44 protein-coding genes and 1 other RNA gene (1 of these 45 running past the window's edge) are annotated in these 57,671 nt (G+C 74.2%); 13 read left to right on the top strand and 32 right to left on the bottom strand.

The genetic code is table 11. The features are described 5' to 3' along the window. The 6 genes from ACFYNO_RS34545 to ACFYNO_RS34520 form a co-directional block, all read right to left on the bottom strand. Nucleotides 1–2,229: the 5' portion of a xanthine dehydrogenase family protein molybdopterin-binding subunit gene (locus tag ACFYNO_RS34545; protein ID WP_388021487.1), read on the bottom strand. The gene continues 42 nt to the left of window position 1, outside the view; the window shows 2,229 of its 2,271 coding nt (coding positions 1–2,229); its start codon is at nucleotides 2,227–2,229; the stop codon falls past the left edge of the window. Beyond that, nucleotides 2,226–3,419, bottom strand: coding sequence for a 2Fe-2S iron-sulfur cluster-binding protein (locus ACFYNO_RS34540; protein ID WP_388021486.1), 1,194 nt, complete (start codon nucleotides 3,417–3,419; stop codon nucleotides 2,226–2,228). Before ACFYNO_RS34540 ends, ACFYNO_RS34545 begins: the two co-directional genes overlap by 4 nt. Beyond that, entirely contained in the window at nucleotides 3,416–4,294 is an 879-nt protein-coding gene (locus ACFYNO_RS34535; RefSeq protein WP_388021533.1) for an FAD binding domain-containing protein, read from the bottom strand. The genes ACFYNO_RS34540 and ACFYNO_RS34535 overlap by 4 nt, the downstream gene beginning before the upstream one ends. A gap of 304 nt (nucleotides 4,295–4,598) precedes the next feature. Further along, complete coding sequence (locus ACFYNO_RS34530) at nucleotides 4,599–6,206, bottom strand: beta-N-acetylhexosaminidase (RefSeq protein ID WP_388021485.1); 1,608 nt, start codon at nucleotides 6,204–6,206, stop codon at nucleotides 4,599–4,601. 51 nt (nucleotides 6,207–6,257) lie between these two features. Continuing rightward, on the bottom strand, nucleotides 6,258–6,539 hold the full coding sequence (locus ACFYNO_RS34525; RefSeq protein WP_388021484.1) for a DUF3039 domain-containing protein: 282 nt from the start codon (nucleotides 6,537–6,539) through the stop codon (nucleotides 6,258–6,260). A 65-nt stretch (nucleotides 6,540–6,604) separates the two neighbouring features. Beyond that, a complete protein-coding gene (locus ACFYNO_RS34520) occupies nucleotides 6,605–7,174 on the bottom strand; it encodes a YqgE/AlgH family protein (RefSeq protein ID WP_388021483.1) in 570 nt (189 codons plus the stop codon). A 224-nt stretch (nucleotides 7,175–7,398) separates the two neighbouring features. Between ACFYNO_RS34520 and murA the strand changes: the two genes are divergently transcribed. Continuing rightward, the gene (murA, locus tag ACFYNO_RS34515) at nucleotides 7,399–8,745 is read left to right on the top strand and encodes a UDP-N-acetylglucosamine 1-carboxyvinyltransferase (protein ID WP_388021482.1); all 1,347 of its coding nucleotides are present in this window, start codon (nucleotides 7,399–7,401) and stop codon (nucleotides 8,743–8,745) included. Nucleotides 8,746–8,817: 72 nt separating this feature from the next. Here the strand turns inward: murA and ACFYNO_RS34510 are convergent, their stop codons facing one another. The 10 genes from ACFYNO_RS34510 to ftsE all read right to left on the bottom strand — a co-directional run bounded on the left by ACFYNO_RS34510 (nucleotide 8,818) and on the right by ftsE (nucleotide 19,739). Next, entirely contained in the window at nucleotides 8,818–9,231 is a 414-nt protein-coding gene (locus ACFYNO_RS34510; RefSeq protein WP_388021481.1) for a hypothetical protein, read from the bottom strand. Between the two features lie 174 nt (nucleotides 9,232–9,405). Beyond that, entirely contained in the window at nucleotides 9,406–9,687 is a 282-nt protein-coding gene (locus tag ACFYNO_RS34505) for an HU family DNA-binding protein (RefSeq protein WP_145905962.1), read from the bottom strand. Between the two features lie 504 nt (nucleotides 9,688–10,191). Further along, nucleotides 10,192–11,667, bottom strand: a complete 1,476-nt coding sequence (locus ACFYNO_RS34500; protein WP_388021480.1) for an NAD-dependent malic enzyme — start codon at nucleotides 11,665–11,667, stop codon at nucleotides 10,192–10,194. Nucleotides 11,668–12,041: 374 nt separating this feature from the next. Then, nucleotides 12,042–14,342, bottom strand: a complete 2,301-nt coding sequence (locus ACFYNO_RS34495; protein WP_388021532.1) for a HelD family protein — start codon at nucleotides 14,340–14,342, stop codon at nucleotides 12,042–12,044. 175 nt (nucleotides 14,343–14,517) lie between these two features. Further along, nucleotides 14,518–14,889: a transfer-messenger RNA gene (gene ssrA, locus ACFYNO_RS34490) on the bottom strand. An 82-nt stretch (nucleotides 14,890–14,971) separates the two neighbouring features. Further along, nucleotides 14,972–16,267: an alpha/beta hydrolase gene (locus ACFYNO_RS34485; protein ID WP_388021479.1), complete on the bottom strand. Its 1,296-nt coding sequence runs from the start codon at nucleotides 16,265–16,267 to the stop codon at nucleotides 14,972–14,974. A gap of 80 nt (nucleotides 16,268–16,347) precedes the next feature. Next, complete coding sequence (gene smpB / locus ACFYNO_RS34480; protein WP_388021478.1) at nucleotides 16,348–16,824, bottom strand: SsrA-binding protein SmpB; 477 nt, start codon at nucleotides 16,822–16,824, stop codon at nucleotides 16,348–16,350. Between the two features lie 45 nt (nucleotides 16,825–16,869). Beyond that, a complete protein-coding gene (locus ACFYNO_RS34475) occupies nucleotides 16,870–18,009 on the bottom strand; it encodes a S41 family peptidase (RefSeq protein WP_388021477.1) in 1,140 nt (379 codons plus the stop codon). Between the two features lie 72 nt (nucleotides 18,010–18,081). Then, nucleotides 18,082–18,996: a permease-like cell division protein FtsX gene (gene ftsX, locus ACFYNO_RS34470; protein ID WP_388021476.1), complete on the bottom strand. Its 915-nt coding sequence runs from the start codon at nucleotides 18,994–18,996 to the stop codon at nucleotides 18,082–18,084. A 53-nt stretch (nucleotides 18,997–19,049) separates the two neighbouring features. Beyond that, nucleotides 19,050–19,739: a cell division ATP-binding protein FtsE gene (ftsE, locus tag ACFYNO_RS34465; RefSeq protein ID WP_388021475.1), complete on the bottom strand. Its 690-nt coding sequence runs from the start codon at nucleotides 19,737–19,739 to the stop codon at nucleotides 19,050–19,052. Nucleotides 19,740–20,135: 396 nt separating this feature from the next. Between ftsE and ACFYNO_RS34460 the strand changes: the two genes are divergently transcribed. Then, complete coding sequence (locus ACFYNO_RS34460) at nucleotides 20,136–20,330, top strand: hypothetical protein (RefSeq protein WP_388021474.1); 195 nt, start codon at nucleotides 20,136–20,138, stop codon at nucleotides 20,328–20,330. Between the two features lie 63 nt (nucleotides 20,331–20,393). On the opposite strand, the gene prfB is transcribed toward ACFYNO_RS34460, so the two are convergent. The 3 genes from prfB to ACFYNO_RS34445 form a co-directional block, all read right to left on the bottom strand. Further along, nucleotides 20,394–21,503, bottom strand: a complete 1,110-nt coding sequence (prfB, locus tag ACFYNO_RS34455) for a peptide chain release factor 2 (protein WP_388021473.1) — start codon at nucleotides 21,501–21,503, stop codon at nucleotides 20,394–20,396. 16 nt (nucleotides 21,504–21,519) lie between these two features. Then, the gene (locus ACFYNO_RS34450) at nucleotides 21,520–22,815 is read right to left on the bottom strand and encodes a protein kinase (RefSeq protein ID WP_388021472.1); all 1,296 of its coding nucleotides are present in this window, start codon (nucleotides 22,813–22,815) and stop codon (nucleotides 21,520–21,522) included. 176 nt (nucleotides 22,816–22,991) lie between these two features. After that, nucleotides 22,992–24,842, bottom strand: a complete 1,851-nt coding sequence (locus tag ACFYNO_RS34445) for a protein kinase (RefSeq protein ID WP_388021471.1) — start codon at nucleotides 24,840–24,842, stop codon at nucleotides 22,992–22,994. A gap of 297 nt (nucleotides 24,843–25,139) precedes the next feature. Between ACFYNO_RS34445 and ACFYNO_RS34440 the strand changes: the two genes are divergently transcribed. Continuing rightward, entirely contained in the window at nucleotides 25,140–27,887 is a 2,748-nt protein-coding gene (locus ACFYNO_RS34440) for an FtsK/SpoIIIE domain-containing protein (protein ID WP_388021470.1), read from the top strand. Between the two features lie 28 nt (nucleotides 27,888–27,915). Here ACFYNO_RS34440 and ACFYNO_RS34435 read toward each other — a convergent pair whose 3' ends face one another. The 6 genes from ACFYNO_RS34435 to ACFYNO_RS34410 form a co-directional block, all read right to left on the bottom strand. Next, complete coding sequence (locus tag ACFYNO_RS34435) at nucleotides 27,916–28,821, bottom strand: CU044_5270 family protein (RefSeq protein ID WP_388021469.1); 906 nt, start codon at nucleotides 28,819–28,821, stop codon at nucleotides 27,916–27,918. Between the two features lie 104 nt (nucleotides 28,822–28,925). After that, entirely contained in the window at nucleotides 28,926–29,543 is a 618-nt protein-coding gene (locus ACFYNO_RS34430; protein ID WP_388021468.1) for an RNA polymerase sigma factor, read from the bottom strand. Between the two features lie 115 nt (nucleotides 29,544–29,658). After that, nucleotides 29,659–34,605, bottom strand: coding sequence for an NAD-glutamate dehydrogenase (locus ACFYNO_RS34425; RefSeq protein ID WP_388021467.1), 4,947 nt, complete (start codon nucleotides 34,603–34,605; stop codon nucleotides 29,659–29,661). A 332-nt stretch (nucleotides 34,606–34,937) separates the two neighbouring features. After that, the gene (pruA, locus tag ACFYNO_RS34420) at nucleotides 34,938–36,563 is read right to left on the bottom strand and encodes an L-glutamate gamma-semialdehyde dehydrogenase (protein ID WP_388021531.1); all 1,626 of its coding nucleotides are present in this window, start codon (nucleotides 36,561–36,563) and stop codon (nucleotides 34,938–34,940) included. 107 nt (nucleotides 36,564–36,670) lie between these two features. Continuing rightward, nucleotides 36,671–37,327, bottom strand: coding sequence for an HAD family hydrolase (locus ACFYNO_RS34415; RefSeq protein WP_388021466.1), 657 nt, complete (start codon nucleotides 37,325–37,327; stop codon nucleotides 36,671–36,673). 51 nt (nucleotides 37,328–37,378) lie between these two features. Continuing rightward, complete coding sequence (locus tag ACFYNO_RS34410) at nucleotides 37,379–37,888, bottom strand: DUF6912 family protein (protein WP_388021530.1); 510 nt, start codon at nucleotides 37,886–37,888, stop codon at nucleotides 37,379–37,381. Between the two features lie 268 nt (nucleotides 37,889–38,156). On the opposite strand from ACFYNO_RS34410, the gene ACFYNO_RS34405 reads away from it, so the two are divergent. Beyond that, nucleotides 38,157–38,684, top strand: coding sequence for an Rv3235 family protein (locus ACFYNO_RS34405; protein ID WP_388021465.1), 528 nt, complete (start codon nucleotides 38,157–38,159; stop codon nucleotides 38,682–38,684). A 78-nt stretch (nucleotides 38,685–38,762) separates the two neighbouring features. On the opposite strand, the gene secA is transcribed toward ACFYNO_RS34405, so the two are convergent. Continuing rightward, the gene (gene secA / locus ACFYNO_RS34400) at nucleotides 38,763–41,516 is read right to left on the bottom strand and encodes a preprotein translocase subunit SecA (protein WP_388021464.1); all 2,754 of its coding nucleotides are present in this window, start codon (nucleotides 41,514–41,516) and stop codon (nucleotides 38,763–38,765) included. A 224-nt stretch (nucleotides 41,517–41,740) separates the two neighbouring features. Between secA and ACFYNO_RS34395 the strand changes: the two genes are divergently transcribed. Continuing rightward, on the top strand, nucleotides 41,741–42,298 hold the full coding sequence (locus ACFYNO_RS34395) for a GNAT family N-acetyltransferase (protein WP_388021463.1): 558 nt from the start codon (nucleotides 41,741–41,743) through the stop codon (nucleotides 42,296–42,298). Between the two features lie 46 nt (nucleotides 42,299–42,344). Next, nucleotides 42,345–43,544 carry a winged helix-turn-helix domain-containing protein gene (locus ACFYNO_RS34390; RefSeq protein ID WP_388021462.1) on the top strand — a complete coding sequence of 400 codons (1,200 nt, stop codon included), beginning with the start codon at nucleotides 42,345–42,347 and terminating at the stop codon, nucleotides 43,542–43,544. Nucleotides 43,545–43,552: 8 nt separating this feature from the next. On the opposite strand, the gene ACFYNO_RS34385 is transcribed toward ACFYNO_RS34390, so the two are convergent. Both ACFYNO_RS34385 and hpf read right to left on the bottom strand, forming a co-directional pair. Further along, a complete protein-coding gene (locus tag ACFYNO_RS34385) occupies nucleotides 43,553–44,275 on the bottom strand; it encodes a response regulator (RefSeq protein ID WP_388021461.1) in 723 nt (240 codons plus the stop codon). A 161-nt stretch (nucleotides 44,276–44,436) separates the two neighbouring features. Next, complete coding sequence (hpf, locus tag ACFYNO_RS34380; RefSeq protein WP_388021460.1) at nucleotides 44,437–45,126, bottom strand: ribosome hibernation-promoting factor, HPF/YfiA family; 690 nt, start codon at nucleotides 45,124–45,126, stop codon at nucleotides 44,437–44,439. Nucleotides 45,127–45,481: 355 nt separating this feature from the next. Here hpf and ACFYNO_RS34375 point away from each other — a divergent pair, with 355 nt between their 5' ends. Beyond that, on the top strand, nucleotides 45,482–46,174 hold the full coding sequence (locus tag ACFYNO_RS34375) for a ComF family protein (RefSeq protein WP_388021459.1): 693 nt from the start codon (nucleotides 45,482–45,484) through the stop codon (nucleotides 46,172–46,174). Here ACFYNO_RS34375 and ACFYNO_RS34370 read toward each other — a convergent pair. Genes ACFYNO_RS34370 through mtrA form a run of 3 tightly spaced genes read right to left on the bottom strand, consistent with a single transcriptional unit; the run spans nucleotide 46,162 to nucleotide 50,855 of the window. Continuing rightward, nucleotides 46,162–48,090, bottom strand: a complete 1,929-nt coding sequence (locus ACFYNO_RS34370; RefSeq protein WP_388021458.1) for an LpqB family beta-propeller domain-containing protein — start codon at nucleotides 48,088–48,090, stop codon at nucleotides 46,162–46,164. The two genes, ACFYNO_RS34375 and ACFYNO_RS34370, sit on opposite strands and share 13 nt — an antisense overlap. Further along, the gene (gene mtrB, locus ACFYNO_RS34365; RefSeq protein ID WP_388021457.1) at nucleotides 48,074–50,176 is read right to left on the bottom strand and encodes an MtrAB system histidine kinase MtrB; all 2,103 of its coding nucleotides are present in this window, start codon (nucleotides 50,174–50,176) and stop codon (nucleotides 48,074–48,076) included. Before mtrB ends, ACFYNO_RS34370 begins: the two co-directional genes overlap by 17 nt. Before the next feature lies 1 nt (nucleotide 50,177). Further along, on the bottom strand, nucleotides 50,178–50,855 hold the full coding sequence (gene mtrA, locus ACFYNO_RS34360) for an MtrAB system response regulator MtrA (protein WP_145905940.1): 678 nt from the start codon (nucleotides 50,853–50,855) through the stop codon (nucleotides 50,178–50,180). Nucleotides 50,856–51,094: 239 nt separating this feature from the next. Between mtrA and ACFYNO_RS34355 the strand changes: the two genes are divergently transcribed. Genes ACFYNO_RS34355 through ACFYNO_RS34335 form a run of 5 tightly spaced genes read left to right on the top strand, consistent with a single transcriptional unit; the run spans nucleotide 51,095 to nucleotide 56,635 of the window. Further along, nucleotides 51,095–52,417 carry a hypothetical protein gene (locus ACFYNO_RS34355; RefSeq protein ID WP_388021456.1) on the top strand — a complete coding sequence of 441 codons (1,323 nt, stop codon included), beginning with the start codon at nucleotides 51,095–51,097 and terminating at the stop codon, nucleotides 52,415–52,417. A gap of 4 nt (nucleotides 52,418–52,421) precedes the next feature. Continuing rightward, complete coding sequence (locus ACFYNO_RS34350) at nucleotides 52,422–53,105, top strand: DUF4129 domain-containing protein (protein WP_388021455.1); 684 nt, start codon at nucleotides 52,422–52,424, stop codon at nucleotides 53,103–53,105. Beyond that, entirely contained in the window at nucleotides 53,102–54,286 is a 1,185-nt protein-coding gene (locus tag ACFYNO_RS34345) for a DUF4350 domain-containing protein (RefSeq protein ID WP_388021454.1), read from the top strand. The genes ACFYNO_RS34350 and ACFYNO_RS34345 overlap by 4 nt, the downstream gene beginning before the upstream one ends. Before the next feature lie 38 nt (nucleotides 54,287–54,324). After that, nucleotides 54,325–55,305 (top strand): AAA family ATPase, encoded by a 981-nt coding sequence (locus tag ACFYNO_RS34340; RefSeq protein ID WP_388021529.1) that lies wholly within the window; start codon nucleotides 54,325–54,327, stop codon nucleotides 55,303–55,305. Nucleotides 55,306–55,324: 19 nt separating this feature from the next. Next, nucleotides 55,325–56,635 (top strand): DUF58 domain-containing protein, encoded by a 1,311-nt coding sequence (locus ACFYNO_RS34335; RefSeq protein ID WP_388021453.1) that lies wholly within the window; start codon nucleotides 55,325–55,327, stop codon nucleotides 56,633–56,635. A gap of 6 nt (nucleotides 56,636–56,641) precedes the next feature. Here ACFYNO_RS34335 and ACFYNO_RS34330 read toward each other — a convergent pair whose 3' ends face one another. Next, the gene (locus ACFYNO_RS34330; protein ID WP_388021452.1) at nucleotides 56,642–57,157 is read right to left on the bottom strand and encodes a MarR family winged helix-turn-helix transcriptional regulator; all 516 of its coding nucleotides are present in this window, start codon (nucleotides 57,155–57,157) and stop codon (nucleotides 56,642–56,644) included. Nucleotides 57,158–57,275: 118 nt separating this feature from the next. On the opposite strand from ACFYNO_RS34330, the gene ACFYNO_RS34325 reads away from it, so the two are divergent. Beyond that, nucleotides 57,276–57,578, top strand: coding sequence for a DUF1330 domain-containing protein (locus ACFYNO_RS34325; protein ID WP_388021451.1), 303 nt, complete (start codon nucleotides 57,276–57,278; stop codon nucleotides 57,576–57,578). Nucleotides 57,579–57,671: the final 93 nt, after the last annotated feature.

Raw genomic sequence — 57,671 nt, 5'->3', positions numbered from 1 at the left:
GACCGGCAGCCCGGTGGCCGCCCGCACCGCCGCCGCCACCGCGGCCGGCGCCACCACGGCCGGCACCGCGCTGACCGCCTTGGCCCCGAAGGTGGCGACCACGTCCCGCTCCTCCACCAGCTTGGCGATCCGCACGTCCGGCGTGTCCAGCGCGGTGGGCAGCCGGTAGCCGGTCAGCGAGGGGTTGAGCAGCACCCCGCCGGCCGTCCGCAGGTCCTCCAGCAGCGCCGTGCCGACGCCCTGGGCCACCGCGGCCTCGATCCGGTCCTCGATCTGACCCGGGTTCAGCGCCCGGCCCACGTCCTGGGCCACCGTCACGTCGACCACCCGTACGGCGCCCAGCTCGATGTCCACGTCCACCACCGCGCGCATCGCGCAGAACGCGATCGAGACGAAGGCGTCGCCCTGGCCGGCCTCGTCCAGCGGCTCGGTCGGGTGCGGGCGGCACTGCGCCGTCGCCCAGAGCTCCTTGCCCTCCAGCGCCTCGGTGACCGGCATGCCGAGCACCCCGTCGTAGGAGGTGATCTTGCCGTCGGCGATCGACAGCAGCTCCACCGACATGCCGAAGTCGGCCGCGATCGGCGCCAGTAGCTGGTGGCGGACCATCAGCGCGGCCCGCTCCACCGCCCCGCCGGAGACCCAGGTGTGCCGGCCGCGGGCCGACGGGCCGGCGATCGACTGGTCGCTGTCCACCGGCGCCACGTAGACCTCGCCGACCCCGAGCACGCTCTGCACGATCTGCCGGGCCAGCGTCGCGAAGCCCTGCCCGGCGTCCACCGCCGCGCAGATCACCGTCGCGTGGTCGCCGCTCACCCGGACGGTGGCGGTGGAGACCTCGTCGGCGCCCTCGGCGCCCAGCATGTGCACCATGCCGACCGCGTAGCCGATCCCGCGCCGCACCGCGGCCGGGTCGCCGGCCCCGCCCGGGCCGCCGGGCAGCAGCCAGTCGGTGTCCGGCTCGTCCAGCGGCAGCGCGGGCAGCGGCACCTCGGCCACCGCGTCCAGCAGCGCGGCCACCGGCGCCGGGCAGGTGACGGCCTGTCCGGTGGGCAGCGCGTCGCCGGTGGCCATCGCGTTGCGGCGGCGGATCTCCAGCGGGTCCAGGCCGAGCCGGGCGGCCAGCAGGTCCAGCTGCGACTCGTGCGCGAAGCAGGACTGCAGCGCGCCCTCACCGCGCATCCGGCCGGCCGGCGGGTTGTTGGTGCGCACCGCCCAGGCGTCCACCGAGACGTTCGGGCAGACGTACGGGCCGACCGCGAAGGCGGTGGCGGCGGCCAACGACTCGGCCGAGGCGTCCGCGTAGGCGCCGCCGTCCAGCAGGATCTGCGCCTCGACCTTGACCAGCTTGCCCTGGGCGTCGGCGTGGTGGCGGTAGCGCAGCAGCGCCGGGTGCCGGGCGGCGTGCGCCTGGAAGGACTCCTCCCGGGTCAGCACCATCTTGACCGGCCGGCCCGAACGGACCGCCAGCAGCGCCAGCACCACCTGGAAGGACAGGTCCTCGCGGTCCGCGGTGGCGCCCGGCACGCCGGTCACCACCAGCCGCACCCGGTCCTGCTCCAGGCCGAGCCGGGCCGCGACCCGCCGCCGGTCGCCGTGCGGGTCGGTGGAGGACAGGTGCAGCTCGACCCCGCCGTCCGGGCGCGGCACGGCCAGCCCGGCCTCGGCCCCGATCGGCGCCGGGTCCTGCCGGCCGACCTGGTAGAGCCCCTCGACCACCACCTCGCCGACCACCTCCTGGTCGCCGCGGCGCAGCGGGAGGTGGCGCAGCAGGTTGCCGCTGGGGTGCAGGGCCGGGCCGTTGAAGGCCTGCTCGGGGTCGGTCAGCGGCTCCAGCAGCTGGTAGTCGACCACGATCAGCGAGGCGGCCAGCCGGGCGGTGTCCGGGTGGTCGGCGGCCACCGCGGCCACCGGCTCGCCGTGGTGGCGGACCACCCCGGCGGCCAGCACCGGGCGGTCGCTCTCCTCGGCGGCGGGCAGGTCGGCGGCGGTCACCACCGCGTGCACCCCGGGCACGGCCAGCGCGGCCGAGGTGTCGATCCCGGCGATCCGGGCGTGCGGGTGCGGCGAGCGCAGCACCGCGCCCCAGAGCAGTCCCTCGGCCCACAGGTCGGCGGCGTACGGGTAGATGCCGAGCGCCTTGGGCAGGGCGTCGCTGCGCAGCGGCGAGCTGCCCAGGCCGAAGGCCGGCGCGGCGCCCGCCTCGGCGGTGCGGTCGAGCTGGTCGGTCATGCGCGGTCGTCCTCGGGGAGGAGGCCGTGGGCGGGCGTGCCCGCCTCGGGCGTGCCGGGAGCGGTCTCGTAGACGGGCCCGTCGAACGGGCCGGCCGGCACGCCGTGCGCCGGGGTGCCGTGCCCGCCCGCCGGGTCGTAGCCGGGGCCCGGGTAGACCGGCTCGGCGTACGGGTAGGGCGGCTGGGCCTGGTCGAAGCCGGGGCCGGGGTAGGGGGTGCCGTGCGCGGGCGTCGGCTCGTACGGGGTGCCCTGGGCCGGGGTGCCCTCGAACGGGGCGGTCGGGGTGCCGTGCGCGGGGGTCGGCTCGTAGACCGCCTCCGGCGCCGGCGGGTAGCCGTGTTGCTGGTAGCCGCCGGGGTAGCCCTGCGGCGGGATCACCCCGAGGCCGGTGCCGGCCGCGGTGACGCCGGGCGCGACGGCCTCCTCGGCGCTGATCCAGCCGTCCTCGGCCTCGAAGATCGGCACCTCGCCGGCGGTCTGGGTGCCGCTCCAGGCGTCCTGGTAGACCGGCGGGTCGGCCGGCTCGCCGGCGTCGCCCTGCTCGGGGCCGCCCGACGGCCCGTCAACCGCCGGGGCCGGGGCCTGCGCCCGGGCCTTGGCGGCCTCCGCCTTGGCCGCGTCGGCCTCCTCGGCCGCCAGCAGCGCCGCGGCCCGCCCGTCGGCGACGGTCTGCACGGCCGCCAGCGCGCTGCGGTAGCCGGTGCAGCGGCACAGGTTGCCGCAGAGCGCCTGGCGGGCCTCCACCTCGGTCGGCCGGTGGTTGCGCTGCAGCAGGTCGTGCACCGCCATCGCCATCCCGGGCGTGCAGTAGCCGCACTGCACGGCGCCGGAGTCGGCCAGCGCCTGCTGCACGTCGCTGACCGAGCCGGCCGCCGACAGGCTCTCCACGGTGGAGATCTCGCTGTCCGCGGCGAGCGCGGCGGGCACCAGGCAGCCGGCCACCAGCTGCCCGTCCACCTGCACCGAGCAGGCCCCGCACTCGCCCTGCTCGCAGCCGTTCTTGGCGCCGGCCAGGCCCAGCCGCTCGCGCAGCACGTAGAGCAGGCTCTCGCCGATCCAGGCGTCGGTGACGGGCCGTTCGAAGCCGTTCACCCGCAGGGTGTAGGAGGCGGTGGGCCGCCCGTCGCCCAGCTGGGCGGGGTGCATCGTCGGATCGGTCGCCATCTGGGCGATCCCCTCGGCCGTCACTTCAGTGCCCTCCCCAGCGCTCGGCGGGCCAGCACCGCCACGGTACGCCGTAGTGCGGTGGCGGCCGCGGTCGGCCCCTCCGGCCGCAGCCCGCCCGGCTCGGCGCCGTAGGCGTCCGGCACGCAGGCGGTGGCCACGTACTCGCCGAAGGCGGCGGCCGCGGCCGGGTCGATGGTCCGGGCGCCGTCCTCGCCGCGGGCCGACCAGTCGATGCAGCCGGCCACCCAGGCCTCGGCCTCCAGCGGCCGCAGCGGCACCGGCGCCACCGCGCCGACCGCGCAGCGCACGCCGCGCCGGGCCGGGTCCAGCACCAGCGCCACCGAGGCGGTGGCCCGGGCCGGCCCGCCGCGGCCGGTGGCCTTCACGAAGACCTGCGGGGCGTGCAGCAGCGGCACCCGGACCCAGGTGAGCAGTTCGCCGGGCCGGATCGGGTCCAGGCCGGTGAGCAGGTGGCTGACCGGCACCTCGCGGTGGCCGCCGGGCCGGGCCAGGGTGACCACGGCCTCCAGCGCGGCCAGCACCGGCAGGGTGTCCCCGGCCGGCGCGGCGGTGGCGATGTTGCCGCCCAGGGTGCCGACGTTGCGGGTCTGCGGCGGCCCGGCGGTGCGGGCGGCGTCGGCCAGCGCCGGGATCAGCGCGGCGAAGTCGGGGCGGTCCATCCGGGCCAGGGTCAGGCCGGCGCCGAGCACCGCGGTGCCGCCGTCCTCGTAGCGCCAGCCGCGCAGTTCGGTGATCCGACCGAGGCCGAGCAGCGCGGCCGGGCGGACCCGTCCGGCGTTCACCGCCTCCATCAGGTCGGTCCCGCCGGCCACCGGCACGGCGGCGGGATGGGTGCCCAGAGCCTCGACGGCCTCCTCCAGGGAGGTCGGCAGCATGATCGTCCGATTCACCTGGGTCCCACCATGCTCCACTCTCCTGGGCTGCGCCCGGCCCGGGCAGCCGTCCCGGCCGGACGTCGACCGGCCGGCCCGCCTGGCACCGCTGCGCGCGGTACCGCCCGTAGAGTACGGGCCCGGGCTGCCGAACTGAAGCCGCCCGTCGGTCGGGCAACTCTGGCACACCCCGCGATCGGGCCGCGCGCGGGGCGGCGGGCGGGCGCCGCACCGCCCCTGACGATCATGACGAGCCGGGCGCCCGCCGGGTTCCCGGCCCGTCCTGGCGCCCCGTCCTGGCGCCCCGTCAGCGGCGCGGCGGCGGGCCGTCCAGCGGGCGGCCGACCACGCCCGGCCACTGCTGCCAGGGCCTGGGCCCGGTGAGCGGCCGGTACTCGACGCCGAGCGCGTCCAGCCGGGCCAGGTGCGCGGCCGTCCTGCGCTCGAAGCCGGGCCAGTCGCGCGCGGCCGGGTCGGCGGGCAGCGCGGACCAGGCCACCTCGGCGAGCGCGGCCAGCCGCGGGAAGGCCCGGAAGTCCATCTCGCGCGGGTTCTCGGCGAACTCGGTGAAGAGCGTGGCCTGAGTGCCGATCACCTGACGGGCGCTCCGCTCGTCCAGCTCGGCCGGCACCGGCTCGAACCGGTAGACGTCCTCCAGGGTGCGCACGTAGCCCACCGGGATCGGCTCCTCCGGTCCGGCCCCCTGCCGGTGGTCCAGGTAGACGTGCTGCTCGGGGCACATCACCACCTGGTGCCCGGCCCGCGCGGCGGCGATCCCGCCGGCGAAGCCGCGCCAGGAGGAGACCGCCGCGCCGGGGGCAAGGCCCCCCTCCAGGATCTCGTCCCAGCCCATCAGCCGGCGGCCGCGGTCGGCCAGCCAGCGGTCGAAGTGCCGGATCATCCAGCTCTGCAGCTCGTCCTCGTCGCGCAGGCCGAGCTCCTTGATCCGGGCCTGGACGGCCGGGCTGGCCCGCCACTCGTCCTTGGGGCACTCGTCGCCGCCGATGTGCACGAACTCGGACGGGAAGACCTCCAGCAGCTCCTCCAGCACACCCTCGAAGAAGGCCAGGGTGGCGTCGGAGGGGTTGAGCACATGGCTGCTGACGCCCCAGCCGGTCCACACCCCGAGCGCCGCGGTGTCCACCACGTCGGTGTTGCCCAGCTCGGGGTAGGCGGCGATGGCGGCCTGGTTGTGGCCCGGCAGGTCGATCTCCGGGACCACCGTGATCCCCCGGTCGGCCGCGTAGGCCACCAGCTCGCGCAGGTCGTCCTGGGTGTAGAAGCCGCCGTGCGGCTTGTCGTCCCAGCGCTGCCCGTCCCGGAACCCCACCATCGAGTGGGTCCGCCAGGAGCCGGCCTCGGTCAGCCGGGGGTAGCGCCTGACCTCGAACCGCCAGCCCTGGTCGTCGGTCAGGTGCAGGTGCAGCACGTTGAGCTTGTGCGCGGCCAGCAGGTCCACGTAGCGCAGCAGGTCGGGCTTGGGCAGGAAGTGCCGGGCGGTGTCGATCAGCATCCCGCGCCAGCCGAACCGCGGCGCGTCGGCGATCTCGCCCAGCGGCAGCGCCCAGCCGGTGCGGCGCAGCGGGGCGCGGCGGAAGGCCTCGGGGCCGAGCAGCTGGCGCAGCGTCTCGGCGGCCCAGTGCAGGCCGCCGGGCCCGCCGGCCGCGAGCAGCGCGCGCTCGGGGTCGATGGTGATCCGGTACTGCTCGGGGGCCAGCCCGGGGTCGAGGCGCAGCTCGATCCGCGGGTCGTCGGCCGGGGCCAGCGCCAGCCCGGTGGCGGCGCCGAGCACGGCGCGCAGCCACCGCTCGGCGGCCTCGGTGCCGGGGCCGCCGGCCAGCGTGGTCTCCGGCCCGAGCGGCAGGGTGCGGTGCGGGTCCAGCCGGACCGCGGACGGTGCGGGGATCAGGTCCATGCGGACCATCCTGCCCCGCACCTCCGGCAGTGGCATAGACCAATCAGGGGCCTACTTGCCCTGATCGCCGCCCTTGTCGCCGCCGGCGCCGATGCCGTCGTAGATCTCCTTGCACATCGGGCAGACCGGGTACTTCTTCGGGTCGCGCCCGGGCACCCAGACCTTGCCGCAGAGCGCGACCACCGGGGAGCCGGAGAGCGCGCTCTCCATGATCTTGTCCTTCTGGACGTAGTGCGCGAAGCGCTCGTGGTCGCCGTCGCCGTTGGACACCTGCGGGACGGGCTCGACCAGGGTGCCGGTACCGAGGCCGCGCTCGGGCTCAAGAGTGCTCATGGGGGCCAAGTCTATGGGGGCGGCGGCCGAAACGGGGCCGGACGGCCCACCCCGAACGCCTCCGCTCAGTTGAGCGTGGGGTCCTCCGGATAGGTGGCCAGCATCGCCAGCGCCCCGGTCTGCCGGCGCAGCACCGCCCGCCACAGGCCCTCCGGCCGCGGGGCGGAGATGTCGCCCGGCTCGGCGTCCACCAGGTACCAGGCGCCCTCGGCGATCTCGTCCTCCAGCTGCCCGGGCGTCCAGCCCGCGTAGCCGGCGAAGACCCGCAGCGCGCCCAGCTCGCCGGCCAGCACCTGCGGCGGCGCCTCCAGGTCGACCAGCCCGATCGCGCCGTGCACCCGGCGCCAGCCGAGCGGCTCCTCGGGCCCGGGCTCGCCGGGCACCACGGCGACGGCGAGCGCCGAGTCCAGCCCGACCGGGCCGCCCTGGAACACCACCGGGGGGCTGCCGGCCAGCTCGGCCCAGCCGTCCAGCACCTCGCCGACCTCCACCGGGGTGGGCCGGTTCAGCACCACGCCGAGCGCGCCCTGCTCGTCGTGGTCGAGCAGCAGCACCACCGACCGGGCGAAGTTCGGGTCGGTGAGCACGGGGGTCGCCACGAGCAGGCGGCCGGTGTGCGAGGGGGCCGCGGTCATGCCCACATGATCCCCCAGCACGCACCGTACGGACACCAGAACACGGTCGCGGCGGCGAAACCTCCCACACCGATTCGCTCAGCCGTTCGGATGACCGTCGTCGGCGGTTCCACCCGGAGAGAGCATGATCACCCTGCGTGGGGAATGGAACCGAACAACCTCCTACTACCATCTACCGAAGGTGGCGCCCGAGCCATGGCTGCGAACCCCCGATTGCGAGAACGATGACCGACGACGTCCTGCTGGTCCACGGCGGAAACCCGCTGGAAGGCGAGATCCGCGTCCGCGGCGCCAAGAACCTGGTGCCCAAGGCGATGGTGGCCGCCCTGCTCGGCCAGGGCCCCAGCAGACTGCGCAACGTTCCGGACATCCGTGACGTCAAGGTGGTGCGCGGTCTGCTGCAGCTTCACGGTGTCACGGTGCGCAGCGGCGACGAGGAGGGCGAGCTCATCCTCGACCCCTCGCACGTCGAGAGCGCCAACGTCGCCGACATCGACGCGCACGCGGGCTCCTCCCGGATCCCGATCCTGTTCTGCGGCCCGCTGCTGCACCGGCTCGGCCACGCCTTCATCCCGGGCCTGGGCGGCTGCGACATCGGCGGCCGGCCGGTGGACTTCCACTTCGACGTGCTGCGCCGGTTCGGCGCCACCATCGAGAAGCACCCGCAGGGCACCTACCTGACCGCCCCGCAGCGGCTGCGCGGCACCAGGATCGAGCTGCCCTACCCCTCGGTCGGCGCGACCGAGCAGGTGCTGCTCGCCGCGGTGCTGGCCGAGGGCGACACCGAGCTGCGCAACGCGGCCATCGAGCCGGAGATCGTCGACCTGATCTGCGTGCTGCAGAAGATGGGCGCGATCATCTCGATGGGCACCGACCGGACCATCCTGATCACCGGGGTGGACTCGCTCGGCGGCTACGAGCACCGGGCCCTGCCGGACCGGCTGGAGGCCGCCTCCTGGGCCTGCGCGGCGCTCGCCACCAAGGGCGACATCTACGTCCGCGGCGCCCGCCAGCTGGAGATGATGACCTTCCTCAACACCTTCCGGAAGGTCGGCGGCGCCTTCGCGGTGGACGACGAGGGCATCCGCTTCTGGCACCCGGGCGGCGAGCTGAACGCCATCGCACTGGAGACCGACGTGCACCCCGGCTTCCAGACCGACTGGCAGCAGCCGCTGGTGGTGGCGCTGACCCAGGCGGCCGGCCTGTCCATCGTGCACGAGACGGTGTACGAGTCGCGGCTGGGCTTCACCTCGGCGCTGAACCAGATGGGCGCGCACATCCAGCTCTACCGCGAGTGCCTGGGCGGCACCCCGTGCCGGTTCGGGCAGCGCAACTTCCTGCACTCCGCGGTGGTCTCCGGCCCGTCCAAGCTGCTCGGCGGCGAGCTGGTGATCCCGGACCTGCGCGGCGGCTTCTCCTACCTGATCGCGGCGCTGGCCGCGGAGGGCACCTCCACGGTGCACGGGATCTCGCTGATCAACCGGGGCTACGAGAACTTCCTGGAGAAGCTGCGGGCGCTCGGCGCGCACGTGGAGCTGCCCAGCGAGCAGGCGCTGCTCTCCGCGGTCTGACCGCACCCGCACCCGCGACGGGGCCGCCCCTCTCCTGGAGAGGGGCGGCCCCGTCGCGTCCGTACTCCCGGGTCAGCGGTCAGCGGCAGCGGAGCAGCAGCCAGAGCCGGTCGACCCGGTGCCCGTCCGGGGGGCGGCGCCGGCACCGCCGGGCGGCGTCCCAGGGACGCTGTCGACCTGCTGGGCGGGCGCTCGCCCCGGGGCTTTTGGGTGGCCGCCGGGCCGCGCGCCCGCCGGGTCCCGGTGGCCGCCGCCGGTGCCGGGCCAGTGCAGCATCCCGAGCAGGTCCTGCCCGGCCTGCTGGGCCGCCCCGGCGGCGGCCCGGTCGCCGGCCGGGGCCGGGTGCGAGCCGGCGGTGGCTGCGTCGGCGGACGGCGCGGCGGGCAGCAGGTACATCAGCCCGGCCACCGCCCCGGCCGCCAGGCCGAGGCCGGCGACCTTGCGCAGCCGCCGCCGCGGCGCGGGTGTCTGGGTCCGGTTGCTCATGCTGCGAGCCTTCCAGAGCGGCGGCCCGCTGACGATGCGTCGGGAGGATGAAACCCCCCGGCACACCCCCGCCGGACGGGGGGTCGGGCCTCTCCCCCGGGAACGACAGAGGCAGGTGCCCCACTCGGGGACACCTGCCTCATGACCGCGCGCCGGGTCGCCCCGGCCCGCGGATCAGACGCCCTTGGCGGCTTCCTTCAGCTTGGAGCCGGCGCTCACCTTGGCGCTGTAGCCGGCCGCGATCTGGATCGGCTCACCGGTCTGCGGGTTGCGCGCGGTGCGGGCAGCGCGGTGGGTGCGCTCGAAGGTCAGGAAGCCGGGGATGGTGACCTTCTCGTCACCCTTGGCCACGACCTCGCCAACGACCTCGGCGAAGGCCGCCAGAACGGCGTCGGCGTCCTTGCGGGTCACCTCGGCGCGGTCGGCCAGAGCGGCCACCAGCTCACTGCGGTTCATGTGTACTCCTGTGGTCTGTTCGTTGCGGTGCGCGGGGGCCCATCGGTCCGTCCCTCCGGGGCCACCCGGCTGGGGCCGCTGGTCGGCACCGTGCTCGTCAGGCTGCTGGTGGTAGGGGCCCGGCCTCGTGCCCCGGGCCGCGCATCGTGTCAGTCCTGCCACGTGCCTGCCTGGAGACGAATCCTGCCCTTACCGGCCCTGAGAAAGCCAATCGGACCTCGGACGTCCACCCCGAACGGCGCCCTCCCCACGCAGCTGTGACGCTCCGTCGGCACCGGCGGACCGGCGCGGGCGGCGATCGGAAGCGACTCGCCGAGTCGTCGGGGGACGTTCCGTACTTGTCGGACACGCCTGCCCCGCGCAGGGCTACCGTACGCCCTGACACGGACAAGCCCAAACACGCCCCAGCCCTTGTGTCGCAAGGGCTGGGGACCCGCGGGCAGCGGCGGGGGCGGTATTCGGCCAGCTGATCGACCGGATACCGCCCCGGGGGGACAGGTTGTCCTAGAGCTTGACGACCGGGAAAGCCGAGGTGTCCAGCGTGCCGACGATGCCCGGAGTGGGCCGGGAGGGCACGGTCTCGCCCGAACCGCCGGCCGCCAGCGCGGCCTCCCGGACGGCCGCGGCAACCGTCTTGGCCACGTCCGGGTGGAAGACGCTGGGGATGATGTAGTTGGGGTTCAGCTGCTCGTCGGTGACCGTGGTGGCCAGCGCCCGGGCGGCGGCGATCATCATCTCGGTGTTGACCGTGCGGCTCTGCGCGTCCAGCAGGCCGCGGAAGACACCCGGGAAGACCAGCACGTTGTTGATCTGGTTGGGGAAGTCGCTGCGGCCGGTGGCCACCACCTCGGCGGTCTGCCGGGCCACCGCCGGGTCGACCTCCGGGTCCGGGTTGGCCAGCGCGAAGACGACCGCCTTGTCGGCCATCGAGGCGATGTCGTCGCCGTCCAGCACGTTCGGGGCCGAGACGCCGATGAAGACGTCGGCGCCGGCCACCGCCTCCTTGAGGCTGCCGGTGCGGCCGGAGCGGTTGGTGTGCTCGGCGATCCAGCGCAGCGAGTCGTCGAGGTCCTCCCGGCCCTGGTGGACCACGCCCTGCACGTCGGCGACCGTGGCGTGCTCCACGCCGGCCGCCAGCAGCAGCTTGAGGATCGCGGTGCCGGCCGCGCCGGCCCCGGACATCACCACCCGGATCTCGCCGATCTCCTTGCCGACCACCCGCAGCGCGTTGGTCAGCGCGGCCAGCACCACGATCGCGGTGCCGTGCTGGTCGTCGTGGAAGACCGGGATGTCCAGGGCCTCGCGCAGCCGGGCCTCGATCTCGAAGCAGCGCGGCGCGGAGATGTCCTCCAGGTTGATCCCGGCGAAGCCGGGGGCGATCGCCTTGACGATCGCGACGATCTCGTCGGCGTCCTGGGTGTCCAGGCAGATCGGCCAGGCGTCGATGCCGGCGAACCGCTTGAAGAGCGCGGCCTTGCCCTCCATCACCGGCAGCGCGGCCTGCGGGCCGATGTTGCCCAGGCCCAGCACCGCGGAGCCGTCGGTGACCACGGCGACGCTGTTGCGCTTGATGGTGAGCCGGCGGGCGTCCTCGGGGTTCTCGGCGATCGCCAGGCAGACCCGGGCCACGCCCGGGGTGTAGATCATGCTGAGGTCGTCGCGGTTGCGGATCGGCAGCTTCGAGGACATCTCGATCTTGCCGCCGAGGTGCATCAGGAAGGTCCGGTCGGAGACCTTGCCGATGGTCACGCCGTCGATCGCCCGCAGCTTCTCGACGATCTCCTCGCCGTGCGCCACCGAGGCCGCGGCCACCGTCACGTCGATCCGCAGCGACTCGAGGCCGGAGGCCGTGACGTCCAGACCGGTCACCGAGCCGCCGGAGGACTCCACGGCCGTGGTGATGTTGCTGACCGCCCCACCGCTGGCCGGGACCTCCAGCCGGACCGTGATCGAGTTGGAGACACTGGGCACCGTCGCCATCGACGTCCTTCTTCCTGTGTTCAACCATGCGTGATTCAACAACTTGTTGAAGCTGTCGCCTCGCGCATCCTAGGCTTCGATCGTCGCACCGACCAGGGGCAAGTCAGAAATAACGTTCATTGATTGCAGGGAGTCGACAAGAGAGGTTGCGGCTCACCCGGCGCGCCACGGGAAATCTGCCGCCGGGGATTGCCTCCCGGGGCCGATGGGTTACATTGGACGGGACACCGGCTCGATCCAAGCCCCCGGGCCCAACCTTAGTCGCTTCGAGCGACCACTTGCCGCGAGGCGAGCATGGCGGGTCGGTGTCACCAACGTACGACTGTGGCCCCCACCTCCGGTGGGGGCCACAGTCGTTGACGGGGTGTCAGCCGCTAGCGCAGCAGCGCCGGCACGCCCTCGCCATCCGGCAGGTCGTCAGGTCCGGAGAGCACGGTGAGCCGCTGGGTGGCCCGGGTCAGCGCCACGTAGAGCACCCGCAGCCCCGCCTCCGACTCGCCCGCGATACCGGTCGGGTCGGCCACCACGGTGGCGTCGTACTCCAGGCCCTTGGCCTCCAGGCTGCCCAGCGCCACCGCCCGGCCGCCCAGTCCGGCCACCCACTCGGCCGCCTCGCCCCGGCGGTCCATCGGCACCACCACGGCCACCGTGCCCTCGACCTCCTCCAGCAGCCGGACCAGCTCGGCCCGGGCCGCCGCCGCGAAGGCGGCCGGCGCCGGGTCGGTCACCGCGGCGAACCGCGGCACCGTCCCGGTCGAGCGCACGGCGCGCGGCGAGGGCGTGCCCGGCGCGGCGAGCGCCAGTACCTTGGCCGCCACCTCGGCGATCTCGGCCGGGTTCCGGTAGTTGACGGTCAGTGTGTAGCGGCGTCGCGGCTTGGAGCCCAGCACCTCGTCCAGCGCGGCCTGCGCCTCCTGCGGGAACGGCCAGGAGCTCTGCGCCGGGTCGCCGACGATGGTCCAGGTGGCCGAGCGGCTGCGCCGGCCGATCATCCGCCACTGCATCGGGGTGAGGTCCTGCGCCTCGTCCACGATCACGTGGGCGTACTCGGTCCGCTCCACCGGCGCCTTCTCCCGGGAGCGGGAGGTGCGGTCGGCGAAGGTGGTCACCTCGTCCAGGCCGGTCAGCAGGTCCACCGCGTCCACCTCCCGGACCCTGGGCCGGGCCGGCTCGCCGAGCAGCAGCTGCAGCTCGTCCAGCAGCGCCACGTCGTGCGCCGACACGGCCCCCGCGCCGTGCCCGTCCAGGTGCCGCCAGGAGGCGGCCAGCAGCCGGGCCTCCTCGGGCGTGACGGTGCGCCGGGCGATCCGGTTGGTGTGCTTGGCCTGCCGCAGGGTGGCCAGCACCCCGCGCGGGGTCAGCACCGGCCACCAGGCCTCCAGGAAGTCCAGGAACGGCTGCTCGTCCGAGACGAACTCGTCGAACGCCTCCTTCTCCTCCTGGCGCTGCTCCCGGGCGTAGTGGTCGCCCGGCTTCGGCAGGTCGCGCACCGCCTCGGCCCAGAGCGCGTCCAGCAGCAGCCGGCGGGCCCGCGGGCGCAGGAGGTTGAGCGGAGTGCCGCCGCCGCCCACCACGTGGCCGCGCACGGCCCGCAGCCGGTCCGCGTCCAGCCGCAGCACCTCGCCGCGGGCGACCACCCGCAGCTCGGTGGGGGCGTGCGTCTCCAGGGCCGCCCGGGCGGCCCGGCGGAGCAGCTGGACCATCCGGTCGGAGCCCTTGACCCGGGCCGCCTCCGGCGCGTCGTAGCGGGTCGCCTCGATGTCGTCCACCAGGCTGCCGACCGCGCGGATCGCCACCTGGCCCTCCTCGCCCAGCGAGGGCAGCACGCCCTCGGTGTAGGAGACCAGCAGCGGGGTCGGGCTGACCACCAGGATGCCGCCCGCGTACCGGCGGCGGTCCTGGTAGAGCAGGAAGGCCGCCCGGTGCAGGGCGACCGCGGTCTTGCCGGTGCCGGGGCCGCCGGTGACCAGGGTGGCGCCCGCGGCGGGCGCCCGGATCACCTCGTCCTGCTCCTTCTGGATCGAGGAGACGATGTCGCGCATGCTGTGGCTGCGGGCCCGGCCCAGCGAGGCCATCAGGGCCCCGTCGCCGATCACCGCCAGCTCCTCGCCGTCCAGCACCGGAGCCAGGTCGGGGCGGAGCAGGTCGTCCTCTACCCCGATCACCTTGCGGCCCTTGGAGCGGATCACCCGGCGGCGCAGCACCCGGCCCGGCTCCAGCGGGGTGGCCCGGTAGAACGGCGCGGCGGCCGGAGCCCGCCAGTCGATCACCAGCGGGCCGAACTCGGCGTCCAGCACCCCGAGCCGGCCGATGTGCAGGGTCTGCGCCACCTGCGGGTCGGCCGGGTCCAGCGGGGTGAAGGAGGGGATGCCGTGCTCTTCGGGCGCGTCGGCCTGCTGCAGGTCGATCCGCCCGAAGAGGAAGTCCTCGAACTCGTTGTTCAGCCGGTTGAGGTGGGCCCCGGCCCGGTAGACCTGGGCGTCCCGTTCGGCGAGCGCGCCGGGGGTGCCGACCTGCACCCGCTTGGCGGCGTCCTCCAGTACGTACTCGGCCTCGGCCAGCTTCTCCTCCAGCCGCCGGTAGACGGTGTCGAGGTGCCGCTGCTCACCGGCGATCTCGCGCTCGCGCAGCCCCTCGGCCGCGGCGGCGGAGCCGGCGCGGCTGGGGTCGGCGATACGGGTGTCGGCTGCGGGCGGTCTGCCGTGCGCTCCCAAGGGTGCCCCTGTCGTACGTGTCATGCGGTGGGTTCAGCGCCACCGTCCAAAGTCGGCGGACAGAAGATCCTACGGCACGGGGCGGGAAACACGAAGGCCGCCCTCCGGTTGGAAGGCGGCCCGCATGCACATGGGTCGGTGGAGATGCCGGGAATCGAACCCGGGTCCAGTGGAGTGGATTCAGGACTTCTCCGAGCGCAGTCCGCTGTGCTTTTCTCGGCCCTGGCAGTCACGCGGACAAGCCGCCAACGGGCCCAGTTACTGTTTGATTTCCCGCCCTCCCCCGTAACCGGGGCGGACGGTTCAGTTCCCTAGATTAAGCCAGGATCCGAGTCGGGAACTCCCCGGTCTGACTCCTTGGCTACTCGCTGCTCAGGCAGCGAGCGCGAAGGTCTCGCGCTTAGAATTGGCGATTATTTTTTTGCGACAGATGGTTAACGAGATCATTGCCGCGTTCCTCGGCTCGCTTCTCCTGTTTCGACGTCCCCTGTCGAAACCGATCATCCCCATGTTGTGTTGAGAAACAGCACCGGCCTGGGCCGGTCGTGCTGAGCCCATGGTACGCGGAGCGCCGGGGGTGGTCCAGCGGGTTAAGCCTTGGGGGTGGCCGAGGGAGCGCTGGGAGCGCCCTGGTGCGGGCCGGGGGTGCCGAGCTGCTGGGCCAGCCAGGGGAGCGCCTGGGCGAAGGCGCTCGAGGCGAACTGCCAGACGTGCCGGCCGGGCTGCACGGTCAGCTGGGTGCGGATGCCGTCCTTGCGGGCCGCCGCGCTCAGCTGCCTGGCCTCCTCGCCCTGCCGGGCCTCGGCGTCGCCGCTCTCGAACCAGCCGGAGACGTTCTTGTACTTGGCGTGGTGGGCCAGCACGGTCAGCGGGTCGTGCGCGGCCCAGGCGGCCGCGTCGCCGCCGTACAGCTTCTCGATGGTCTGCTGCTTGTCGCCGGTGTTCGGGCCGAGGTCGCCGGAGATGTCCTCGAAGTGGGTGAAGACCTGCGGGTGCTCCACCGCGAGGTCCACCGCGCAGGTGCCGCCCATCGACCAGCCGACCACGCCCCATTTGCGCGGGTCGGTGGCGGTGCCGAAGGTCTTCTCCACGTACGGCGGGATGTCCTCGACCAGGTGGTCCTCGGCCTTGCCGGCCAGGCCGTCCACGCACTCGGTGTCCACCTTGAAGCCGCCCGTGGCGTCGGTGAAGACCAGCACCGGCGCGAAGCCGCCGTGGCCGGCCGCGAAGGCGTCGGCGGTCTTCACCGCGTCGCCGGCCCGCACCCAGTTGTCCGGCGCCGCGAACTCGCCGCCGATCATCTCCAGCACCGGCAGCTTGGGCCTGGTCCGGCTGCGGAACCAGGCCGGCGGCAGGTAGACCAGCTCGGAGCGGTGCGCGAAGCCGCTGGCGGTGTCGGGTATGTCCACCTGGACGATCCGGCCGGTGGTGGTGCGCCCGGTCAGCGAGGGCAGCTGGTCCAGCGTCACCTGCTGGGGCAGCGGCGAGCCGGTCAGCTCGCCGACCGCGTCGTCCAGGGTCGGGAAGTAGCCGGTGAAGGAGTTCACCGCGTTGGCCGCCGCGACCAGCGCCAGCAGCGCCGCCACCGGCGCCAGCGCCCGGCGCCACCAGCGGGCCCCGCGCCAGCCGGCCGCCAGCACGGCGAGCGCCAGCAGGGCCAGCCCCACCCAGAGCCAGAGCGTGAACGGCAGCGGATCGGTGACCCCGCCCACCGTCCGGGCCAGCAGCCAGCAGACGGCGGTACCGGCCACCGCCGACCCCAGCGCGACCGGCGCCCGGCGCAGCCGCCACCGGCGGTCGCGCCAGCCGGCCGCCGCGAGCAGCGCGGCCAGCGCCGCCGCCTGCAGCGTCCAGGGGAACCAGCCGTCCAGCAGCGAGACGTTCATGCTCCGCGATGCTACTGATCACCCGGCGGGCCGACAGCGATCCGGCCGGGCTGGGACGAAGCTGCGACAGAAGCGGGCGGTCAGCCCTGCCGGCGGCGGGCCGCGGCGACCGCGCGGGCGGTCTCCCGGGCGTCCTGCTTCTCGCGCAGGGTCTGCCGCTTGTCGTAGAGCTTCTTGCCGACCGCGAGCGCCAGCTCCAGCTTGACCCGGCCGTCCTTGAAGTAGAGCGAGAGCGGCACCAGGGTGTGGCCGGCGTCCTTGGTCTTGGCCTCCAGCTTGCGGATCTCCATCTTGTGCAGCAGCAGCTTGCGCTTGCGCCGCGCCGAGTGGTTGGTCCACGTCCCCTGGAAGTACTCCGGGATGAAGACGTTGTCGATCCACACCTCGCCGCCCTGGGTGTAGGCGTACCCGTCGACCAGGTTGGCCCGGCCCTCGCGCAGCGACTTCACCTCGGTGCCGGTGAGCACCATGCCGCACTCGTAGGTGTCGAGGATGGCGTACTCGTGCCGCGCCCGCTTGTTCTGCGCGATCAGCTTCTGTCCCGTTTCCTTTGCCATAGCACCGGCCATTCTCGCATCTCGGGGCCGTGCTCGGCAGCCGCTTTACCGGCCGCCCGTCGCACCCGGCCCGAGGCCGTCCAGCACCTGCAGGGCCAGCCGCTCGGCTCCCGCCGGGTCGGTGGCCGGCACGTCGGGCAGCAGGCCGGTGCCGTCGGGCGAGCGCCCGGCGGGGGTGAAGTAGCGGCCCACGGTGCGCTCCAGCACCGAGCCGTCGGCCAGCCGGCTGGGCTCCTGCACGGTGCCCTTGCCGAAGGTGCGGGTGCCGACCAGCACCGCCCGGCAGCGGTCCTGCAGTGCTCCGGCCAGCAGTTCGGCCGCGCTCATCGTGCCGCCGTCCACCAGCACCACCAGCGGGGTGCGGGTGTCCCCGCCGGGCGCGGCGGTCAACTCCCGCCGCCCGTCCCCTACCTGGTAGGAGGCGACCGGGCCGCCGTCCAGGAAGGCGGAGGCGGAGGCGGCGGCCTCGTCCAGCAGGCCGCCGGAGTTGCCGCGCAGGTCCAGCAGCACCCCGCGGTAGCCGTTGGAGCCGCGCAGCGCGTCCCTGACCTGCTCGCCGACTCCGCTGGTGAAGGCGTGCACGCTGATCCGCAGCACCCCGGCGGCGGGCCGGTCGGTCTCCACGTCCTGGGCGGCCAGCACGGCCCGGCGCACCGTCAGCCGGCGGGCCGCGGCACCGGGCCGCTGCACCGTCAGCTGCACCGTGGAACCGGGACGGGCGGGCGCGCCCTGCTCGCCGCGGCCGCGCAGCCGGGCCACCACCTCGGTGACCGGCAGCCGGTCCACGGCCGTGCCGTCCACCGCGAGCAGCCGGTCCCCGGCGGCGACCCCGGCCCGGTCGGCCGGCGAGCCGGCCGGCACCTCGGCGATCACCGTGCCGCCGTCCTGCGCCCGGTCGAGCACCAGGCCGACGCCCAGGTACTCGCCGTCCAGCCCGCGGGCGAAGTCGGCGTAGTCCTGGGCGCTGTAGTAGGCGGCCCAGCGGTCCGCGCCGCTGGCCACCAGGTGCTCGGCCTGGGCCGGGGAGAGGGCTGCGGGCACCGCGTCGACCGACTCCGGCCGCACCGGCGGCGGGGCGAGTGCGCCGCCCCAGGCGCCGGCCGCCGAGCCGCCGGCCAGCAGCAGGCCGAACAGCACGGTCAGCCCGGCGCCCTGGCGGGCGGCCCGCCACGAGCTTGCGGTCATGCTCCGGAGTCTAGGCGGCCGCCGGGCCGACCGGCCGCCGTTCGGCCGAACCGCACCGGCCCTGACGCCCGCTCAGACCTTCAGGTACTTGCGCAGGGTCAGGAAGGCCGCGACCGCCGCCATGCCCATACCGGCCACGATCAGCAGCGGGATCACCTGCAGCACCGAGGAGAGGCCGATGAAGTGGATGAACTGCACCCGGTTGGCCAGCCAGTGCTGCACGCCGAAGTTGCCCAGCAGCAGCAGCCCGGAGGCCAGCACCGCGCCCAGCAGCGCGGCGAACGCCGCCTCCGCGATGAACGGCATCTGCACGTAGAAGTTGGAGGCGCCGACCAGTCGCATGATCCCGGTCTCACGCCTTCGGCTGAAGGCCGAGACCCGGACGGTGTTGACGATCAGCAGCAGCGCCACCGAGAGCATCAGCAGCATGATCACGAAGGCCGCCGTCTGCAGGCCGTTGAGCAGACCGAACAGGTTCTCCAGGATCTTGCGCTGGTCCTCGACCGAGCGCACGCCCTTCTGGCCGGCGAACTGGCTCTGGATGATGTCGTACCGGGTCGGGTCGACCAGCTTCACCCGCCAGGAGGCCGGGATCGCGTCGGCGCCGAGCACCGAGACCAGGGCACTGTCCGGGTTCATGTCCTTCCAGTGCTTGTACGCCTCGCCCTGCGACTCGAAGGTCGAGGCCTTCACCACCGTGGGCGTGAGCTTGTCCAGCCCGGCCTTGATGGCGGCGATCTCGTCGTCGGTGGCGGCGCCGTCGGCGCACTGCGGGGCGGTCTTGGCGTCCGCCTTGGTGCAGAAGTAGATGCTCACCTCGACCTTGTCGTACCAGTACCCCTTCATGGAGTTGACCTGGTCGCGGACGAGGAGGCTGGCGCCGGCGAGGGCGAGGGAGAGCGCGACGCTGACCACGACCGCGATGGTCATGGTGAGGTTGCGGCGGAGACCCACACCGATCTCCGACAGGACGAACTGGGCGCGCATGGCTGTCAATACTCCAAGATCAGGGCTGGCGGACCGGCGGGGCGGACGGGGAGCTAGTGCTGGTACCCGTAGACGCCGCGGGTCTGGTCACGGACCAGCAGACCCTTGTCCAGCTCGATGACGCGCTTGCGCATCTGGTCCACGATGGCCTGGTCGTGCGTGGCCATCAGCACCGTGGTCCCGGTGCGGTTGATCCGGTCCAGCAGCTTCATGATGCCGACCGAGTTCTGCGGGTCCAGGTTTCCGGTCGGCTCGTCCGCGATCAGCAGCATCGGGCGGTTGACGAAGGCCCGGGCGATCGCCACGCGCTGCTGCTCACCACCGGAGAGCTCACCGGGCATCCGGTCCTCCTTGCCGCCGAGGCCGACCAGGTCGAGCACCTCGGGCACCACCTTGTTGATGGCGGCCTTCGGCTTGCCGATGACCTCCAGCGCGAACGCCACGTTCTGCGCCACGGTCTTGTTCGGCAGCAGCCGGAAGTCCTGGAACACGGTGCCCAGTTGGCGCCGCATGTGGGGCACCTTCCAGTTGGACAGCTTGCCCAGGTCCTTGCCCAGCACGTGCACCTCGCCGGTGGAGGGGCGCTCCTCGCGCAGGCACAGGCGCAGGAAGGTCGACTTGCCCGAGCCGGAGGAGCCGACCAGGAAGACGAACTCGCCCTTCTCGATCTCCAGCGAGACCTCCGACAGGGCGGGTCGGTTCTGCTTGGGATAGGTCTTGGAAACGTTGTCGAATCTGATCACGGCTGCATCACGGAGGCCATCCTAGGTGGAGTCCCGGGCCCCGCTGTCCGAGCGGGGGCGGGCGGGCGGAGCGGCCCCGGGCCGTCTCCCCCGGCTTGGGACCATACGCGACCGCCACCGGGCCGCGCAGGGGACGCCCACGAAACATTCGGTGGATTGTCCGGTTCCGTACCGTAATGACCAGAAAATTGCGAGGCATTTCACAGCCGCTCCAGTGTCGGCCGAGTTCCGCTTCTCCGGCCCGGGCGCCGGATGCGGCAGAACCTGGCAGAGTAGAGGGGGAGCAGCGGGTCCGGCTGCCCGGAACCGGTTCCGCCGAGCGGGGCGGGAACGGGAACCAACCAGCCGCCCGGTGCGTTGATATGGGCAGCGCGGTCAAGGCAAGGAGGAGATCGCATGACGTGCGACCATCTGGTGTGCGCCAACTGCGCGGGCCGCGTGAGCGAGGGCCGTTGCCCCGTGTGCCGCGCCCACCGCGCTCGCCTGCAGGAGCAGCAGGGCCTGTTCGCCTCCCTCTCCCCCGCCGCGCTGCTGGCGCTGCTGGCGGGGTTGTTCGCGGTGGCGCTGATCTGTCGGCAGGCACTGGCGTAGTACTTCGAGGCAAACGAGAGAGGGGCCCGGACGGATGTCCGGGCCCCTCTCTCGTTTGCGTTCCTACTCCGCGGTCTCGCGCTGCTTGCGCCAGCGGATGCCGGCCTCGATGAAGCCGTCGATGTCGCCGTCCAGCACCGCCTGCGGGTTGCCGGTCTCGAACTCGGTGCGCAGGTCCTTCACCATCTGGTACGGGTGCAGCACGTAGGAGCGCATCTGGTTGCCCCAGGAGCTGCCGCCGTCCTTCAGCGCGTCCATCATGGCCTTCTCCTCCTGGCGGCGCCGCTCCAGCAGCTTCGCCTGGAGCACGTTCATCGCGGAGGCCTTGTTCTGGATCTGCGAGCGCTCGTTCTGGCAGGAGACCACGATCCCGGTCGGGAGGTGGGTGATCCGGACCGCCGAGTCGGTGGTGTTGACGCCCTGGCCGCCGGGGCCGGAGGCGCGGTACACGTCCACCCGCAGGTCGCCCTCGTCGATCGCGACGTGGTCGCTGACCTCGACGACCGGGAGCACCTCGACACCGGCGAAGGAGGTCTGGCGGCGGCCCTGGTTGTCGAAGGGCGAGATCCGGACCAGCCGGTGGGTGCCCTGCTCGACCGAGAGGGTGCCGTAGGCGTAGGGGCTCTTCACGGTGAAGGTGGCGGACTTGATGCCGGCCTCCTCCGCGTAGGAGGTGTCGTAGACCTCGGTCGGGTAGCCGTGCCGCTCGGCCCAGCGCAGGTACATCCGCATCAGCTGCTCGGCGAAGTCGGCGGCGTCCACGCCACCGGCCTCGGCGCGGATGTTCACCAGCGCCTCGCGGGCGTCGTACTCGCCGGAGAGCAGGGTGCGGACCTCGAGCTCCTCGACCGCCTTGCGGACCGAGGCCAGCTCGGTCTCGGCCTCGGTGCGGGTCTCGGCGTCCGCCATCTCCTCGGCCAGCTCGAAGAGCACGCCGATGTCCTCGATGCGCTTGCGCATGGTCTCGACCCGGCGCAGCTCGCCCTGCAGGAACGAGAGCCGACTGGTCACCTTCTGGGCGTTCGCCACGTCGTCCCAGAGGTCGGGGGCGGCTGCCTCCTCCTCCAGGCGTTCGAGGTCGGCCCGGATCTTGTCCAGGTCGAGGACGGCCTCGATCGACCCCATGGTCGTTTCGAGGTTCTTGAGCTCTTCGGAAGGATCGACGGCTGCCACGCCACCAGCGTAATGGTTACCCGGGTGCGCCGGGACCGGCCGGTACCCCCGCGGGCCCCAGGCCGACCACCCGGACCGGTGCCGCGGCCCCCGAGCCGTGCCCGCCGCCGCTCGCGAAGGCGGTCCAGGCGGCGGCCGCGCCGGCCAGCAGCAGCACCACGGCGAGCAGCACCGCGAACAGCCGGCGGCGGCGCACCAGGGCCTTCCGGCCGGGCCGGCGGTCGGCCGGCGCGGTGGTCCGCAGCGCCTTCGACTGGGCCGCGTAGCCGGCCAGTTCCTGCGGCGAGGGGCGGCGCAGGCTGGTGTGGGTGTCCCGGGTGTCGCGGGCCGCGTCGGGGGCGGCGGGCACCAGCGGGACGGCGGGGCCGCGGCGCGGGCGCCGGTGGGCGCCGGTGCCGGTCTCGGCCTCCGCGTAGACCGCCTCGGCCAGCGTGGCGGGCTCCTCGGGGGCGGGCGCGCGCTGGGCGGGCAGCGCCAGCGGGGGCAGCCCGGCGAGCGCGGGCAGCTGCTCGCGCAGCCGCTCGGCCAGTTCGGCGGCGCGCAGCCGGGAGGCCGGCGCCTTGGCCAGGCACTCCGAGATCACCCGCCACAGGCCGTCCGGCAGCCCGGGCACCGGCGGCACGCTCTCGGTGACGTGCCGGCGCAGCACCGCGCCGGTGTGGCCGCCACCGAACGGCGTGAAGCCGGCCAGCAGCTCGTAGAGCACGGTGGCCAGCGCGTAGATGTCGACGGCGGCCCGCGGCTCCAGGCCCTCGATGATCTCCGGGGCCAGGTAGTCGGGGGTGCCGATGATCCGGGTCGCCCTGGTCCGGCGCGGGGCGTCGACCAGCCGGGCGATGCCGAAGTCGGTCAGCTTGGCCCGGGGCGCGCCGCCGGGCCCGGGCGGCGCGGCCAGGTCGAGCATGACGTTCTCCGGCTTGACGTCCCGGTGCACGATCCCGGCGGCGTGCGCGGCGGCCAGGCCGTCGGCCACGTCGGCGATCACCGAGGCGGCGGCCTGCGGGGCGAGCACGCCCTCGCGCTCCAGCCGGGAGCGCAGGTCGGTGCCGTGCACCAGCTCCATCACGAGCGCCAGGTCCTCGCCGTCCACCACCATGTCCCGGACCCCGACCACCCGCGGGTGGTCCAGGCTGGTCAGCGCGGCGCGCTCCTGCACGAAGCGGCCGACCAGCACCTGGTCGCCGGCCAGGTCCTCGCGCAGCAGCTTGACCGCGACCGGACCGTCCGGGCCCTCGCCGAGCCACACGGTGCCGGCGGAGCCCCGGCCGATCACCTGGTGCACGGTGTACCGGCTGCCGATCTTTCGTGCCAAGGCTGCTCCGTGGGGCGGCGGGAGCGCTCCTGGGGCCGCCCGGCAACCCCGGAACGCTCGACAGGTCTGAGCGTCGCGGACCAACCTACGCGGATCCGGGGCGGCGGGGGGACCTCCGGACGATCATTGTCGACAAATAGTCATTCTTGATCATCCGGGGCCGAACCCCCGCCTCCTCAGTTCCCCGTGACGGAGTGCCAGGTGCTGGTGATCCAGTGGCTGGCCTGGTGGTACCAGCTCTGCACGTCGTCCCAGTAGTGCGGCAGCGGGGTGAAGTTCCACAGCGCCACGGCGGCGATCGCCAGGATCACCAGCACCATCAGGCAGCCCTTGAGGCAGCCCAGGCCCGGGATGTACATCCGGTTGCGGCTGCGCGGGCGCGGCTCCCGGCGCTCCCGCTCCCGGGGTGCCGGCGGCTCGGGCTCGCGCGGCGACGGCGGCTCGTGGCGGCGCTGCGGCTCCGGCGCGCGGGCCGGGCCGGGGTGGCGCGGGTCGACCCGCTGGCCGCGGTCCTCCTGGTAGCCGCGCGGGGGCTCGCCGTAGCGGCCGGACTCGTGGTACGGCCCCTGGGCGGCGGGCTCCGACTGCTGCGGGCGGCGCGCCTGGTAGGGCGGCGGGGCCACCGGCGGGCGGCCGCCCGGCTGGCCCTGCGGGCGGGTGGGGCCCTGCTGGTAGCCCTGCGGGTGCTGCTGGTTCTGCGGGTTCTGCTGGTAGCCCTGGGGGTTCGGCCGGCCGGGCGGCCGCTGGCCCGAAGCGCCGGCCTGGTAGGGGCGCGGGGCCTGCTGCGGCTGCTCGTACTCCTGGGCCTGGAAGACCTGGGTCGCCTGGTTGCGGTCCCGGGCGGCGCGCAGCTGGGTCTGCCACGGGTGCGGCCCGTCGGGCGGCTGCGGGGTCTGCTGCTGCTGGGGCTGGAACTGGCCCTGCACCGGGCCGGGCGGCATCAGCCGGGTGCCCTCGGGGCCGCCCGGGCCGCCGGCCGGCATCACCTGGGTGGCCGCGGCCGGGTCGTACCGCGGGGCGAGCACCTGGGTCGGGTCGGCGCCCCAGCCGGCCGGCTGCGGGGTGTCGGGCTGGGTGGCCCCCTGGCCGCTGCCGGGCACCACGGCCGGCTGCGCGGGCGGCAGCAGCAGGGCGGCCACGCCGAGCGCCGCGTCCACCGCGGCCGGCGAGGCGTGCACCCCGATCCCGGCCGCGACCACCCGCAGTGCCTGGGCCAGCGAGGTGGCGCCGGGGCGCTGCGCCGGGTCCTTGCGAAGGCAGCGCTCGACCACCGTCCAGAGCGGCTCCGGCATGCCGGGCGGGCGCGGCGGCTCCTGCACCAGGTGCGCCTGCAGCACCTGCAGCGCGCCGTCGCCGGAGAACGGCGGGCGGCCGGTGGTCAGCTCGTAGAGCATGATCCCGGCACCGTAGACGTCCACCGCCTCGGTCTGCGGGCGGCCGGCCGCCGACTCCGGGGCGACGTAGCTCGGGGTGCCGACGAACTCGCTGGTCCGGGTGATCCCCGGGGAGTCGGCGAGCCGGGCGATGCCGAAGTCGGTGAGCAGTGGGCGCAGCACCTCGCCGCCGGCCTCGGCGACGGTGGCCAGCAGCACATTGGCCGGCTTGAGGTCGCGGTGCACCACGCCGTCGGCATGGCTGGCGGCCAGCGCGTCGGCGATCTGGGCCATCAGCAGCGAGGCGGCGATCGGGCTGAGCGGGCCGTTGGCGCGCAGGTAGCGGTGCAGGTCGGGCCCGTCCACCAGGTCCATCACCAGGGCCAGCAGCTCGCCCTCCACCACCAGGTCGCGGACCCGGACGATGTTGGGGTGGCTGAGCCGCAGCAGCACCGAGCGCTCGCGCAGGAAGCGCAGCACGATGTCCTGGTCGGCGGCCAGCTCCTCCTTGAGCACCTTGATCGCGACCTGCTGGCCGGGGGCCAGGCCATCGCTGAAGCCGGCGTCCTCGCGGACCCGGCCGCGCCAGACCGTGCCCATGGCGCCGCGCCCCAGGGTCTCCTCGATCACGTACTTGCTGCCGACCGGCCGCACCTGGTGCACTCCTCGCTCTGCTGAGCCTGCCGGCGGGCGGCAGCCCGCGCGTGCGGCAACTCTAACGGTGCCGGGCCCCGCCGGGGCCGGAGGTCCGGAGCCGTTCCGGCCCGTCTTGACCTGATGCTCCGTCCACTCCACCATGACCATGATCACAAGATCGTCAAATCCGGTACGGTGCGCGGGCGGTCAGTCCCTGGTGGCAGGATGACTCCAGCACCATCGCGGCGCGCTCCTGCGGTCCACACTCACTCACGAGCCCGCACTCATCACGAGCAGAGGGGAACCCCGGGCGAGATGCAGATCCGGCTGACGGTCCTCCGGCCCCGCGCGGGCGCGGGCGCGCCCGCCTCCGCCACCGATGTGCTGGTCACCGCACCGGCCGGCACCGCGCTCGGGGCGCTCTCGGTGGCGCTGGCCGGCGCGGCCGGCGTGCGCGGGCCGCGCAGCGCCACCCACGTGCACCTCTACGCCGGGTCGGAGCGGATCGACGACCGCACCCCGCTCGGCCACCCCCCGCTGCTGGACGGTGCCGTGCTCTCGCTCGGCGAGCCCGATCCGCAGGACCGCGGCACGCCCGCCGGGGCCGCCGCCGAGCTGCGGGTGGTCGGCGGGCCGGACGCCGGCGGCGTGCACCGGCTGCACGGCCGGCAGATCAGCGTCGGCCGCTCCAGCGAGGCCGACGTGCCGCTGGACGACCCGGACGTCTCCCGGATGCACCTGGCGCTGCGGCTGGCCGGCGACGGCTCGGTCACGGTGCACGACCTGGGCTCCACCAACGGCACCCTGCTGGACGGCCGCCCGCTCGCCGAGGAGCCGCAGCCGCTGGCGCCCGGCGCGCTGCTGCGGCTCGGCGAGTCCACCGTGGCGCTGGCCGCCGCCCCCGGCCCCGAGCAGAGCCGGGCCACCACCCCGGACGGCCTGGGCCACCTCCAGGTCGGCCCGCCCGCGCCCCCGCCCGCCGGCCGTCCGGCCGACCCCGCCGGCCCGGCCGCCGAGCAGCCCGCGCCGATCGCGCCCGCCGCACCCCGCCGGACCCGCTCGCTGCTCTCCCGCACCCTGGGCCGCTCCGCCGCCCCCGCGTCGGCCGCCGACCCGGCGCAGCTGCAGCTGCGCGCCCGGGACCGCCAGGCCGCCGCGCTGCGCGAGCGCTTCCCCGACCCGGCCGCGCTGCTGCTGAGCGCGCTCGGCCCCGGCCCCCGGCTCTGGGAGCGCCTGCCCGCCCACCCCGACGGGCTGGCGCTGCGCCTGGGCACCGCCGACCTGCCGGCCGGCGCCGGCCTCCCGCCGGAGACCGTGCTGCCCGGCGTCCCGGTCACCGTCGGCCTGGCCGCGGCCGGCGGCCTCGGCCTGGCCGGTCCGCGCGAGCGGCTGCTCGGCCTGGCCCGGGCGCTGCTCGCCCAGCTGGCCGTGCTGCACCCGCCGAGCGGGCTGGGCCTGGTGGTGGTCAGCGCCGACGGCCGCACCGCCGCCGAGCAGCGTGCCGAGGACTGGTCCTGGGCGCTCTGGCTGCCGCACCTGCGCCCGACCCGCGGCCAGGACTGCCGGCTGCTGCTGGGCCTGGATCCGGTGCAGGCCGAGCAGCGCCTCGGCGAACTGCTCGCCCAGGCCGGCGAGCCGCCCGCCGCGCCGGGCGCCGGGGGCGGCCCGACCGCCCGCACCGTGCTGCTGCTGGACGGCGACCCGGGCTCCGAACCGGCCCGGCAGGCGCTGGCCCGGCTGCTGCGCGAGGGCCCGGCCGCCGGGGTGCACGTGGTCTGCCTGGCCGAGGCCGCCGAGCAGCTGCCGCCGGGCCTGGGCGCCACCGCGCGGCTCACCGGCGAGGTCGCCACCCAGCTCGCGCTGGCCGGCCCGGCGGTGGCCCGGCCGGTCGACGGGGTCGCGCTGGACGCCGTGTCGGCCGCCTGGGCGGAGCGGCTGGCCCGGGCGCTGGCCCCGCTGCGGGAGACCGCGCCGGTCTCCCGGGGCCCGATCCCGGAGGCGCTGCGCCTGCTGGACCTGCTCGAGCTGGACACCGTCACCCCCGCCAAGCTCTCCGCCCGCTGGGCCGGCCTGCCGAGCACCACCGGCACCGCCAGCGCACTGCTCGGCACCACCCGGGACGACCTGTGCACGGTGGAGCTGGCCAACGCCGAGCTGCCGGAGCAGCAGCACCTGCTGGTCGGCGGTTCCCGCGGCGCGGGCAAGAGCGAGCTGCTGCGCACCCTGGCCGCCTCGCTGGCGGTCGGCGAGCGGCCCGAGCGGCTGTCGCTGCTGCTGATCGGCGGCCACGGGCCCTCGCTGGCCCCCTGCGCCGAGCTGCCGCACGTCACCGGCCTGCTGGACGCGGCGGCCGACCCGCGCCAGGCGCTGCTCACCGCCGAGGCGCTGCTGGACGAGCTGACCCACCGCGAGCAGCTGTTCGCCGGCCGCCCGTTCGCCGCCTGGTACGCCGAGCAGGCGCTGAGCGCCAAGCTGGGCGCCCCGCGCTCGCCCGAGGAGCCGGTCCCGGCCGCCGCGCCGGCGGCCGCCGCCGTGGCCACCGTCACCGCCCCGCCGCCCCGGCTGGTCGTCGTGGTGGACGACTACGACGCGCTGCTCGCCCCGCAGTCCCCGGCCGGCCGGCCGCTGGCCCGGGCGCTGGCCGCGATCGCCCAGCGCGGCGGCCGGCTCGGCGTGCACCTGGTGGCCGCCACCGGCCGGCCGGAGCTGACCGTCGGCACCGAGGTGGACAACGCGGCCCAGTGGCGGATCGCCCTGCGCACCGACCACCCGGGCGACTCCGACCTGCTGGTGCACGTGGACGACGCGGCCGCGCTGCCCGACTCCACCCCGGGCCGCGGCTACCTGCGCCGGCCGGACGGTGCGGTGCTGGCCTTCCAGACCGCCCGGATCACCGGCCGGATCCCGCGCACCGCGACCCTGCGTCCGACCGTGGTGGCGCTGGACCCGGCCCAGCTCGGCACCCCGCCGACCCGCCGCCCGGTCCGCGAGCTGGGCAACGGCCCGACCGACCTGGCCCTGCTGGCCAGCGCCCTGCAGCGGGCGGCGGCCAGCGGCGGCTGACCGCCGGGCGGGACCGGGCCGGGCCCGGTCAGCCCCGCGGCAGGTCGCCGGCCTTCGCCACGGCGGCGCGCCCGAGCACCGCGCTCTGGCTGATCACGTCGCCCGGCTTCCCCCACGGTCCGGCCGTGGTCACCACCTCCCGGTCGCCGAGGAAGGCGTAGCCGACCGGGTCGAAGATCCACTGCTGCTGCAGGTCGCCGACCTGCTCCGCCACCGCGAGGCCGTGCCGCCCGGAGGCGTCGGTGGCGTCCTCGACCAGCGTGACGCCGGGGATCTTCGCGCCGGCCCGGTAGAGCGCGGCGCTGACGGCGGGCGGGGCGACCTGGTTCCGCAGCAGGTCGCCGATCTTGGCGAAGGCCTGCTGGTCGGGGCCCTTGGCCTGCTCGGTGGGCCCGGCCGCGTAGATCAGCTTCAGCAGCGCGTCCGGGTCGGTGGGCAGCGCCGCCACGAAGTCCGGGGTCGGATCGGCCATCGAGGGGTGCCGGACCGGGTCGGTCACCGCCTTCGGCTGCGGACCGTCCGGGTCGAGGATCAGGCCCGGGCGGCTGCCGTCCGCCGACGTCCAGGTCTGCCGCGAGCGCAGCTTCCCGAGGGTCACCCTCACCGGCACCATCGAGCTGTCGGTCGCGACCATGCTGTACTGCACCAGCGACTTCACGTAGGCGAACTGCCCGTCCTTGACGGTCGCCACCGGCTGCGCGGCGGCCACGTCGGCCACCCGCTCCAGCAGGGCGGTGGCCGAGCCCGGGGTGCCGACCCCGGCCGGCGCGCCCTGCGCTCCGGCGGTGGGGGCGGGCCCGCCCCCGCTGGGCAGCACCAGCGCCAGGGCCAGACCGCCGGCCAGCACCGGCAGGGCCGCCCAGGCGAGCCTGCGGCGCGGCCGGCGGACCGGCGCGGCGGGCCGCGGGGCGCGGTCCTCGTTGATCTCGTTCATCAGATGCTCCCTCAACTGCCGGCTGCGGCCCGCGGGGAGCACCGGTTCCGGGGGTGACGGCAGCCGCTTCCTGAGCTCCGTCAGTTCCTGGTCCTGGTCCTGGTTCATCCTGCGCTCTCCCGCATCGACCGGGCCACGCGACGGTGGCCACCCCGTACCTGTCCGCCGCTCCCGGCGGGTTCCAGTTCCTCGGCCGCCAGTTCGCGCAGCCGCCCGCGGGCCCGGGAGAGCCGCGAGCGGACCGTGCCCACCGGCACGCCCAGCGCCTCGGCCGCCTCCGCGTAGCCCAGGCCGGACCAGACGCAGAGCACGAAGACCTCGCGCTCCGCCCGTCGGAGCCGGTCCAGAGCGCGGCGCGCGGCGGCCAGCCTGGCGGTGTCGTCCAGCCGGCCGGCCAGTTCCTCGGCGAAGTCCGGCACCGCCTCGCGGGCCGGCAGCCGGGCCAGCGCGGCCCGGTGCCGGCGGGCCGCCCTGGTGGTGTTGCGCAGCACGTTGGTCGCGATGCCGAAGAGCCAGGGCCGCACGTCCTCCCCCTCGGGGCGCAGCGTGGCGCGCAGCCGCCAGGCCTCCAGGAAGGTCAGCGAGACGACGTCCTCGGCGGCGGTCCGGTCCCCGAGGGTACGGGCCGCGTAGCCGAGCAGGGCCTGGGCATGGTCATCGAAGAGCTCCCCGAACGTGCTCTGGTCCCCGGCGCGCAGCCGGGACCGCTGTGACAGTTCCACACCCCCACCTGTCCGCCGCGGCCGTCGGGTTCCAAGGATCTCGGACCCGTTCGCGCGAAACGGCGGCGGGCCGCACCCCCGAGGGGGTGCGGCCCGCCGCCGTCCGAGCCGGTGCTCAGCCCATCGAACCGGTGCGCAGCAGGGTGCGGATCACCCGCATCGCGACCGAGAGGCTGGACAGCTCGTAGGTGTCCGAACCCCTTATGTCGTCGAGCGTGGTCTGCGCCCGGGAGAGCAGCGTGCCGTTCTCCTTCGCCCAGGCCTCGTACCGCTCGGACGGGGTCGCGCCCGCCGCGCCGCAGGCCAGCACGTCCGCGGTGAGCTGGGCGTGCGCCGCGAACAGGTCCTCGCGGATCGAGGCGCGGGCCATCGAGGACCACCGGTCGGTGCGCGGCAGCTCGATGATCCGGTCCAGCAGGTGGGCGATGCCCAGCCGGTCCGCCAGGTCGTAGTAGAGCTCGGCGACCTCGCCGACGTCCTTGCCGGCCCGGTCCGCGACCACCGTGATGTCCAGCGTCGGGAAGGCCGAGGAGAGGCCGGAGACCCGGGCCGCCAGGCCCTCCGGCACGCCCGCCTCGGTCAGCTCGCCGAGGATGTGCTGGTACCAGGCCAGGTCCTCGCCGCGCAGCGGCTTGGGCAGGCTGCTCCACACCTGGTCCACCCGCTCCTGGAAGAACGCGATGGTGCCGGCGATGTCCAGCGGCTGGCGCCGGTTGTTGAGCATCCAGCGGGTGGCCCGCTCGACCAGGCGGCGCGAGTGCAGCCGCATCCGGGTCTGCACCTCGGCCGGCACCTGGTTGTCCAGGGCCTCGACCGCGTCCCAGATCTGCTCCAGGCCGAAGACCGCGCGGGCCGCGGTGTGGGTGCGGGCGATCTCCTCGTAGGTCGCGCCGGTCTCCTCGCGCAGCCGGAAGGCGAAGGTGCAGCCGCCGCGGTTGACGGTGTCGTTGACGATCAGGGTGGTGATGATCTCCCGGCGCAGCGCGTGGTTGTCCACCGCCTCGGCGAACTTCTCGCGCAGCTTGGTCGGGAAGTACAGGTGCAGGGTGTCCCGGAAGTACGGGTCGTCCGGCAGCCCGGTGGCCAGCAGCTCGTCGGCCAGGGTGATCTTGGTGTAGGCGAGCAGCACCGCGAGCTCCGGCTGGGTGAGCCCGTGGCCGCCCGCCTGGCGCTCCTTCAGCTGCCGCTCGCTGGGCAGGAACTCCAGCGCCCGGTCCAGCTGGCCGTCCGCCTCCAGCCGGTTGATCATCCGCGAGTGCACGTTGACCATGCTGTGCGCCTGGGCCACCGCGTTGGCCAGCACCACGTTCTGCGCGTAGTTGTTGCGCAGGACGAGGAAGCCGACCTCCTCGGTCATCTCGGCGAGCAGGGTGTTGCGCTGCTTGACCGTCATGTCGCCGTCGGCGACCACCTGGTTGAGCAGGATCTTGATGTTGACCTCGTGGTCCGAGGTGTCCACGCCCGCCGAGTTGTCGATCGCGTCGGTGTTGATCCAGCCACCGCTGCCGGCCGGGCCGCCGGACTGGGCGTACTCGATCCGGCCGAGCTGGGTGCAGCCGAGGTTGCCGCCCTCGCCGATCACCCGGGCCCGGACCTGGCCGCCGTCGACCCGGATCGCGTCGTTGGCCTTGTCGCCGACGTCCGCGTTGGTCTCCCGCTCGGCCTTGACGTAGGTGCCGATGCCGCCGTTCCAGAACAGGTCCACCGGGGCCTGGAGGATCCGCTTCATCAGCTCGGCCGGGGTCAGCTTGGCGGACTCGACGCCGAGCGCCGCGCGGACCTGCGGGCTGAGCTGGATCGACTTGGCGGAGCGCGGGAAGACGCCGCCGCCGGCCGAGATCAGCGACCTGTCGTAGTCGTCCCAGGAGCTGCGCGGCAGGTCGAAGAGCCGGCGCCGCTCCGCGTAGGAGGCGGCCGCCTCCGGGTTCGGGTCGAGGAAGATGTGCCGGTGGTCGAAGGCGGCCACCAGCCGGATGTGCTCGCTGAGCAGCATGCCGTTGCCGAACACGTCACCGGACATGTCGCCGATGCCGACCACGGTGAAGTCCTCGGTCTGGGTGTCCAGGCCCAGCTCGCGGAAGTTGCGCTTGACCGACTCCCAGGCGCCGCGGGCGGTGATGCCCATGCCCTTGTGGTCGTAGCCGGCCGAGCCGCCGGAGGCGAAGGCGTCGCCCAGCCAGAAGCCGTACTCCTCGGCCACGCCGTTGGCGATGTCGGAGAAGGTGGCGGTGCCCTTGTCGGCGGCGACCACCAGGTAGGTGTCGTCCTCGTCGTGCCGGACCACGTCGGCCGGGTGGACGACCTGGCCGGCCTTCAGGTTGTCGGTGATGTCCAGCAGCGCCGAGATGAAGGTCTTGTAGGCGGAGATGCCCTCGGCCAGCCAGGCGTCCCGGTCCACCGACGGGTCCGGCAGCTGCTTGGCGACGAAGCCGCCCTTGGCGCCGACCGGCACGATCACGGTGTTCTTGACCATCTGTGCCTTGACCAGGCCCAGGATCTCGGTGCGGAAGTCCTCGCGCCGGTCGGACCAGCGCAGGCCGCCGCGGGCGACCTTGCCGAACCGCAGGTGCACGCCCTCGACCTGGGGCGAGTAGACCCAGATCTCGAAGGCCGGGCGGGGGGCCGGCAGGTCCGGGATGGCGTGCGGGTCGAACTTCATCGACACGTACGGGTGCCACTCGCCGCCGGCGGTCCGCTGGAAGAAGTTGGTCCGCAGGGTGGCCTTGATCAGGTGCAGGAAGGAGCGCAGGATCCGGTCCTCGTCCAGCGAGACGACCTCGTCCAGCGCGCCGGACAGCTCCTCCAGGATCGCCTCGCCCAGCTCGCCGGCGCCCAGCTGGTGGCTGGGGCTGAGCCGGGCCTCGAAGAGGTTGACCAGCAGCCGGGTGGTGTGGGCGTTGTTGCGGAGGGCGTCCTCCATGTAGTCCTGCGAGAAGGTCGAGCCGGCCTGCCGCAGGTACTTGGCGTAGGCGCGCAGCACCACGGCCTGGCGCCAGTTCAGCCCCGCGGTCAGGATCAGACCGTTGAAGCCGTCGTTCTCGGCCCGGCCGGTCCAGGTGGCGGCGAAGGCCTCCTGGAAGCGCTCGCGGGCCTCGTCGGTCAGCTCGGTGGCCTCGCGCAGCTTCAGGCCGAAGTCGTAGACCCAGGCGGTGGTGGCGTCCGAGCGGCGCAGCGCGTACGGGTGCTCGTCCAGCACCTCGACGCCCAGCCGCTGCAGCACCGGCAGCACCTCGGTCAGCGAGATCGGGCCGCCGACCCGGTAGATCTTGAACCGGCGCTCGTCGTCGCCGGCGCCGACCGGCTGGTAGAGGTTGAGCCGGAAGTCGCCCTCGCCGTGCAGCGCCTCGATCTGCTTGAGGTCGGCGACGGCGGTGCGGGCGGTGAAGTCGGCCCGGTAGCCGTCGGGGAAGGCGTTGGCGTACTTGTGGGCCAGCTCGGCGGCCCGCTCCTCGCCCAGCTCGGTGTGCAGCTGGTCGTTGAAGCCGTCCATCCAGAACCGGGCGGCCTCGGCCAGCTTGGCCTCCAGCCGCTCCACCTCGGCCTCGGTCAGCTCGGAGAGCTCGCTGCCCGGGGCGACCCGGACCACGAAGTGCAGGCGGGTCAGCACCGACTCGGTGGCGTAGACCGTGTAGTCGATGGTGGCGCCGTTGAGCTCCTGCATCAGGATGTCCATCAGGCGCTCGCGGATCCGGGTGGTGTACCGGTCGCGGGGCAGGTAGACCATCGCGGAGAAGTACCGGCCGTACTCGTCCTGGCGCAGGAAGAGCCGCAGCTTGCGGCGCTCCTGGAGGTAGAGCACGCTGCCGGCGATCCGCAGCAGCTCGTCGGCCGGGGTCTGGAAGATCTCGTCGCGCGGGAAGGTCTCCAGGATCTGCAGCAGGTCGCGGCCGTCGTGGCTCTCGGCGGAGAAGCCGGACCCGGTGACCACCTCCTGGACCTTGCGGCGCACGACGGGGATCCGGGTGACCGACTCGGTGTAGGCGGCCGAGGAGAAGAGGCCGAGGAAGCGGCGCTCGCCGACCACGTTGCCGGCGGCGTCGAACTTCTTCACGCCGACGTAGTCGAGGTAGGCCGGGCGGTGCACGGTGGACCGCGAGTTGGCCTTGGTCAGCACCAGCAGCTTCTTCTCGTGCGCCTTGGCGCGCACCGGCGCGGAGAGCCGGCCGAAGGACTCGCTGACCGGGTGGTGGTCGGTGTCGTGGCTGAGCGGGTCGGAGCGCAGGATGCCCAGGCCGGTGCCGGCCAGCGCCCGCAGCACCTCCTCGCCCTGGTGCTCGACCAGGTCGTACTCGCGGTAGCCGAGGAAGGTGAAGTGGTCGTCGGCCAGCCAGCGCATCAGCTCCCAGGCCTCGCCGACCTCCTGCTCGGGCAGGTGGGCCGGGGGCTGCTCGGCGAGCTCGTCGGCGAGGCGCAGCGCGGCGGTGCGCATCTTCGCCCAGTCCTCCACGACCTCGCGGACGTCACCGAGGACCCGGCGCAGGTCGGACTCGATGGCGCGCAGGTCGGCCCGGTCGCTCTCCCGGTCGATCTCGATGTGCATCCAGGACTCGACGGTGGCGTCGGCGGGCCACTCGGTGCCGCCGGCCTGGCTGCGGGCGCAGGCGTCGATGTCGAGGATCTCCAGCAGCTTGCCGGTGATGTCGCGGCGGACCACCAGCTGCGGGTGGATGACCAGGTGGATCGCGCGGTTCTGCCGGGACAGCTCGTTGGTGACCGAGTCGACCAGGAACGGCATGTCGTCGGTGACCACCTCGACCACGGTGTGGCCGCTGGACCAGCCGTTCTCGTCGACGGTGGGGGTGGAGACCCGGACCTCGGCGGTGCCCTGCGGGCGCTTGAGGCCCAGCCGGTAGTGGGAGGCCGCCGCGCCGTAGACGTCGACCGGGTCGCGGTCGACCAGGTCATCGGGGGCGGTGTGGAGGTAGTAGTGGTGCAGGTACGCGGTCAGAGCACCGTTGCTCAGACCCTCCCCGGGCGCCGCTCCCCCCACCTGGCTGTGCTCGGCGGCAGCGGCCGCCTTGACGAGCAGTTCGGCCTTGGCCGCGTCCAGCTTGGTCTGCATGGCTGATTGGCTCCTGTCGCGCGCCGTTGCGTGACTCGGTGGTGTCGGATGTACACCGCCGGCCCGGCCCCATCCTCCCGCACCGACCGGCGAGAGGTGTTCAGGCACGCGTGGCTCAAGGCACGCTTGAAGAGCGCCTCGCCTGGGTACGACAAACCTTTCGGCCTGTGGGATCCGTCCCGACGACGCCAGCCAGCCTAACCGTCCGAAACCAAGGTGTCAGGGGACATGGAGGAGCAAACCCGCAGGAAGATCGCGGTTTCCTGGACACATTGGCCACATTGGCCCCGGGGCCGTCCGGGCTCCCCCGCCTGACCTGTGACGATCCGTGCTCAGCCCATGTGCGGGTAGCCGACCGCGGTCGGGGGCACGAAGGTCTCCTTGATCGAGCGGGTCGAGGTCCACCGCAGCAGGTTCTGCGCGGCGCCCGCCTTGTCGTTGGTGCCGGAGGCCCGGGCGCCGCCGAAGGGCTGCTGGCCGACCACCGCGCCGGTCGGCTTGTCGTTGACGTAGAAGTTGCCGGCCGCGAACCGCAGCACCTCCTGGGCCCGGGCGATCGCGTACCGGTCCCGGGCCACCACCGAGCCGGTCAGCCCGTAGGGCGCACCGCCGTCCACCAGGGCGAGCACCTCCTCCCAGCCGTCGTCGGGGTAGACGTGCACGGCCAGGATCGGGCCGAAGTACTCGGTGCGGAAGACCTCGTCGCCCGGGTCCTCGCCGACCACCACGGTGGGGCGGACGAACCAGCCGATCGCGTCGTCGTACTGGCCGCCGGCCACCAGCTCCAGCGCCGGGTCGGCCTTGGCCCGCTCGATCGCGTCCCGGCACTTGGCGAAGGCCCGGGCGTCGATCAGCGCGCCCATGAAGTTGGACAGGTCGGAGACGTCGCCGACCGGCAGCGCGTCGGTCTCGGCGATCAGGTCGTCCTTGATCCGCCGCCAGAGCGAGCGCGGCAGGAAGGCCCGGGAGAGCGCCGAGCACTTCTGCCCCTGGTACTCGAAGGCGCCGCGGATCAGCGCGGTGCGCAGCACCTCGGGGTCGGCCGAGGGGTGCGCGACCAGGAAGTCCTTGCCCCCGGTCTCGCCGACGATCCGCGGGTAGCCGCGGTAGTTGTCGATGTTGTCGCCGATCTGCCGCCAGAGCCGGCGGAAGGTGGCGGTGGAGCCGGTGAAGTGCAGCCCGGCCAGGTGCGGGCTGCCCAGCGCCGCCTCGGAGACGGCCAGGCCGTCGCCGGTCACCAGGTTGACCACGCCGGGCGGCAGGCCGGCCGCCTCCAGCAGCCGCATCAGGTGGTGCGCGGCCAGGGTCTGGGTCGGCGCGGGCTTCCAGACCACGGTGTTGCCCATCAGCGCCGGGGCGGTCGGCAGGTTGCCGGCGATGGCGGTGAAGTTGAACGGGGTGATCGCGTAGACGAAGCCCTCCAGCGGGCGGTGGTCGGCGCGGTTCCACACCCCGGGCGAGGAGATCGGCTGCTCGGCCAGGATCTGCCGGGCGAAGTGCACGTTGAACCGCCAGAAGTCGACCAGCTCGCAGGGTGCGTCGATCTCGGCCTGCTGCGCGGTCTTCGACTGGCCGAGCATGGTGGCGGCGGCCACCGTCTCCCGCCAGGGGCCGGCCAGCAGGTCGGCGGCCTTCAGGAAGACCGCCGCCCGGTCGTCGAAGGAGAGCGAGCGCCAGCGCGGGGCCGCCTCCAGCGCGGCCGACACCGCCTGCCGGGCGTCCGCGGCGGTGGCGTTGCCGAGCACGCCGAGCCTGGCCGCGTGGTGGTGCGGCTGGACCACGTCGATCCGCTCGCCACCGCCGAGCCGCTGCTCGCCGCCGATGGTCATCGGCAGCGCGACGGGCTCCGCGGCCAGCTCGTCCAGCCTGGCCAGCAGGCGGGCCCGCTCCGGGCTGCCGGGGGCGTAGCCGTGCACCGGCTCGTTCACCGGCGCGGGCACCTGGGTCACGGCGTCGATCGGCATGGGTGGCGCGGCTCCTCACGTCTGCACGACTGGGCGTCAAGCCCAGGTTGACGTGACGGCGTGCGCGCGGCGGCCTGCGACACGCGGCGGCCCCGGTCGGCTCAGGCGGCGAGCTCCCTGGCCAGCTGAACCGCTTCGGCCAGCGAGTCCACCACCGGGACGCCGACCGGCTCCAGGTTGGCCCGCACGTGCGAGCCTCCGGTGTAGAGCACCGCGCGCACCCCGGCCTCCCGGGCGGCCAGCGCGTCGTCGGCCGCGTCGCCGATCACCACGGTGCGGGCCGGCTCCACCGCCGCGCCGAGGGCCTGCAGGTGGCGCACCATCGAGGCCGCCTTCTGCCCGTGCGAGGGGCCGGTGCGGCCGTCCACCCGCAGGAAGTGGGCGCCGATGCCGAACCGCTCCACCACCGGCAGCAGCCGCTGGTGCTCGTACATCGACAGCAGCGACTGGGTGTGTCCCTCGGCGGCCCAGCCGGCCAGCAGCTCGGGCACCCCGTCGGCCAGCCCGGCCGCCAGGCTCAGCCGGCCGTAGTGCTCCTGGAAGGTGGCGTCCAGCTGCTCCCACTGCGCACCGGTCGGCTGGAAGCCCAGCACCCGCCGGTAGAACCGCGGGATGGGGACCTCGTAGTTCTCCCGGTACTGCGCCACGCTCAGCGGCGCGCCCCCGACCGTGGCGAACGCGGCGTTGCTGGCGCCGACCACCGCGGCCATGTCGTTGAGGAGGGTCCCGTTCCAGTCCCAGACGATGTGAGTACGCACCTGGGCACGGTAGCCGCCCGTACCGACAAACGGGTATCTCGGGGGAGAAGGTCAGCTGAGCAGTGCGGGGATCTCCTGGGTGGCGAACCAGAGGAGCTCGTGGTCCTCGGCGCCGTCCACGGTGAACTGGGCGTCCGCGTCGCCCGCGTCGGCGGCGGTCACCGCGCCGGCCGCGCCGGCCACGTCGGCCAGCACCTCGGCCTCGTCGGCGTCCGCGTGCACGGCGGCGGCCTTGGCCAGCTGGACCGGCTCGGCGAGTGTGACCCGGCCGAGCGAGGCCTGGTCCTGGTACTCGTCGCCGCCGAACGGGCGGACCGCACGGTCCGGGATGTCCAGCGCGACCACCACCCGGCGGCGCGGCGCCCCCGGGTCGGCGGCCAGCAGCCGCAGCGAGGACTGGGCGGCGCGGACCAGCGCGGCGTACTCCAGCTCCTCGATGTCGTCGCTCACGTACCACTCGCGCAGCGCCGGGGTCACCGCGTAGGCCGCGGACTGGTCCAGCGCGCCGCCGCTGTGTGCCTGGGCCAGTCCGGCCAGGGTGGTGGGCACGTAGACACGCATCGGGGACACGCTCGCTTCCTGCTCCGGCAGCTCGGACCCCCACAGAATACGGCCCGGACGATCAACGGGGTGTCCCCCTTCGAGCGGATCGCCCCCGCGGCCCGTCCGGGCCCCGGCCGCGCCGGGCCCCTTGCCGCCCGGGCCCGACGGCGCGTCAAGCCGCCGTCCGGGGGACCTCGCCGCCCCCGCCGGCCCGGCTCCCGGGCTCCGCCGAGACTGCCGATAGCACCACCGACGCACCCGCACACCGACCCCGGGGGTACCGCCGATGACTCAGACCGCGCTCGCCGCACCGCTGGTGACGATCCGTCCGCTGGGCCGCCGCCCCGGCCACTCGCACCCGCACCCGCCCGCCCACACCCCTGCCCATGCCCCTGCCCACCCCTCCGCCCACGCCGAGCCGCGCACCCCCCGCCACCCGCGCGCCGCCTGCGCCCTCCCCGCCCCGCCGCCCGACGCCGACGAGGCCGCCGCCCGCCGCGAGCTGGCCCGCCGGTTCGCCCAGCGCCTGGTCGAGGTGCTGGCCGGCGCCCGCCCGGCCGGCCAGCTGCTCCGGCACACCACCCACGACGGCTACCGCCAGCTCTCCGGCCTCGTCCGCCGCGGCCCGCTGCGCTCGGCGGCCGGCCGCGGCCGGCTGGGCCTCGGCCCGGTGCACGACTCCTCCCCCGCGCCGGACGCGGTGGAGGTCTGCGTCCGGGTCGCCGCCGGCCACCGCCAGCACGTGGTGGCCTTCCGGCTGGAGCGCCACCGCCGCACCGAGGTCTGGCAGTGCGCCGCGGTGGACACCCGATGAGCGGTGGACACCCGGTGGAACGCCGCCGCGCCGCCCGGGGAGGCCCCGGACGGCGCGGCGGACGGAACGGACCGCGGCCTACTTGCGGCGGCGGCCCTTGGCGGCCTTGCGGCGCTCGGCCCGGGTCAGGCCGTCGCTCCCGGCGGCCGGCGCGTCCTCCTCGAAGTCGCCCTCGACCACGGTGACGTCGCCGTCCACCGACGGAGCGGTGTAGTGCAGCCGCTGGCGGGCCGGCGCCTCCAGGCCCTTGGCCTTGATCTCCGGCCGGACGTCCTCGACGACGGCCGCGGCCGGCACCTCCTCGCCGTCGGCCGGCAGCGGCACCTCCTCGACCTGCTGCTCGACCTGGACCTCCAGGTTGAACAGGTAGCCGACGGACTCCTCCTTGATGCCCTCCATCATGGCGCCGAACATGTCGAAGCCCTCGCGCTGGTACTCGACCAGCGGGTCGCGCTGGGCCATCGCCCGCAGGCCGATGCCCTCCTGGAGGTAGTCCATCTCGTACAGATGCTCGCGCCAGCGGCGGTCCAGCACCGAGAGCACCACCCGGCGCTCGAGCTCGCGCATGACCTGCTCGCCGAGCTGGTCCTCGCGGGCGCCGTACTGCGCCTGGATGTCCTCCTGGACCACCTTGGTCAGGAACTCCGGGGTGAGGGCGGCGGAGCCGCCGGCCTCCTCCTCCAGCTCGGCCAGGTCCAGGGTGATCGGGTAGAGCTGCTTCAGCGCGGTCCAGAGCTTCTCGAGGTCCCAGTCGTCCTCGAAGCCCTCGCCGGTGGCGGCCTGGACGTAGGCCTCCACGGTGTCGTCCATGAAGTGGCCGATCTGCTCCTGCAGGTCCTCGCCCTCGAGCACCCGGCGGCGCTCGCCGTAGATGACCTCGCGCTGGCGGTTCAGCACCTCGTCGTACTTGAGGACGTTCTTGCGGATCTCGAAGTTCTGCTGCTCGACCTGGGTCTGCGCGGAGGCGATCGCCCGGGTGACCATCTTGGACTCGATCGGCACGTCCTCCGGGACGTTGGCCATCGAGAGCACCCGCTCGACCATGCCGGCCTTGAACAGGCGCATCAGGTCGTCGCCCAGCGAGAGGTAGAACCGGGACTCGCCCGGGTCGCCCTGGCGGCCGGAGCGGCCGCGCAGCTGGTTGTCGATCCGGCGGGACTCGTGCCGCTCGGTGCCGAGCACGTAGAGGCCGCCCAGCTCCTGGACCTCCTCCTGCTCGGTCTTCACCGCGGCCTTGGCCTTCTCCAGGGCCTCCGGGAAGGCCTCCAGGTACTCGTCCGGGGTGTCGACCGAGTTGAGGCCGCGCTGCGCCAGCTCGGCGGTGGCGAGGTGCTCGGGGTTGCCGCCGAGCATGATGTCGGTGCCGCGGCCGGCCATGTTGGTGGCCACCGTGACCGCGCCCTTGCGACCGGCCTGCGCGACCACCTGGGCCTCGCGCTCGTGGTGCTTGGCGTTCAGCACCTCGTGCGGGATGCCGCGCTTGCGCAGCTCCTGCGACAGGTACTCGGACTTCTCCACCGAGACGGTGCCGACCAGCACCGGCTGGCCCTTCTCGTGCCGCTCGGCGATGTCGTCCACCACCGCGGCGAACTTGGCCGGCTCCGACTTGTAGATCAGGTCGGGCTGGTCGATGCGCTGCGGGGACTTGTTGGTCGGGATCGGCACCACGCCGAGCTTGTAGATCTGGTGGAACTCGGCCGCCTCGGTGGTGGCGGTACCGGTCATGCCGGAGAGCTTCTCGTAGAGCCGGAAGAAGTTCTGCAGGGTGATGGTGGCCAGGGTCTGGTTCTCGTTCTGGACCTCCACCCCCTCCTTGGCCTCGATCGCCTGGTGCATGCCCTCGTTGTAGCGGCGGCCGGCCAGGATGCGGCCGGTGTGCTCGTCGACGATCATGACCTCGCCGTTCATCACGACGTAGTCCTTGTCCAGCTTGTAGAGCTCCTTCGCCTTGATGGCGTTGTTCAGGAACCCGACCAGCGGGGTGTTGACCGACTCGTAGAGGTTGTCGATACCCAGGTAGTCCTCGACCCGGGTGACGCCCTCCTCCAGCACGCCGACGGTGCGCTTCTTCTCGTCGACCTCGTAGTCCCGGTCGCGCTTGAGCCGGACCACCAGCTTGGCGAAGTCGGTGTACCACTTGGTGGCCTGGTCGGCCGGGCCGGAGATGATCAGCGGGGTGCGGGCCTCGTCGATCAGGATCGAGTCGACCTCGTCGACGACCGCGAAGTTGTGGCCGCGCTGGACCAGTTCGTCCTGCGACCAGGCCATGTTGTCGCGCAGGTAGTCGAAGCCGAACTCGTTGTTGGTGCCGTACGTGATGTCCATGGCGTACTGGCGGCGGCGCTCGGCCGGCGGCATGTTCGCCAGGATCACGCCGACCTCCAGGCCCAGGAAGCGGTGCACCCGGCCCATCCACTCCGAGTCGCGCTCGGCGAGGTAGTCGTTGGTGGTGATCAGGTGCACGCCCTTGCCGGTGAGCGCGTTGAGGTAGGCGGGCAGGGTGCCGACCAGGGTCTTGCCCTCACCGGTGCGCATCTCGGCGACGTAGCCCATGTGCAGCGCGGCGCCGCCCATGATCTGCACGTCGTAGTGGCGCTGGCCGAGCACCCGCTTGGCGGCCTCGCGGACGGTGGCGAAGGCCTCGGGGAGGATCGCGTCCAGGCTCTCCCCCTCCTCCAGGCGCGACTTGTACTCCGCGGTCAGGGCGCGCAGCTCGTCGTCGGTGAGGTTGACGAAGTCCTCTTCGATGGAGTTGACCTGGGCAGCAATCCGCTGAAGCTTGCGAAGGATCTTCCCCTCGCCGGCGCGCAGGATCTTGTCGAAGACGGACACTTGGGCGGGCTCCTTGCCTGGATCGGCTCTGGACGACTGCACAGCGGGTCCACACCGCCGCACGGGCCATCGTATGCGAGGAGGCCAATGCCCCGGGAGGTGCGTCAGCACGCCATTCCGGTGTCACTCCTGGGGGCGGATCCCGCGATAGGCATCGGAAATGCCACAATTCGGGCATCCGAAACCCCCTTTCCCCGCGCGCGCCGACCCTCGATACTCCGTCCATGAACGAACCGTTTCCCGCTCCGGTGACCCTGGAGACCGACCGCCTGACCCTGCGCCCGCCGACCGCCGAGGACGTGGACGCGCTCACCGCCGCCTGCCAGGACCCGGAGATCCAGCGCTGGACCGTGGTCCCCTCCCCCTACCGGCGGGCCGACGCCGAGTTCTTCGTCGAGAAGCTCGCCGCGCCGGGCTGGGCGCAGGGCTCGGCCACCTGGTGCGTGGTCGAGCGGACCACCGGCGAGCTGGTCGGCACCCAGGCGCTCAGCCACCGCGGGCCGGGCCGGGCCGAGATCGGCTACTGGGCGACGGCGGGGGCGCGCGGGCGCGGGCTGACCCTGGAGGCGGTCCGCGAGGTCTGCCGCTGGGGCTTCGCCGAGCGCGGCCTGCGCCGGATCGACTGGACCGCCTACGTGGGCAACGAGCCCTCCCACAGGCTGGCGGTCAAGGCCGGCTTCACCGTCGAGGGCGTGCTGCGCTCCTGGGCCGAGCAGCGCGGCGTCTTCCACGACGTCTGGATGGGCTCGCTGCTGGCCGGCGAGGCCGGGCTCCCCGGCTGACCGGGCCGGGGCCCGGCTGTCGGTGCGGACACCTACCCTGTCCGGCATGACCGCCGCCACCCCGCCGCCCGTCCAGACGCTCAGTGCCGACCAGGCCCGCCGGATCGCCCTGCGGGCCCAGGGCCTGCTCGGCGCGCCGGACCGGCGGGCGGGGGTGCGCGGAGTGCTGCGCTCGCTCGGCGCGGTGCAGTTGGACACCATCTCGGTGCTGGCCCGCTCGCACGAGCTGGTGCCGTACGCCCGGCTCGGCGCGGTCGGCCGTCCGGCGGTGGAGCGGGCCTACTGGGGCGCCGCCACCAGCTTCGAGTACTGGTCGCACGCGGCCTGCGTGCTGCCGATCGAGGAGTGGCCGCTGTTCGCCTTCCGCCGCCGGGCCTACCGGCAGCGCGGCGGGCTCTGGGACCACCGGGTGAGCGAGGCCGCCTACCTGCGGGTGCTGGCCCGGCTGCGCGCCGAAGGCCCGCTGACCAGCACCGAGTTGGGCGGCGCCAAGCGCACCTCGGAGTGGTGGGACTGGTCCGAGGGCAAGATCGCGGTGGAGCGCGCACTGGCCTTCGGCGATGTGGTCTGCACCGAGCGGCGCGGCTGGAAGCGGGTCTACGCACTGGCCGAACAGGCCGTCCCCGCCGAGCTGTTCGAGCAGGATCCGGACGACCGCGGCTGCCTGCTGCGGCTGGTCGGCCAGGCCGGGCAGGCGCTCGGCGTGGCCACCAGGGCCGATCTGGCCGACTACCACCGCCTGAAGTCGGGTCAACTCGACTCGGTGGTGGCCGAGTCGGGCCTGGTCCCGGTCTCGGTGGCGGGCTGGGGAGCCGGCGGCGGGCCGGCCCCGGCCTGGGCCGACCCGGCCGCGCTGGCGGCGGAGGATGCCTCGGGCGGCCGCGGCCGCCACCGCACCACGCTGCTCTCGCCGTTCGACTCGCTGATCTGGGACCGGCCCCGCACCGAGCGGATCTTCGGAATGTCCCACCGGCTGGAGGCCTACACCCCCAAGTCCCGCCGGGTGCACGGCTACTTCGCGATGCCGGTGCTGGCCGGCGGCCGGCTGGTCGGCCGGGTCGACCCGGCCCGTGAGGGCCGGGTCCTGGTGGCCCGTCAGATCTCGCTGGACAGCCGCTCCCGGCTGCCCGCGCTGGCCCGGGCGCTGCGCGAGGCCGCCGAGTGGGTGGGCTGCTCCGCGGTGCGCGTCGAGGCGCTGCAGGACGAGTCGCTGCGGCCCGAGCTGGACCGGCTGCTCGCCGACTGACCCGCCGGTCAGCCTATTTCGAGGATCTTCTCCCGCATCGCGTAGACCACGGCCTCCATCCTGGAGTGCAGCTGCAGCTTCTCCAGGATGTTGCGCACGTGGTTCTTCACGGTGTTCTCGCTGATGAAGAGCTCCTTGGCGATCTCCCGGTTGTTCATCCCGGTGGCGACCAGCTTGAGCACTTCCAGCTCCCGGTCGGTCAGCCGCGGTGCGGGCACCAACTCCCGGTCGTCCGAACGCCGTTGGATCATCGACTTGAACTCGGTGAGCAGCTTGGCCGCCATCGAGGGGCTGATCTGCGACTGCCCGTCCGCCACCGCGCGGATCGCGGTGGCCACCTCGTCCGTGGAGATCTCCTTGAGCAGGTAGCCGGTGGCCCCCGCCTTGATCGCCTCGTAGAGGTCGGCTTCCTCGTCGCTTATCGTCAGCATGATGATCTTCGTGCTGGGCGCCACCTCCTTGATCGAGGTGCAGGCCTCGATCCCGCTGCGCCGCGGCATCCGCACGTCCATCAGGATGATGTCCGGCAGCAGGTCGGCCGCCTTGAGCACGGCCTCCGCGCCGTCCCCGGCCTCGCCGACCACCCGGATGTCCGGCTCCTCGGCGAGCACGATCTCCAGCCCCCGCCGGAAGAGCGCATGGTCGTCCACCACCAGGACGCGGATAGGCTCCCCGCCGCGCGGCGCGAACTCCGGCTCCTCGCCGCCAGCGCCCTCGAACCGGTCCGCCATCCGCCCCTCCCCGTCGCCGAAAGCTCCAGGGCTCATCATTCCACGGCCCGCGGGGCCGGACTCACCGCTCACGGCCGAGGTACTTCCAACGGGTGTCCCCCAACGGGTGCCCCCGGCGGCCGGCCCGGCCGCCGGGGGCGTGCGCCTGGGCGCCCGGCGGATCAGCGCTCGGCGCCGTTGATCGAACCGCCGGCACCGGCGGCCTCGTCGTCCGGCTCCAGCCCGTCCGCCTTCAGGTGGATGACGCCGTAGTCGTAGCCGCGCCGGCGGTAGACCACGCTGGGCAGCCCGCTGTCCTTCTCCACGAAGAGGTAGAAGTCGTGGCCGACCAGCTCCATCGACTCCAGCGCCTGCGCCAGCGCCATCGGGTGGGCCGTGTGGGTCTTCTCGCGGACCACCAGCGGCCCCTCGCCCTCGACCTCCAGCGTGCCCATCGTGGTCCTGGGCACCTCCTGCTCGTCCAGCTCATCCATGGTCGCCGTGCCCGGCAGCGCCGCGATCCGCGCGGTCGCCTGGGCGACGCTCAGCGGCGTGGTGCGGGCGCCGTGGTGCACCCGGCGCCGGTCCGCGGACTTGCGAAGCTGGGCGTCGAGCTTGGCCGCGGCCAGGTCCAGGGCCGCGTAGGCGTCACTGGCCGCCGCCTCGGCCCGGATCACCGGGCCACGGGTACGGACGGTGATCTCGACCCGGTCGGACCGCTCGGCCTGACGCGGGTTGTGCTCCTTGGACAGCTCGACGTCGAGGCTGATCACCTTGCCGTCGAACTTCTGGACCTTCTCCAGCTTCTCGGCCACGTGCTCGCGGAACCTCTGGGGCACCTCGGTCTTGCGGCCCTTGACGACGATGTCCACGCAGAACTCCGATCCCTCGTACTGGCACCGGCCCGGACTACCGGGCCGGGCATGAGACCCAGCCTGACCAGCCGACCTACCGCCGGTGCGCCGTCCGGTCCGGGGACCGGGCGGGCTGGACCCTCACCCACTTCCTCCCCACCAGGGACGCTTGAAACCCTGGGAGCCCCATCTCACACCCCGTACGGGCTTCTCGCCTCCCCAGCGGGACCTCGGGTGGAGCGGAATCCGGCTGGACAGCTGTTCACACCTGTCTACTCTCCATCGAGTGAAGTGAGGGTAAATATCTGGACAAGTCCGCCCGGACGGCCCACCCTGGCCCCGTGACCGAGAGTGGCCGACCGGGGAGGGACCGTTGCTGACCGCCGCGCTCGACGTGCTGCTGCCCACCGCCTGCGCCGGCTGCGGCGCGGCCGGCGGACCGCTCTGCCCCGCCTGCCGGGCGGTGCTGGACGGGCTGCGCCCGCGCCCGGCCGGCCCGCTGCCCGCCCCGCCCGGGCTGCCGCCGCTGCACGCCTGCGCGGGGTACCGCGATCCGGTGCGCCGGCTGCTGATCGCCCACAAGGAGCGCGGCTCGCTCGGCCTGGCCGCGCCGCTGGGCGGGCTGCTGGCCCGCGCCGTGCTCGCCGCGCTCGCCCCCGGGCCGGCGAGCGGCCCGCCGCTGCTGCTGGTGCCGATGCCCTCGGCCCGCCGCGCGGTGCGCGCCCGCGGCCAGGACGCCACCCGCCGGCTGGCCCGCGCCGCCGCCCGCTCGCTGCGCCGCGAGGGGCTGCCCTGCCGGGTCGCCCCGGTGCTCCGCCCGGCCCGCCGGGTCGCCGACCAGACCGGCCTGGGCGCCGCGGCCCGCCGGGCCAACCTGCACGGCGCGCTGACGGTGCGCCGGCTGACCGCCGAGCAGCTGACCGGCCGTCGGCTGGTGCTGGTGGACGACCTGGTCACCACCGGCGCCAGCCTCGCCGAGGCGGCCCGGGCGCTGCGCGCGGCGGGCTGCCCGCCGCCGGCCGCGGCCACGGTGGCCGCCACCGCGGCCCCCGGTCAGCCCGGGTAGGCCGGCTGCTCGCCGTTCTTGGTGACCACCTTCCACTGCGACTGCGCGGTGCCGAGCAGCCGGTAGACGGTGTGGTCCCCGTCGTTCGCGTCGGCCAGCACCGGGTCGCTGCGCGACTCCGAGGCGGCCACCACCCGCATGCCGTCCACCGCCTGCATCCCGCTGCCGTCGATCCCGCTGGAGCCGTCGGTGGACAGGTAGTGCAGCTGCATCACGCTGTCCGCCTCCTTGCCCAGCACCAGCAGGGTGTCCGGATCCGCCCAGCTGACCGAGGCCACGTCGGCGAGCTTGGCCGGCGAGACCGGGCGGACCTGGGCGATGGTCGCGGTCGGCTGCTGGGCGGTGCCGCCGCGCTGCACCAGGCCGATCGCCAGTGAGTGGGTGCCGCCGGCACCGGTCAGCAGCAGCGCCGCCCGGGTGCCGTCCGAGGAGACCCGCAGGCTGTCCACGGCCTGCCCGTCGGTCAGGCCGCTGATCGGCACCGGGACGGCCCTGGCCTGGTCCCGGACCATCAGCACCCTGGGCGAGGACGGGTCGCGGTCCACCACGAACAGGTCGCCGAAGCCGTCCCAGCTGGGCGAGGTCAGCCCCTGGTCCTGGCGGCTGGTGACCACGGGCTGACCGAGCGCCTTGGCGCTGTCGTCCAGCGCGGCCACGTAGAGCGACTTGCCGTCCTCGCTGACCACCGCGGCGTCCTTGCCGTCGCGGCGCACCGCGTACGGCCCGGCCGGCCGGCCGACGGTCGGCTGCAGCTGGGCCGGCGGCTTGGGCTGCCCCAGCACGCCCGCCACCGGGACGCTGTCCGCGGGGCTGTCGCTGATCGGCAGCCGGGCCAGCTGCCCGGTGCCGCTGACCCGCACGTAGGCCGGGCTGCCGCCGGCCAGCGAGCCGGGCGCCTCCGGCAGGCTGCGGGCGGTGGCCGCGGGCAGCGCGTAGCTGCCGCGCTTGCCGTTGACCTGCACGCTCTGCAGCGAGCTGCCGTTCAGCCCGGTCAGCGTGAAGAACAGCTGGGCGGCCATCTGCCGGCAGAGCGACTCGTTGATCACGCAGTCCACCGAGTCGGCCTGCAGCTTGGGGTTGCGGGCGTCGTCGGTGGTCACGGTGGGCTCGGCGGGCAGGCCCTGGAAGGCCGAGCGGACGGCCGGCTCCAGCCACAGCGACGGGCCGGCGACCAGTGCCCGGGCGGCCGCCGGGACCGGGTCGACCCGGCGGTGCAGGTAGACCGGGTCGGGCACCAGCACCGGCTGGTCCGGGCCGGTGGCCTGCGGGTCGGGCTGGGTGTAGAAGTACCGGTCCACCTGCTGGTAGGCGTTGCGGAAGCTCACCTGGTCCAGCAGCAGGCCGCCGGGCAGGTCGGAGATCCGCCACTCGGCCCTGGCGGCGGCCTCCTTCGGGTCCTTGGTGTCCTTGGCGTCCTTGGCCACGTTGACCAGGGTGAAGGTGCCGGTGAACTGCTGGTCGGCGGGGGCCGCCCGGTAGGTGTGCCGCGCGTCCAGCCCGCCGATCTGGTGCGAGTTGATGGTCAGCACCACCTGGCCGGTGGCGGTCGGGTCGGGGTCGCTGCCCGCCGACTTCTGCTGCGCGATGCTGGCCACCACCGTGGTGCCGCTGTCCGGCTGCCAGCTGTTCAGCGCCTCGCCGGTCAGGTACTGCTTGGCGGTGCGGTAGTTCGCCTCGTCGGCGATCGAGGCGTCCAGGAAGTTCTGCAGCACCTCGGCGGGGTTCTGCCCGTCCCGCGGCGGCATCGGCACCACCCGCACCTGGATGCCCTGGTCGGCGCCCGCGCCCTGCGGCGGCACCACGGCCTCCGGGTCGCCGCTGTCCGGCATGGTGGCGCAGCCCGCCGCGAACAGCACGGTCAGGGCCACCCCCAGCGCACCCGGCCAGCGCCGGGCGGCATCACTGGCGCTCCGCACTCCTGGATCCCTCCGCGTTCGTCCCCTCGGCGCCTTCGGCGCTCTGCTGCGGGGCGCCGTCCGCCCCGCCCGCGGCGCGGCCGCGGTCCACCACGACGTGCGCTCCGGTGGCACCGTACCCGGCACCGGCGGTGCTGACGTCGGACGGGTCGGCCACCGGTCCGCGGGCCTGCCGCTGCTGGCCCAGCCCGCCGCTGATCGCCAGCACCCCGCCCAGGCCCGGGCCCAGCCCGCCGCCCGCGCCGCCCGGGGTCTCGGGGATCACCGACAGCTCACCGCTGGCGGTCAGCGCGGTGGCACCGGAGGGCAGCGCCCGCCGATACGGAGTGCCCTGGGCCCGCAGGCCGCGGTTGTGCCGGGAGTCCTCCGGCTCCAGCCGGAACGGCGCCCGGCCGATCTCGCCGCCGCGGGTGCGCGGCAGGGTGAGCCGGAAGTGCGAGCCGCCGCCCGGCTCGCCCCAGGCCTGCAGCCAGCCGCCGTGCAGGTGGGCGTCCTCCACCGCGATGGACAGGCCCAGACCGGTGCCGCCGGTGGTCCGCACCCGGGACGGGTCGGCCCGCCAGAACCGGTGGAAGACCCGGGAGGCCTCGCCGGGCTTGAGCCCGATGCCGTAGTCCCGCACGCCGACCGCCACCGCGCCCTCGGCCGAGCCGAGCCGGATCACCACGTCCCGGCCCTCGCCGTGCTCCAGCGCGTTGACCACCAGATTGCGCAGGATCCGCTCGATCCGGCGCTGGTCCACCTCGGCCACCACCGGCTTGTCGGCGCCGCGCAGCACCACCGCGCTGCCCTTCAGCCGGGCCAGCGGGTCGGCCGCCTCGACCACCCGGTTGACGATGTCGCGCAGGTCGACCGGCTCGGCGTCCAGGATCGCGGCGCCCGCGTCGAACCGGCTGATCTCCAGCAGGTCGGCGAGCAGCGACTCGAAGCGGTCCAGCTGGCCCTGCAGCAGCTCCGCGGAGCGGGCCGCCATCGGGTCCAGGTCCTCGCGCGAGTCGTAGATCAGGTCGGCGGCCATCCGGACCGTGGTCAGCGGGGTGCGCAGCTCGTGCGAGACGTCCGAGACGAACCTCCGCTGCACCCGGGAGAGCTCCTCCAGCTGGTGGATCTGCGCCTGCAGCGCGCCGGCCATCCGGTTGAAGGACTCGCCGAGCCGGGCGATGTCGTCCGTCCCGGTGACCTTCATCCGCTCCTCCAGGTGGCCGTCGGCCAGCCGTTCGGAGATCCCCGCCGCCATCCGCACCGGGGTGACCACCTGGCGCACCACCAGCCAGGCGATGCAGCCCATCAGCATCACGATGAACAGGCCCGCGGTGGCCACCGTGCCGGTGACCAGGGCCAGCGTCTGGTCCTCCTGGGCGAAGGAGAAGGCGAAGTAGAGCTGGTAGGGCTTGCTGTCCGGGCCGTTGAGCTGCTTGCCGATCACCAGGCCGGGCTCGGAGACCGCCTGGCCGTTGGCCGCCACCCGGTGGATGGTGGTCGCCTGCTCGTGCGGCGCGTTGGGGTTCTTCGCCACGTCGGCCATCAGTTGCGGGGAGATGCTGCTCAGCGAGATGTCCTCGGAGGCGCGGGCGCTCTCCGGCGGGACGATGCTGCTGGCCACCGCGGTCTGCTCGGAGGACGGCACGGTACCGATCACCACGTAGACGCCCTGGCCGCCGCTGGCCAGGCTGGCCACCTGGGTGGTCAGCCAGCTGTTGCTCTCGCTCTGGCCCGGGTCGCCGGCGTTGCGGGCGGCCTCGTCGGCCTGCGCCTGGCCGTCGCTGAGCTTCTGCGCGGTGGTGAAGCCGCCGAAGGCCTGGCCGAGCGCGGCGTGCTTCTTGCTGTCCAGCAGGCCCTGGCGGACCTGGGCCATCACCACCACGCCCAGCACCACGACCAGCGCGACCGAGAGCGCCAGGGTGGCGGCGACCACCCGCAGCTGGATCGAGCGCCGGTACAGCGCGGACAGGCGGTGGACGGGGCTGAGCAGCCGCCGCCACAGCAGCCGCAGCGGGGAGCCGGGCGCCGCCGCGGCGGCCGTGCTCCCTATGTGCTCCTCCCCGGCCGGCGGGCCGGCCGGGGAGGCGTGGACCTCGTGCGACACGTCAGCTGGGCCCGGCCTTGTACCCGACACCGCGGACGGTGACGACGATCTCCGGGCGCTCCGGGTCCTTCTCGATCTTCGAGCGGAGCCGCTGCACGTGGACGTTGACCAGGCGGGTGTCGGCGGCGTGCCGGTAGCCCCAGACCTGCTCCAGCAGCACCTCGCGGGTGAACACCTGCCAGGGCTTGCGGGCCAGCGCGACCAGCAGGTCGAACTCCAGCGGGGTCAGCGGGATGCCGCGGCCGTCGCGCTTGACGGAGTGGCCGGCCACGTCGATCACCAGGTCGCCGATGGTCAGCTGCTCGGGGGTGGGCTCCTCGGCCCGGCGCAGCCGCGCCCGGACCCGGGCCACCAGTTCCTTGGGCTTGAACGGCTTGACCACGTAGTCGTCGGCGCCGGACTCCAGGCCCACCACGATGTCGACCGTGTCGGTCTTCGCGGTGAGCATCACGATCGGGACGCCGGACTCCGACCGGATCTGCCGGCAGACGTCGATCCCGTCCCGCCCGGGCAGCATCAGGTCGAGCAGCACCAAGTCCGGCTTGACCTCACGGAACGCGGCCAGGGCCTTGTCCCCGTCCGCCACGAAGCTGGGCTCGAAGCCCTCACCACGCAGCACGATGCCGAGCATCTCGGCGAGTGCGGTGTCGTCATCGACGACCAGGACGCGACCTTTCATGCGCCCATCCTCTCATTACGGGAATGTGACCTGCCGCACACCCGTGCCAATTCCCCGGCCGGTTCCCCGGTCAGACGGCCCATATCCACCCAAACTCCCCACTTCCACGGTCCTGCCGACTCCGTTGTCGATCAGCAACCAGGCGCCCCTGGGGCGCCTGCCGCCACCATGGCACGATGGTCGGCACACATGCGCCACCCACCATCCTGGGGCCGCCCGCCCCGCGCCGAGGAGCAGTGATGACCGACACCCCGGGCTGGGTCTCGCCCGGCTCGTCCCCGTCCGAGCCCGAGGACGGCCGGCCGCCGGCGAGCGCGCCCCCCGCGCCCGCGGACGCCGCTGCTCCCGCCCCTGCCCCGCTCCCCGGTGGGGCCCCGGTCGCACCGCCCTACCAGGGCGCTTACGGCGAGCCGGGGGCGCACCTGCCCGGCCCGCGCCCGGCCCAGGGCTGGCACCAGCAGCCGGGCGGCGGCCAGCCCGGTTGGGGCCAGCCCGGCTGGGGCGGACAGCAGCAGCCCGGTTGGGGTCAGCCCGGTTGGGGCGGACAGCAGCAGCCCGGCTGGGGCCAGCAGGGCTGGCAGCCGCAGTGGGGCGGCCAGCCGCTCGCCCCGCGCCCCGGCGTGATCCCGCTGCGCCCGCTCGGCGTCGGCGAGATCCTGGACGGCGCCATCTCCACGGCCCGCAGGCACTGGCGCACCGTGCTGCCGCTCTCGCTCGGCGTCGCGCTGTTCAGCCAGACCGCCTCGATCGCCTTCGACTGGTACGCGCAGGAGAGCGACAGCGACACCACCGCCCTGGTGCTGCGCTTCGTCGGCCTGCTGATCAGCGGCCTGGCCGGACTGGTGATGACCGCGCTGCTCACCATGGTGGTCAGCAAGGCCATCCTCGGCGAGCCGGTCTCCACCGCCGCCGCCTGGCGCGCCGCCCGCCCGCAGTTCTGGCGGCTGCTCGGGCTGAGCCTGCTGATCGGCCTGATCATCTGCGGGATCGTCCTGGTCGGCGTGATCCCGGCGGTCCTCGTCGGCGTCAGCACCGACGACGACGCCACCACCGGGGTCACCGCGCTGCTCGGCCTGCTGGTCTCCTGCGGCTTCGCCCTGTGGATGTACGTCAGGCTCAGCCTCGCCGCGCCCGCCCTGATGCTGGAGCGCCAGGGCGTCAAGGCCGCCCTGGGCCGCTCCCGCAAGCTCACCAAGGGCAACTGGTGGCGGATCTTCGGCATCACCCTGCTCGGGCTGGTGCTGACCGGTGTCATCGCGCTGCTGATCAGCGCCCCGTTCAGCATCGCCGGGGCGGCGAACACCTTCCCCGGCCTGAGCGGCAACTCCGACCAGCACGTCAAGGTCTCCTTCCTGGCGCTGCTGCTGACCGGCATCGGCAGCACCCTGGCGGCCACCATCACCGTCCCGGTCCGGGCCGGCATCAACGTGCTGCTCTACGTGGACCAGCGGATCCGCCGCGAGGCCCTGGACCTGGAGCTGGCCCGCGCCGCCGGCCTGCCCGAGTACGGCGGCACCGGCTGGGCCGGCCAGGGCGGCCAGCCGCCCACCGGGGCGGCCTGACCCGATGCACGCCTGGGGGGAGTGGGGGCGCGCCGCCGCCGACGGTGGCGGCGCGCCGGTGGCCGTGCCGCGCGATCCGGCCCGCGATGCCGCGCGCGAGGAGCTGCTGAAGCCGGCCTACCACCGGCACGATCCGAGCCCGGTCCAGCGGGCCATCGACTGGTTCTGGGAGCAGGTCGACAAGCTGCTGTCCCAGCTCGGCTCGGCCGTCGGCGGCGACGGCACCACCGGCCTGGTGCTCTTCCTGGTCCTCTTCGCGCTGGTCGCCGGCGCGCTCTGGTGGCGGTTCGGCCGGCCGCGCCGGGAGGCCGCCCGCCCGCTCGCGCTCTTCGCCGCCGACGGCCCCCGCAGCGCCGAGCAGCACCGGGCCGCCGCCGCCCGGCACGCCGCGGCCGGCCAGTGGGCCGAGGCGGTCCGCGAGCAGCTGCGCGCCCTGGTCCGCTCACTGGAGGAGCGCACCCTGCTCGACCAGCGGCCCGGCCGCACCGCCGACGAGGCGGCCCGCGAGGCCGGCCGGCTGCTGCCCCAGCACGCCGCCGAACTCGCCGACGGGGCCCGGGTCTTCGACGACATCGCGTACGGCGACCGCCCCGCCGACGAAGCCGCCTACCGCCGCCTCGCCGACCTGGACGAGCGCCTGCGCCGCACCCGCCCCGCCCCGCTCGCCCCGACCGGGGGTCCCGCGTGAGCACCTCGATCTCCCCGGACGCGCGCCGGCTCTGGCACCGCACCCGCTGGTTCCTGGCGGGCGGCGCCGTGCTGCTGCTGGCCGGCCTGCTCAGCGCCGGCCTGAACAACGCGCCCTCCTACCCCGCCCTGGACCCGCGCTCCCCGGACGCCGACGGCACCCGGGCCGTCACCCAGCTGCTCCGCGACCACGGCGTCACCGTGGACACCACCGCCGACCCGGACGCGCTGGGCAGCGCACCCGCCGGGGACGACACGGTGCTGGTCCCGGTGCCGGACCTGCTCGACGACGACCAGCTGAGCGCGCTCGCCCGGGCCGGCCACCGCCGCCTGGTGCTGCTCTCCCCCGGGCCCGACGCGCTCGACCGGCTCACCACCGGGGTGCAGACCTTCGGCCCGGACGACACGCCGGTCAGCGTCGCCTCCGCCAGCGCGCCCGGCGACTGCACCCTGGCCGAGGCCCAGCTGGCCGGCAGCGCCGAGGCCGGCGGACGGCTCTACCAGGCCGAGAGCGGCGCCACCGCCTGCTACCCGCGGTACGGCCACCCGACCCTGGTCCGCACCGCCGGCCCGGCCGGCGGCGAGGTGATCGTGGTCGGCTCCGGCCGCTTCCTCACCAACCAGCGGCTGGCCAAGGACGGCAACGCCTCGCTCGCCCTCGGCCTGCTCGGCGCCGAGCCGCACCTGACCTGGTTCCTGCCGGACTACCAGGCCGCCGCGGCCGGCGGCGGGGACCAGCAGAAGGGCTTCGCCGAGCTGATCCCGGCCGGCTGGTCCTGGGCCTTCCTGCAGCTCGCCATCGCCGCCCTGCTGGCGGTGGCCTGGCGGGCCCGCCGGCTCGGACCGGTGGTCCCGGAGAACCTGCCGGTGGTGGTCCGGGCCTCCGAGACCACCGAGGGCCGGGCCCGGCTCTACCACCGCGGCCGGGCCCGCGGCCGGGCCGCCGACGCGCTGCGCCGGGCCACCCGCCAACGGCTGGCGGCCGCGCTCGCCGTACCCGTGCGGCACGGCGAGCCCGCGCCGGACGCACTGCTGGCCGCCCTGGCCGCCCGGCTCGGCGACCGGCACACCCCGGACGGCACCGCGGGGCTGCTCTACGGCCCGCCGCCCACCGACGACGCCGCCCTGCTGCGGCTCGCCGACGACCTCGACGCCCTGGAAAGGCAGGTACGACAGCCGTGACGGCCGACTCGGTACAGACCCCGGACGCGACCACGAGCTTGGCCAAGGAGCCGGCCGCGTCCCCGGCGGTGCGGGACCCCCGGCAGGCCCTCAGTGCGCTGCGCGCCGAGATCGGCAAGGCCGTGGTCGGCCAGGACCCGGCCGTCACCGGCCTGGTGGTCGCCCTGCTCTGCGGCGGCCACGTGCTGCTCGAAGGCGTCCCCGGCGTCGCCAAGACCCTGCTGGTCCGCGCCCTGTCCACCGCGCTCGACGTGGAGACCAAGCGGATCCAGTTCACCCCCGACCTGATGCCCGGCGACGTCACCGGCTCGCTGGTCTACGACGCCCGCACGGCCGAGTTCTCCTTCCAGCCCGGCCCGGTCTTCACCAACCTGCTGCTCGCGGACGAGATCAACCGCACGCCGCCGAAGACCCAGGCCTCGCTGCTGGAGGCGATGGAGGAGCGCCAGGTCACGGTGGACGGCGAGCCGCGCCCGCTGCCCGAGCCGTTCCTGGTCGCCGCGACGCAGAACCCGCTGGAGTACGAGGGCACCTACCCGCTGCCGGAGGCCCAGCTGGACCGCTTCCTGCTGAAGCTGATCCTGCCGCTGCCCGACCGCGACCAGGAGTTCCAGGTGCTCAGCCGGCACGCCGCGGGCTTCGACCCGCGCGACCTGGCGGCGGCCGGCGTCGGCCCCGTGGCCGACCGGGCCGACCTGGCCGCGGCCCGCGCCGCCATCGCCGCGCTCACCGTCTCCCCCGAGGTGCTGGCGTACATCGTCGACCTGTGCCGGGCCACCCGGCAGTCGCCCTCGCTCTCCATGGGCGTCTCGCCGCGCGGGGCCACCGCCCTGCTGAACACCGCCCGGGCCTGGGCCTGGCTCTCCGGCCGCGACTACGTCAGCCCGGACGACGTCAAGGCGCTCGCCCTGCCCACCCTGCGCCACCGGGTCCGGCTGCGGGCCGAGGCCGAGATGGAGGGCGTCACCGCCGACTCGGTCATCCAGTCCGTCCTCGCCCAGACCCCCGCACCCCGCTGACCGAGGTAGGAGCACCGCCGTGGCCCTGACCGGCCGAACCGCCCTGCTGGCCGCCCTGGGCAGCCTGATCACGGGCCTGCTGCTGCCCTCCTGGGCGGGGATCGGCGCGGTCAGCGGCACCCTGCTGCTCGCCGTCCTGCTGGACCTGCTGCTCGCCGCGCCCGTCCGCTCGCTGCGGCTGGCCCGGGCCGGCGAGCGCTCGGTCCGGCTCGGCGAGCCGGCCACCGCCGAGCTCCTGGTCGAGAACCCGTCAGGCCGCCCGCTGCGGGCCCGGATCCGGGACGCCTGGGCGCCCTCGGCCTTCGCCCCCGGCACCGAGCTGACGGCCGGTCGGCACCGGCTGCTGATCCCGGCCGGCGAGCGCCGCCGGGTCGGCACCGCCCTGCGGCCGACCCGCCGCGGCGACCACCACAGCCACCGGGTGACGATCCGTTCGCTCGGGCCGCTCGGCCTGGCGGGCCGTCAGGGCTCGCACCGGGTCCCGTGGACGGTGCGCGCGCTGCCGCCGTTCACCAGCCGCAAGCACCTGCCCTCCCGGCTCGCCCGGCTGCGCGAACTGGACGGCCGCACCTCGCTGCTGACCCGCGGCCAGGGCACCGAGTTCGACAGCCTGCGCGAGTACCTGCCGGGCGACGACGTCCGCTCGATCGACTGGCGGGCCAGCGCCCGGCGCCACACCGTCGCCGTCCGCACCTGGCGCCCCGAGCGCGACCGCCACATCCTCATCGTCCTGGACACCGGCCGTACCTCGGCCGGCCGGGTCGGCGACGCCCCCCGCCTGGACGCCGCCCTGGACGCCGCCCTCCTCCTCACCGCCCTGGCCACCAAGGCCGGCGACCGCGTCGACCTGCTCGCCCACGACCTGCGCCAGCGCGCCGCCGTCGTCGGCCGTACCGCCGGCGAGGTGCTGCCCGCGTTCACCGAGACCATGGCCCTGCTGGAGCCCGCCCTGGTGGAGACCGACCAGCGGATGCTCACCACCGCCGTCCTCCGGCTGGCCCCGCGGCGCTCCCTGGTCGTGCTGCTCACCGGCCTCGACACCGGCACCACCGAGGACGGCCTGCTCCCGGTGCTCCCCCTGCTCACCAAGCGCCACGAGGTGATCGTCGCGGCCGTCTCCGACCCCCGCCTCACCACTCTCGCCGCCGGCCGCGGCACCCTCCAGGCCGTCTACAACGCCGCCGCCGCCGAACAGACCCGCGCCGACCGCCGCACCATCGCCGACCGCCTCGGCCACCTCGGCGCCACCGTCCTCGACGAGTCGCCGGCAGCCCTGCCGCCGGCCCTGGCGGACACCTACCTGGCCTTGAAGGCGGCCGGGCGGCTCTGACCCCTCTCAGGCGGTGCGGGGGCGGTCCCCGAGGGACACCAGGAGCTTGCGCAGCAGGCCGGCGAGCAGCTCTCGCTCCTCCGGCTCCAGGCCCTCCAGCAGGCTGATCTCGTTGGCCAGATGACCCTCGATCAGGCCGTCGGCCAGGCGGCGGCCCTCGGCCGTGAGCGTGGTGCGGACGAGACGGCGGTTGTCCGGATCGGTGGCCCGGGTGACCAGCCCCTTGGCGACGAGACGATCGATCCGGTTGGTCAGCGCTCCTGGGGAGATCATCGCCGCTCCGGCCAGGTCGCTCATCCGCAGGGTGCTGCTGTCACCGGCCCGCAGCAGGGTCGCGAGCACGTCGTACTCCCAGGACTCCAGGCCGTTGGCCTCGAAGTGGTCCTTCACCCCCTGCTCCAGCAGGCGCGAGGCCCTGAAGATGCGGACCACCACACCGATCGGTGAGGTGTCCAGGTCGGGCCGAACGGCGCTCCACCGCTCGATGATCTCGTCCACCGCGTCGTTCGCCGTCTCGCTCATGGCGACAGGCTATCAAAAGCTTCGACATTGAACTGTTTGACATCGACCCTGGGGCCGCATAGCGTATGTCCCGTCAGTCACTTCGACGTCAAAACATTCGTCATTGAAAGGTCTCCTCATGTCTCAGCACTACGCCGTCTTCACCCGCACCGACCGCACTCCGGACACCGACCTCGGGCACTACCTGGCCAATGTCGGCGCCACCATCGCGCCCTACGGCGGCCGGCTGCTGGCCTTCGACGCCCCGCGACCCCTGGAGGGCTCCGGGGAGATCACCAAGACGGCGATCCTGGAGTTCCCGTCCGAGGAGGACGCCCGCGGCTGGTACGGCTCGCCGGCCTACCAGGAGCTGGTCGCCTGGCGCACCGAGGTCCTGGGCGGGCCCGTCGACGTCAACCTGGTCAGCGGAATTCCGGCCTGAACGCGAAGAAGCCCCCAGCACGAATGCTGGGGGCTTCTCCTGAATGATTGTTCGGCGGCGTCCTACTCTCCCACAGGGTCCCCCCTGCAGTAC

The organism is Kitasatospora sp. NPDC006697 (assembly GCF_042869935.1).
GTDB lineage: Bacteria > Actinomycetota > Actinomycetes > Streptomycetales > Streptomycetaceae > Kitasatospora.
This window is presented reverse-complemented; position numbering and strand designations above follow the sequence as displayed.

Bases quoted from the DNA above. Each gene is read 5' to 3' on its own strand.
- ACFYNO_RS34535 (WP_388021533.1), bottom strand. From the start codon at position 4,294: ATGCTGCCGACCTCCCTGGAGGAGGCCGTCGAGGCTCTGGGCACCCAT.
- ACFYNO_RS34530 (WP_388021485.1), bottom strand. From the start codon at position 6,206: ATGGACCTGATCCCCGCACCGTCCGCGGTCCGGCTGGACCCGCACCGC.
- ACFYNO_RS34525 (WP_388021484.1), bottom strand. From the start codon at position 6,539: ATGAGCACTCTTGAGCCCGAGCGCGGCCTCGGTACCGGCACCCTGGTC.
- ACFYNO_RS34520 (WP_388021483.1), bottom strand. From the start codon at position 7,174: ATGACCGCGGCCCCCTCGCACACCGGCCGCCTGCTCGTGGCGACCCCC.
- murA (WP_388021482.1), top strand. From the start codon at position 7,399: ATGACCGACGACGTCCTGCTGGTCCACGGCGGAAACCCGCTGGAAGGC.
- ACFYNO_RS34510 (WP_388021481.1), bottom strand. From the start codon at position 9,231: ATGAGCAACCGGACCCAGACACCCGCGCCGCGGCGGCGGCTGCGCAAG.
- ACFYNO_RS34505 (WP_145905962.1), bottom strand. From the start codon at position 9,687: ATGAACCGCAGTGAGCTGGTGGCCGCTCTGGCCGACCGCGCCGAGGTG.
- ACFYNO_RS34500 (WP_388021480.1), bottom strand. From the start codon at position 11,667: ATGGCGACGGTGCCCAGTGTCTCCAACTCGATCACGGTCCGGCTGGAG.
- ACFYNO_RS34485 (WP_388021479.1), bottom strand. From the start codon at position 16,267: ATGAACGTCTCGCTGCTGGACGGCTGGTTCCCCTGGACGCTGCAGGCG.
- smpB (WP_388021478.1), bottom strand. From the start codon at position 16,824: ATGGCAAAGGAAACGGGACAGAAGCTGATCGCGCAGAACAAGCGGGCG.
- ACFYNO_RS34475 (WP_388021477.1), bottom strand. From the start codon at position 18,009: ATGACCGCAAGCTCGTGGCGGGCCGCCCGCCAGGGCGCCGGGCTGACC.
- ftsX (WP_388021476.1), bottom strand. From the start codon at position 18,996: ATGCGCGCCCAGTTCGTCCTGTCGGAGATCGGTGTGGGTCTCCGCCGC.
- ACFYNO_RS34460 (WP_388021474.1), top strand. From the start codon at position 20,136: ATGACGTGCGACCATCTGGTGTGCGCCAACTGCGCGGGCCGCGTGAGC.
- ACFYNO_RS34440 (WP_388021470.1), top strand. From the start codon at position 25,140: ATGCAGATCCGGCTGACGGTCCTCCGGCCCCGCGCGGGCGCGGGCGCG.
- ACFYNO_RS34435 (WP_388021469.1), bottom strand. From the start codon at position 28,821: ATGAACGAGATCAACGAGGACCGCGCCCCGCGGCCCGCCGCGCCGGTC.
- ACFYNO_RS34425 (WP_388021467.1), bottom strand. From the start codon at position 34,605: ATGCAGACCAAGCTGGACGCGGCCAAGGCCGAACTGCTCGTCAAGGCG.
- ACFYNO_RS34410 (WP_388021530.1), bottom strand. From the start codon at position 37,888: ATGCGTGTCTACGTGCCCACCACCCTGGCCGGACTGGCCCAGGCACAC.
- ACFYNO_RS34405 (WP_388021465.1), top strand. From the start codon at position 38,157: ATGACTCAGACCGCGCTCGCCGCACCGCTGGTGACGATCCGTCCGCTG.
- ACFYNO_RS34395 (WP_388021463.1), top strand. From the start codon at position 41,741: ATGAACGAACCGTTTCCCGCTCCGGTGACCCTGGAGACCGACCGCCTG.
- ACFYNO_RS34390 (WP_388021462.1), top strand. From the start codon at position 42,345: ATGACCGCCGCCACCCCGCCGCCCGTCCAGACGCTCAGTGCCGACCAG.
- ACFYNO_RS34385 (WP_388021461.1), bottom strand. From the start codon at position 44,275: ATGGCGGACCGGTTCGAGGGCGCTGGCGGCGAGGAGCCGGAGTTCGCG.
- mtrA (WP_145905940.1), bottom strand. From the start codon at position 50,855: ATGAAAGGTCGCGTCCTGGTCGTCGATGACGACACCGCACTCGCCGAG.
- ACFYNO_RS34355 (WP_388021456.1), top strand. From the start codon at position 51,095: ATGACCGACACCCCGGGCTGGGTCTCGCCCGGCTCGTCCCCGTCCGAG.
- ACFYNO_RS34350 (WP_388021455.1), top strand. From the start codon at position 52,422: ATGCACGCCTGGGGGGAGTGGGGGCGCGCCGCCGCCGACGGTGGCGGC.
- ACFYNO_RS34330 (WP_388021452.1), bottom strand. From the start codon at position 57,157: ATGAGCGAGACGGCGAACGACGCGGTGGACGAGATCATCGAGCGGTGG.
- ACFYNO_RS34325 (WP_388021451.1), top strand. From the start codon at position 57,276: ATGTCTCAGCACTACGCCGTCTTCACCCGCACCGACCGCACTCCGGAC.